Origin of the sequence: Hydrogenophaga aromaticivorans, from assembly GCF_013387465.1 — a bacterium.
Lineage (GTDB): Bacteria > Pseudomonadota > Gammaproteobacteria > Burkholderiales > Burkholderiaceae_C > Hydrogenophaga > Hydrogenophaga aromaticivorans.
Map to the genome: position 1 here is coordinate 1 of NZ_VYGV01000027.1, position 54,933 is coordinate 54,933.

General features: G+C 67.9%; 54 protein-coding genes and 4 riboswitches. Of the genes, 34 read left to right on the top strand and 20 right to left on the bottom strand.

Features of this window, described 5'->3' with window-relative positions; all coding sequences use genetic code 11:
- The 3 genes from F3K02_RS24520 to pcaC all read right to left on the bottom strand — a co-directional run.
- A partial coding sequence (locus F3K02_RS24520; RefSeq protein WP_177138989.1) for a G protein-coupled receptor family protein occupies positions 1-257 on the bottom strand: 257 nt, incomplete at its 3' end.
- Between the two features lie 14 nt (positions 258-271).
- Entirely contained in the window at positions 272-1,252 is a 981-nt protein-coding gene (locus tag F3K02_RS24525) for a Bug family tripartite tricarboxylate transporter substrate binding protein (protein WP_177138991.1), read from the bottom strand.
- Positions 1,253-1,299: 47 nt separating this feature from the next.
- Entirely contained in the window at positions 1,300-1,689 is a 390-nt protein-coding gene (gene pcaC, locus F3K02_RS24530) for a 4-carboxymuconolactone decarboxylase (protein ID WP_246309788.1), read from the bottom strand.
- Positions 1,690-1,757: 68 nt separating this feature from the next.
- Here pcaC and F3K02_RS24535 point away from each other — a divergent pair, with 68 nt between their 5' ends.
- Positions 1,758-2,348, top strand: a complete 591-nt coding sequence (locus F3K02_RS24535) for a peroxidase-related enzyme (protein ID WP_177138993.1) — start codon at positions 1,758-1,760, stop codon at positions 2,346-2,348.
- Between the two features lie 35 nt (positions 2,349-2,383).
- Here the strand turns inward: F3K02_RS24535 and F3K02_RS24540 are convergent, their stop codons facing one another.
- From F3K02_RS24540 to F3K02_RS24550, 3 genes are read right to left on the bottom strand one after another with little or no spacing between them, the layout of a single operon-like run.
- Positions 2,384-2,833 carry an acyl-CoA thioesterase gene (locus tag F3K02_RS24540; protein WP_177138995.1) on the bottom strand — a complete coding sequence of 150 codons (450 nt, stop codon included), beginning with the start codon at positions 2,831-2,833 and terminating at the stop codon, positions 2,384-2,386.
- Positions 2,830-3,786: a DMT family transporter gene (locus F3K02_RS24545; protein WP_246309790.1), complete on the bottom strand. Its 957-nt coding sequence runs from the start codon at positions 3,784-3,786 to the stop codon at positions 2,830-2,832. Before F3K02_RS24545 ends, F3K02_RS24540 begins: the two co-directional genes overlap by 4 nt.
- Positions 3,787-3,792: 6 nt before the next feature.
- Positions 3,793-4,575 (bottom strand): SDR family oxidoreductase, encoded by a 783-nt coding sequence (locus F3K02_RS24550; protein WP_177138997.1) that lies wholly within the window; start codon positions 4,573-4,575, stop codon positions 3,793-3,795.
- 168 nt (positions 4,576-4,743) lie between these two features.
- Between F3K02_RS24550 and F3K02_RS24555 the strand changes: the two genes are divergently transcribed.
- From F3K02_RS24555 to gcvP, 8 genes are all read left to right on the top strand, one after another.
- Positions 4,744-6,426 carry an electron transfer flavoprotein-ubiquinone oxidoreductase gene (locus tag F3K02_RS24555; protein ID WP_177138999.1) on the top strand — a complete coding sequence of 561 codons (1,683 nt, stop codon included), beginning with the start codon at positions 4,744-4,746 and terminating at the stop codon, positions 6,424-6,426.
- 147 nt (positions 6,427-6,573) lie between these two features.
- Positions 6,574-7,893, top strand: coding sequence for a TAXI family TRAP transporter solute-binding subunit (locus tag F3K02_RS24560; protein WP_177139000.1), 1,320 nt, complete (start codon positions 6,574-6,576; stop codon positions 7,891-7,893).
- Positions 7,890-9,203 (top strand): ABC transporter substrate-binding protein, encoded by a 1,314-nt coding sequence (locus F3K02_RS24565; protein ID WP_177139001.1) that lies wholly within the window; start codon positions 7,890-7,892, stop codon positions 9,201-9,203. Before F3K02_RS24560 ends, F3K02_RS24565 begins: the two co-directional genes overlap by 4 nt.
- Positions 9,204-9,213: 10 nt before the next feature.
- On the top strand, positions 9,214-9,864 hold the full coding sequence (locus F3K02_RS24570) for a nucleoside/nucleotide kinase family protein (protein WP_177139002.1): 651 nt from the start codon (positions 9,214-9,216) through the stop codon (positions 9,862-9,864).
- A 74-nt stretch (positions 9,865-9,938) separates the two neighbouring features.
- Complete coding sequence (locus tag F3K02_RS24575; protein WP_177139003.1) at positions 9,939-10,493, top strand: hypothetical protein; 555 nt, start codon at positions 9,939-9,941, stop codon at positions 10,491-10,493.
- 27 nt (positions 10,494-10,520) lie between these two features.
- Positions 10,521-10,622, top strand: a riboswitch (glycine riboswitch).
- Between the two features lie 12 nt (positions 10,623-10,634).
- Positions 10,635-10,738, top strand: a riboswitch (glycine riboswitch).
- Positions 10,739-10,815: 77 nt separating this feature from the next.
- Complete coding sequence (gene gcvT / locus F3K02_RS24580) at positions 10,816-11,943, top strand: glycine cleavage system aminomethyltransferase GcvT (RefSeq protein WP_343067155.1); 1,128 nt, start codon at positions 10,816-10,818, stop codon at positions 11,941-11,943.
- A 36-nt stretch (positions 11,944-11,979) separates the two neighbouring features.
- Complete coding sequence (gene gcvH / locus F3K02_RS24585) at positions 11,980-12,345, top strand: glycine cleavage system protein GcvH (protein WP_177139005.1); 366 nt, start codon at positions 11,980-11,982, stop codon at positions 12,343-12,345.
- Between the two features lie 174 nt (positions 12,346-12,519).
- Positions 12,520-15,453 (top strand): aminomethyl-transferring glycine dehydrogenase, encoded by a 2,934-nt coding sequence (gcvP, locus tag F3K02_RS24590; RefSeq protein ID WP_177139006.1) that lies wholly within the window; start codon positions 12,520-12,522, stop codon positions 15,451-15,453.
- Between the two features lie 44 nt (positions 15,454-15,497).
- Here gcvP and F3K02_RS24595 read toward each other — a convergent pair whose 3' ends face one another.
- On the bottom strand, positions 15,498-16,403 hold the full coding sequence (locus F3K02_RS24595) for a LysR family transcriptional regulator (protein WP_177139008.1): 906 nt from the start codon (positions 16,401-16,403) through the stop codon (positions 15,498-15,500).
- A 106-nt stretch (positions 16,404-16,509) separates the two neighbouring features.
- Here F3K02_RS24595 and F3K02_RS24600 point away from each other — a divergent pair, with 106 nt between their 5' ends.
- From F3K02_RS24600 to F3K02_RS24620, 5 genes are all read left to right on the top strand, one after another.
- A complete protein-coding gene (locus F3K02_RS24600; RefSeq protein WP_177139010.1) occupies positions 16,510-17,682 on the top strand; it encodes a M20 aminoacylase family protein in 1,173 nt (390 codons plus the stop codon).
- A gap of 23 nt (positions 17,683-17,705) precedes the next feature.
- A complete protein-coding gene (locus F3K02_RS24605) occupies positions 17,706-18,704 on the top strand; it encodes a Bug family tripartite tricarboxylate transporter substrate binding protein (protein WP_177139011.1) in 999 nt (332 codons plus the stop codon).
- An 8-nt stretch (positions 18,705-18,712) separates the two neighbouring features.
- A riboswitch (glycine riboswitch) is annotated at positions 18,713-18,809 on the top strand.
- 12 nt (positions 18,810-18,821) lie between these two features.
- Positions 18,822-18,927, top strand: a riboswitch (glycine riboswitch).
- Positions 18,928-18,986: 59 nt separating this feature from the next.
- Positions 18,987-20,243 carry a D-amino acid dehydrogenase gene (locus F3K02_RS24610; RefSeq protein ID WP_177139012.1) on the top strand — a complete coding sequence of 419 codons (1,257 nt, stop codon included), beginning with the start codon at positions 18,987-18,989 and terminating at the stop codon, positions 20,241-20,243.
- A 105-nt stretch (positions 20,244-20,348) separates the two neighbouring features.
- A complete protein-coding gene (locus F3K02_RS24615) occupies positions 20,349-22,262 on the top strand; it encodes a B12-binding domain-containing radical SAM protein (RefSeq protein ID WP_177139013.1) in 1,914 nt (637 codons plus the stop codon).
- A gap of 22 nt (positions 22,263-22,284) precedes the next feature.
- Positions 22,285-22,917, top strand: coding sequence for a glutathione S-transferase (locus tag F3K02_RS24620; protein WP_177139014.1), 633 nt, complete (start codon positions 22,285-22,287; stop codon positions 22,915-22,917).
- Positions 22,918-22,955: 38 nt separating this feature from the next.
- Here the strand turns inward: F3K02_RS24620 and copM are convergent, their stop codons facing one another.
- On the bottom strand, positions 22,956-23,318 hold the full coding sequence (gene copM, locus F3K02_RS24625; protein WP_177139015.1) for a CopM family metallochaperone: 363 nt from the start codon (positions 23,316-23,318) through the stop codon (positions 22,956-22,958).
- Between the two features lie 240 nt (positions 23,319-23,558).
- Between copM and F3K02_RS24630 the strand changes: the two genes are divergently transcribed.
- The 3 genes from F3K02_RS24630 (at position 23,559) to F3K02_RS24640 (ending at position 28,538) form a co-directional block, all read left to right on the top strand.
- Positions 23,559-25,223, top strand: a complete 1,665-nt coding sequence (locus F3K02_RS24630) for a ShlB/FhaC/HecB family hemolysin secretion/activation protein (protein ID WP_177139016.1) — start codon at positions 23,559-23,561, stop codon at positions 25,221-25,223.
- 63 nt (positions 25,224-25,286) lie between these two features.
- Positions 25,287-27,788 (top strand): two-partner secretion domain-containing protein, encoded by a 2,502-nt coding sequence (locus F3K02_RS24635; protein WP_177139017.1) that lies wholly within the window; start codon positions 25,287-25,289, stop codon positions 27,786-27,788.
- A gap of 66 nt (positions 27,789-27,854) precedes the next feature.
- Positions 27,855-28,538, top strand: a complete 684-nt coding sequence (locus F3K02_RS24640) for a hypothetical protein (RefSeq protein WP_218179576.1) — start codon at positions 27,855-27,857, stop codon at positions 28,536-28,538.
- Position 28,539: 1 nt separating this feature from the next.
- Here F3K02_RS24640 and F3K02_RS24645 read toward each other — a convergent pair whose 3' ends face one another.
- Positions 28,540-29,199: a DsbA family oxidoreductase gene (locus F3K02_RS24645; protein WP_177139018.1), complete on the bottom strand. Its 660-nt coding sequence runs from the start codon at positions 29,197-29,199 to the stop codon at positions 28,540-28,542.
- Positions 29,200-29,294: 95 nt separating this feature from the next.
- On the opposite strand from F3K02_RS24645, the gene aroE reads away from it, so the two are divergent.
- The 10 genes from aroE (at position 29,295) to F3K02_RS24695 (ending at position 38,980) form a co-directional block, all read left to right on the top strand.
- Complete coding sequence (gene aroE, locus F3K02_RS24650; RefSeq protein WP_177139020.1) at positions 29,295-30,116, top strand: shikimate dehydrogenase; 822 nt, start codon at positions 29,295-29,297, stop codon at positions 30,114-30,116.
- Positions 30,117-30,216: 100 nt separating this feature from the next.
- Complete coding sequence (locus F3K02_RS24655; RefSeq protein ID WP_177139022.1) at positions 30,217-31,107, top strand: EamA family transporter; 891 nt, start codon at positions 30,217-30,219, stop codon at positions 31,105-31,107.
- A gap of 71 nt (positions 31,108-31,178) precedes the next feature.
- The gene (locus tag F3K02_RS24660) at positions 31,179-31,919 is read left to right on the top strand and encodes a GntR family transcriptional regulator (RefSeq protein WP_177139024.1); all 741 of its coding nucleotides are present in this window, start codon (positions 31,179-31,181) and stop codon (positions 31,917-31,919) included.
- Positions 31,920-31,929: 10 nt separating this feature from the next.
- On the top strand, positions 31,930-32,934 hold the full coding sequence (locus F3K02_RS24665; protein WP_177139026.1) for a tripartite tricarboxylate transporter substrate binding protein: 1,005 nt from the start codon (positions 31,930-31,932) through the stop codon (positions 32,932-32,934).
- Positions 32,931-33,731 (top strand): amidohydrolase family protein, encoded by an 801-nt coding sequence (locus tag F3K02_RS24670; RefSeq protein WP_177139028.1) that lies wholly within the window; start codon positions 32,931-32,933, stop codon positions 33,729-33,731. The genes F3K02_RS24665 and F3K02_RS24670 overlap by 4 nt, the downstream gene beginning before the upstream one ends.
- A gap of 19 nt (positions 33,732-33,750) precedes the next feature.
- A complete protein-coding gene (locus F3K02_RS24675; protein WP_177139030.1) occupies positions 33,751-34,419 on the top strand; it encodes a response regulator in 669 nt (222 codons plus the stop codon).
- Positions 34,416-35,837 carry a sensor histidine kinase gene (locus tag F3K02_RS24680; protein ID WP_177139032.1) on the top strand — a complete coding sequence of 474 codons (1,422 nt, stop codon included), beginning with the start codon at positions 34,416-34,418 and terminating at the stop codon, positions 35,835-35,837. Before F3K02_RS24675 ends, F3K02_RS24680 begins: the two co-directional genes overlap by 4 nt.
- Positions 35,838-35,951: 114 nt before the next feature.
- A complete protein-coding gene (locus F3K02_RS24685) occupies positions 35,952-36,941 on the top strand; it encodes a Bug family tripartite tricarboxylate transporter substrate binding protein (RefSeq protein WP_177139034.1) in 990 nt (329 codons plus the stop codon).
- Positions 36,942-37,020: 79 nt separating this feature from the next.
- Positions 37,021-37,467 carry a tripartite tricarboxylate transporter TctB family protein gene (locus tag F3K02_RS24690; RefSeq protein WP_177139036.1) on the top strand — a complete coding sequence of 149 codons (447 nt, stop codon included), beginning with the start codon at positions 37,021-37,023 and terminating at the stop codon, positions 37,465-37,467.
- A 1-nt stretch (position 37,468) separates the two neighbouring features.
- Complete coding sequence (locus F3K02_RS24695; protein WP_177139038.1) at positions 37,469-38,980, top strand: tripartite tricarboxylate transporter permease; 1,512 nt, start codon at positions 37,469-37,471, stop codon at positions 38,978-38,980.
- Positions 38,981-39,014: 34 nt separating this feature from the next.
- On the opposite strand, the gene F3K02_RS24700 is transcribed toward F3K02_RS24695, so the two are convergent.
- Positions 39,015-39,860 (bottom strand): NYN domain-containing protein, encoded by an 846-nt coding sequence (locus F3K02_RS24700; protein WP_177139040.1) that lies wholly within the window; start codon positions 39,858-39,860, stop codon positions 39,015-39,017.
- 127 nt (positions 39,861-39,987) lie between these two features.
- Between F3K02_RS24700 and F3K02_RS24705 the strand changes: the two genes are divergently transcribed.
- On the top strand, positions 39,988-40,626 hold the full coding sequence (locus F3K02_RS24705) for an FMN-binding negative transcriptional regulator (protein ID WP_177139042.1): 639 nt from the start codon (positions 39,988-39,990) through the stop codon (positions 40,624-40,626).
- A 135-nt stretch (positions 40,627-40,761) separates the two neighbouring features.
- Here F3K02_RS24705 and F3K02_RS24710 read toward each other — a convergent pair whose 3' ends face one another.
- Entirely contained in the window at positions 40,762-41,634 is an 873-nt protein-coding gene (locus tag F3K02_RS24710; RefSeq protein ID WP_177139044.1) for a LysR family transcriptional regulator, read from the bottom strand.
- Between the two features lie 53 nt (positions 41,635-41,687).
- Here F3K02_RS24710 and F3K02_RS24715 point away from each other — a divergent pair, with 53 nt between their 5' ends.
- The 4 genes from F3K02_RS24715 to F3K02_RS24730 all read left to right on the top strand — a co-directional run bounded on the left by F3K02_RS24715 (position 41,688) and on the right by F3K02_RS24730 (position 43,608).
- The gene (locus F3K02_RS24715) at positions 41,688-42,404 is read left to right on the top strand and encodes a class I SAM-dependent methyltransferase (protein WP_246309792.1); all 717 of its coding nucleotides are present in this window, start codon (positions 41,688-41,690) and stop codon (positions 42,402-42,404) included.
- 100 nt (positions 42,405-42,504) lie between these two features.
- Positions 42,505-43,056 carry a hypothetical protein gene (locus F3K02_RS24720; RefSeq protein WP_177139046.1) on the top strand — a complete coding sequence of 184 codons (552 nt, stop codon included), beginning with the start codon at positions 42,505-42,507 and terminating at the stop codon, positions 43,054-43,056.
- Positions 43,057-43,082: 26 nt separating this feature from the next.
- Complete coding sequence (locus F3K02_RS24725) at positions 43,083-43,382, top strand: DUF2845 domain-containing protein (RefSeq protein WP_218179577.1); 300 nt, start codon at positions 43,083-43,085, stop codon at positions 43,380-43,382.
- 31 nt (positions 43,383-43,413) lie between these two features.
- Positions 43,414-43,608, top strand: a complete 195-nt coding sequence (locus F3K02_RS24730) for a hypothetical protein (RefSeq protein WP_177139049.1) — start codon at positions 43,414-43,416, stop codon at positions 43,606-43,608.
- Positions 43,609-43,864: 256 nt separating this feature from the next.
- Here F3K02_RS24730 and F3K02_RS24735 read toward each other — a convergent pair whose 3' ends face one another.
- The gene (locus tag F3K02_RS24735; protein WP_177139050.1) at positions 43,865-44,524 is read right to left on the bottom strand and encodes a glutathione S-transferase family protein; all 660 of its coding nucleotides are present in this window, start codon (positions 44,522-44,524) and stop codon (positions 43,865-43,867) included.
- Positions 44,525-44,631: 107 nt separating this feature from the next.
- Between F3K02_RS24735 and F3K02_RS24740 the strand changes: the two genes are divergently transcribed.
- On the top strand, positions 44,632-45,522 hold the full coding sequence (locus F3K02_RS24740) for an EamA family transporter (RefSeq protein WP_177139051.1): 891 nt from the start codon (positions 44,632-44,634) through the stop codon (positions 45,520-45,522).
- Positions 45,523-45,633: 111 nt separating this feature from the next.
- Here the strand turns inward: F3K02_RS24740 and F3K02_RS24745 are convergent, their stop codons facing one another.
- From F3K02_RS24745 to F3K02_RS24765, 5 genes are all read right to left on the bottom strand, one after another.
- Entirely contained in the window at positions 45,634-46,461 is an 828-nt protein-coding gene (locus tag F3K02_RS24745; RefSeq protein ID WP_177139052.1) for an SDR family NAD(P)-dependent oxidoreductase, read from the bottom strand.
- Positions 46,462-46,560: 99 nt separating this feature from the next.
- Complete coding sequence (locus tag F3K02_RS24750) at positions 46,561-47,373, bottom strand: SDR family NAD(P)-dependent oxidoreductase (protein ID WP_177139053.1); 813 nt, start codon at positions 47,371-47,373, stop codon at positions 46,561-46,563.
- Positions 47,370-47,717, bottom strand: coding sequence for an NIPSNAP family protein (locus tag F3K02_RS27720; RefSeq protein ID WP_343067162.1), 348 nt, complete (start codon positions 47,715-47,717; stop codon positions 47,370-47,372). Before F3K02_RS27720 ends, F3K02_RS24750 begins: the two co-directional genes overlap by 4 nt.
- A 95-nt stretch (positions 47,718-47,812) precedes the next feature.
- Complete coding sequence (locus F3K02_RS24760) at positions 47,813-49,501, bottom strand: FAD-dependent oxidoreductase (protein ID WP_177139056.1); 1,689 nt, start codon at positions 49,499-49,501, stop codon at positions 47,813-47,815.
- 10 nt (positions 49,502-49,511) lie between these two features.
- Positions 49,512-50,336 carry an SDR family NAD(P)-dependent oxidoreductase gene (locus tag F3K02_RS24765; protein WP_177139057.1) on the bottom strand — a complete coding sequence of 275 codons (825 nt, stop codon included), beginning with the start codon at positions 50,334-50,336 and terminating at the stop codon, positions 49,512-49,514.
- Positions 50,337-50,447: 111 nt separating this feature from the next.
- Between F3K02_RS24765 and F3K02_RS24770 the strand changes: the two genes are divergently transcribed.
- A complete protein-coding gene (locus F3K02_RS24770) occupies positions 50,448-51,365 on the top strand; it encodes a helix-turn-helix domain-containing protein (RefSeq protein ID WP_177139058.1) in 918 nt (305 codons plus the stop codon).
- 205 nt (positions 51,366-51,570) lie between these two features.
- On the opposite strand, the gene F3K02_RS24775 is transcribed toward F3K02_RS24770, so the two are convergent.
- The 3 genes from F3K02_RS24775 to F3K02_RS24785 form a co-directional block, all read right to left on the bottom strand.
- Positions 51,571-53,079 (bottom strand): tripartite tricarboxylate transporter permease, encoded by a 1,509-nt coding sequence (locus F3K02_RS24775; RefSeq protein WP_177139059.1) that lies wholly within the window; start codon positions 53,077-53,079, stop codon positions 51,571-51,573.
- A complete protein-coding gene (locus F3K02_RS24780; protein WP_177139060.1) occupies positions 53,076-53,585 on the bottom strand; it encodes a tripartite tricarboxylate transporter TctB family protein in 510 nt (169 codons plus the stop codon). Before F3K02_RS24780 ends, F3K02_RS24775 begins: the two co-directional genes overlap by 4 nt.
- A gap of 156 nt (positions 53,586-53,741) precedes the next feature.
- Positions 53,742-54,755, bottom strand: a complete 1,014-nt coding sequence (locus F3K02_RS24785) for a Bug family tripartite tricarboxylate transporter substrate binding protein (RefSeq protein WP_177139061.1) — start codon at positions 54,753-54,755, stop codon at positions 53,742-53,744.
- Positions 54,756-54,933: the final 178 nt, after the last annotated feature.

Here is a 54,933-nt window from a genome sequence, read left to right on the forward strand (position 1 = left end):
CCAACCCAGGCAATTGTCATGACCGCCAACGACGACCACGCGTAGGCAACAGCAAGTCCGAGGCAGAACTTGGGATCATTGACAACCTGAAAAAAGGGCTCGTTGACCAGCGCCGTCACCGCCGTAGCAGTGAACACCATCAGCGACATCAGCAGACCAACGCTGGATAACAACCAACAAACCACGGCGATTGCAACGCGCCGGCCGCTGACCGGTATCTGCGATGAGGCTTGTACGCCTTCAGTGTCTGCTGCCACGACGGCGCCTTGACTCACTGCGGCTGGTAGCCGCTTTCCTTGATGATCTTCGCCCAGACCTCGCGGTAGGCCACCTCGCGCTTGCCGAGTTCGGCGCCGCTCATGAAGCCCACGGTCAGGCCCATGGCGGTCAGCTTGTCCTTCACATCGGGCATGGCGATCACCTTCTGCAGGGCCGCACCGAGCTTGTCCAGCGCGGCTTTGGGTGTGCCAGCCGGCGCAAAGAGACCGTAGTACGGCACCTCTTCGAAGCCCTTGATGCCGAGCTCGGTGAAGGTCGGCACGTCGGGCAGCGCGGCCTGGCGTTGTGTGCCCATCACGGCGACCACGCGGAGCTTGCCGGCCTTGTGGTTCTCGATGAAGTCGGGCACCGAGCCCACGCCCGCGGGAATGATGTTGCCCAGCATGTCGCCCATCATGGGCGCGCTGCCGCGGTAGGGCGCGGCCACCAGGTCCAGGCCGAACTGCTTGCCGATCACCTGCACGGCGAACTGCGGCGTGGACGCGGGCGCGGGGATGCCCATGGTGGCCTTGCCGCCGCTGCCCTTGACGCTGTCGATCCAGGCTTTGAAGTCGCGCGCGGGCGTGCCGCCCGACAGCGCCACGGCGTTCACGAAGGTGGCAAACCCGGCCACGGGCACGAAGTCCTTGGCAGGGTCGAAGCCCGGGTTTTTCATGGTCAGCGGCAGGATGGACACGCTGTGGTCGTGACTCAGGAACACGGTGTGGCCATCGGCCGGCGCGACCTTGAGCGCATGCGCGGCGAGCTGGCCACCGGCACCGGGTTTGTTGTCCACCAGCACGTTGTCCCCGAGCTCGGCCTGCAGGCGCTCGGCGAGGATGCGCGCAACGGCATCGGAACCGCCACCGGCGGGGAAACCGACGAGGATTTTGGTGGGGGTCTGCGCCTGGGCCAGACCGAAGCCGGCCACGGCAGACAAGGCCAGCGCGAGGCGGCCGGCACGGGTGATGAAGGAACGGCGGGGCGATGTCATGGGTTCAACTCCTGAAGAAAAAAACGGTGGTGTTCGGGGTGGCGCAGTCAGGCCTTGGGCGGCTCCACCACCTCGGCCGCGGTGCGGAACGCTTCCACCGAGGTCGGGATGCCGCAGTAGATGGCCGCGTGCAGCAGCACCTCCTGGATCTCCTGCACGCTGGCGCCGTTGTTCAGCGCGCCGCGCACATGGCCTTTGAGTTCGTGTTGCTTGCCCAGTGCGGTCAGCATGGCCACGGTGACCAGGCTGCGTGTCTTGCGGTCCAGGCCGTCGCGTTGCCAGACGTCACCCCAGGCGGCGCGCGAGATGTGGTCCTGGATCGGCTGGGTGAACGGCGTGGTGCCGGCCAGGGCCCGATCCACAAACGCATCGCCCATGACCTCGCGGCGCGTGGCCAGGCCTTTGTCGTACTGCTCGTCCTGCATGCTGTGCTCCATGTGTCTGTTCAACGGTTTCCCCAAGGATAAACTTTCAGACCAAGCAAGAAACTGACCGGAGACAAACCATGAGCGATGCCCGCTACCCCCTGCCCGACCTCAACACCCTGCCTGAGGACCTCAAGGCCAAGATCCTGGAGGTGCAGGAGAAAGCCGGCTTCGTGCCCAACGTGTTCCTGGCACTGGCGCGCCGCCCGGCCGAGTGGCGTGCCTTCTTCGCTTACCACGATGCGTTGATGACGCCCGAAACCGCAGGTCGCGAAAGCGGCCTCACCAAGGGCGACCGCGAGATGATCGTCACGACCACCAGCGCCGCCAACCACTGTCTCTACTGCGTGGTGGCGCACGGCGCGATCCTGCGCATCTACGAGAAAAAGCCGCTGGTGGCCGACCAGGTGGCGGTGAACCACCGCAAGGCCGACATCACGCCGCGCCAGCGCGCCATGCTCGACTTCGCGATGAAGGTCTGCCTGGCCTCACACCAGATCGACGACGCCGATTTCGCCGCCCTGCATGCCCACGGTTTCAGCGACGAAGACGCCTGGGACATCGCCGCCATCACCGCGTTCTTCGGCCTGTCCAACCGCATGGCCAGCTTCAGTGGCATGACGCCCAACCCCGAGTTCTACCTGATGGGGCGGGTGCCCAAGGCGAAGTGAACGGCCAGCGGCTGTCGGCTGTCGGCTGTCGAGAATCAGCCCGGCAGCCGCGGCAGGCCACCCGCGGTTTCGATCAGCGCGCGGGCATGCGCCGACATCGGCACCGACTTCTGCTTCGGAAAATCGACCCAGACGATGGTCGCACCGCCGTTGGCGTAAACCGTGTCCGGCTCGTCGGTGCGCAGCATCTCGTGGTAGGTGTCGAACGAGGTCCGTCCCATGGCGCCCAGGTAGGTGCGCACCAGCACGTCGCCCGGAAACTCGAGCTGCCGGATGAAGTTGCAAAAAGCATTGACGATCACCGGCCCCTCGCCCTTCGGATCGGCCGGCAGACCCATGCCGAAGAACCAGTCCAGGCGTGCGATCTCCATGTAGCGGAAGTACAGCGTGTTGTTGACGTGGCCCATGGCGTCCATGTCGCCCCAGCGGATGGGGACGACCACGCTGTGCACCAGCTTCTTGTCTTCGGGAAGGTCGAGTTTCATCGGTGTGCCTTGATGGATGCGAGGATGCCCAGCACGAACAGCACGCAGGCCGCCCATTGCAGGGCGACCGGCCACTGCCCGCTCCAGGCGAAGGTGTAGACCAGTCCGAACACGGTTTCGCTCACGATGAGCTGGCCCGCGAGGCTCGGGCTCAGGCGCCGGCTGGCCATGTTCCACATCACCGCGGCCACCCATGCCGAACCGATGCCGGTGACCGCGCACACGGTCACAAAACCCCAGAAACCGGGGCGCGCCGTCATTTCGTCCCAGGGCGAACCCCACAGCGCCCAGAGCAGCAGCGCGCCCACACCGGCGGCCACGCCCAGCCAGTTGGCCCATTCGGTGGAATTCACTTCCGGGTGACGACCGAGCCAGGCGGCGTTGAGCAGGCCAAAGGCGGTCCAGCTCGCCATCGCCGCCACGGCGTAAAGGATGCCGCGCCACAGGTGCCCGCCGCCAGCCTCGCCCGCGGCCTCGCCGGAGGTCTGCATCATGAGCAGCATGCCCAGAACCGTGAGCAGCAGACCCGGCACCAGCGCGCCCCAGCGCATGGCCCGCGGTTTGCCCAGCACCATGACCCACAGGGGAATCGTGCCGATGATGAGCACCGGCAGAGCCGCGCCGGCGTCAGCGATGGCCAGCACGAGCAGCAGGTAATAGCCGGTGTAACCCAACACGCTCAAACCGAGCGCGGCACCAGCCTGTCGCAGCGTCGGCACGCGCGGCACCGGCCCGCCCGCTGCGCGGTGCGCGTGGCCCAGCAACAGCAGCAAGGCCGAGAACAGACCACAGGCCACGAACCGGCCCACGGTGTAGTCCACCGAGCTGAACCCCTCGACGATCAGGGGGGCGACAAAGGTCATGCCCCAGAAAGCCCCCGCGCCGAGCCCCGCCAGGATGCCCGTCACCATGCCGGGCGGCCAGGACAGCGGCCGTCCCGCTTCAACCGACATCAAGCGTCACACCCCGAAACCGTCGTCCGCAGCGATCACCGCGCCGTTGATGAAATGGCTCTCGTTGGCGCACAGCATCATCAGCACCGCGTCCAGATCGGCGGGCTGGCCCACGCGTTTGCGCGGCAGCATGTTGATGAGCTTCTGGCCCTGTTCGGTCTGCCAGTGGTGGTGGTTGATCTCGGTGTCGATGTAGCCCGGGCAGATCGCGTTGACGTTGATGCCGAAGCGCCCCCACTCCATCGCCATCGCCTTGGTCATCTGCACCACGGCGGCCTTGCTCATGCAGTACACGCCGATCTGCGGCAGCACCTTGAGCCCGGCCATCGAAGCGATGTTCACGATGCGTCCGCCCACATAGGTGCCCGGCGCCGCACCCTTGGCCCGCGCCAGCATGCGCTTGGCCACTTCCTGCGCCACGAAGAACGCGCCCTTGGTGTTGGTGTCGAAGACGAAGTCGTAATCCTCTTCGCTCACATCCTGCAGGCGCTGCGTGGTACTCACGCCCGAGTTGTTGATCAGGATGTCGATGGCGCCCACTTCGGTCTCAGCGTGCGCGATCGCGGCCTTGATCGACGCCAGGTCGGTCACATCGAGCGCGACCACATGGGCATCGCCGCCTTCGGCTTCGATATGGGCGCGCAGCGCCATCAGGCGGTCGGTGCGCCGGCTGGCCAGCACCACGGCGGCCCCGGCATTGGCCAGCGTCTTGGCGAACTGCTCACCCAGTCCGCCCGAAGCGCCGGTGATGAGAGCCACGCGGCCCGAAAGATCCAGGGTGTAAGCCATTTGGAGTTGCTCCTCGAAGAGACCATCGCGAACACACTCGCGCCGGCCGTGACACCGATTGTGGCGCATCGCCCACTAGAATCCGTCTCCATCACGACAATGACTGCCCCATGTTCCTGACGATGGGCTTGCGCTGTCAGACGAAACATCCACCAGAGACTGCACCCCATGAGCCCCCAAGAAATCCTCAGCACCTACGGCCCGCGCGAAGCGATGGAATACGACGTGGTGATCGTCGGCGGCGGCCCCGCCGGCCTGGCCACCGCCATCCGCCTGAAGCAGCTCGCCGCCGACAAAGGCAGCGAGATCAATGTCTGCGTGCTGGAGAAGGGCTCCGAGCCCGGCGCCCACATCCTCTCGGGTGCGGTCATGGACCCCAAGGCCATCACCGAACTCTTTCCCAACTGGAAAGAACTCGGCGCCCCGCTGAACCAGCCCGTGACCGGTGACGACCTGCTGGTGCTCAGCGAAACCGGTGCCCAGCGCACGCCCGACTGGTTGATGCCGCGCAACTTCGACAACCACGGCTGCTACGTCATCAGCCTGGGTGCCGTCACCAAATGGCTCGGTGAACAGGCCGAAGCCCTGGGCGTGGAAATCTTCCCCGGCTTCAGCGCTGCAGAGGTGCTCTACAACGACGACGGTTCTGTGAAGGGCGTTGCCACCGGCAACCAGGGCGTGGGCAAGGACGGCGAGCCGATGGAGAGCTTCCAGATCGGCATGGAGCTGCACGCCAAATACACCGTGTTCGCCGAAGGCGCCCGTGGCCACCTGGGCAAACAGCTGATCGCCAAGTTCAAGCTCGATGATGGCAAGGACGCGCAGACCTTCGCCATCGGCATCAAGGAACTGTGGGAAGTGCCGGCCGACAAGGCCAAGCCGGGCCTGGTGGTGCACACCGCCGGCTGGCCGCTGAACGACGATGCGTTTGGGGGTGGCTTCCTCTACCACCTCGAAGGCAACAAGGTCACGCTGGGTTATGTCATCGGGCTGGACTACCAGAACCCGTGGATGAGCCCGTTCGAGGAGATGCAGCGCTGGAAGACCCACCCCAGCATCAAGGCCCACATCGAAGGCGGCAAGCGCCTGGGCTACGGCGCCCGCGCGCTGAACAACGGCACGCCCCAGGCCCTGCCCAAGCTGGTGTTCCCGGGTGGCGCGATGGTCGGCTGCAACGCCGGTTTCCTGAACGCCGCGCGCATCAAGGGCAGCCATGCGGCGATCAAGAGCGGCATGTTGTGCGCCGAGGCCGCGTTCGAAGCCGTGGCCGCTGGCCGCAGCAGCGACGAGCTGACCGCGTTCGAGACCGGATTCAAGGCCAGCTGGCTGCACGAGGAACTCTGGACTTACCGCAACTTCAAGAACTGGTTCAAGAAGAGCCCGCTGCTGGGCAAGCTCATGACCGGGGTCGAACACTGGTTCCTGCCCAAGGTGGGCATCAGCAACCCGCCCTGGACGCTGCACAACACCACCAGGGACCACACCAAGCTCAAACCGGCCGCCGAGATGCCGCAGATCACCTACCCCAAGCCCGACGGCGTGATCACCTTCGACCGACTCTCCAGCGTGTTCGTCAGCAACACCAACCACGAAGAGCAGCAGCCGGCGCACCTGACCCTGAAGGACGCGAGCGTGCCGGTGAACATCAACCTGGCGAAGTACGCCGGGCCCGAGAGCCGCTACTGCCCGGCCGGGGTCTACGAGTTCGTCAACAAGGACGGAGCGGACCAGCTGGTGATCAACGCGCAGAACTGCGTGCACTGCAAGACCTGCGACATCAAGGACCCGACACAGAACATCGTCTGGGTCACACCCGAGGGGGGCGGTGGGCCGAACTACGCGGGCATGTGAAGCCGCTCAAACCCTGAAAAGGCCGCCCCGGAGCGGCCTTTTCCCTTTGCAGCAACGCCCGGGCCGGACGGTGCGGCCGATCGGCAGGTCAAATATTGCAAAAAGTATCAAGGCCGATATTCTGGCGACACCTCCCGACCCGCCGCCATGAACACCGCCGCCCTCTACAAGCACCGCTGGACACTCATCCGGATGCCACTGGCGCTGTTCGCGATCGCTCTGGCCAGCGCGGTCTGGTGGTGGTGGAATCCCATGCCGCCGACCCGGCTGACCATCAGCACCGGCCTGGCCGATGGCGCCTACCCGATCCACGCCTCGCGCTACGCCGAAGCCCTCGCCCGTCGGGGCATCCAGCTGGACGTCCAGCTGTCGGCCGGTTCTCCCCAGAATCTCGAACGCCTGCAGGCCCGCCCCGCAACGGCCGATCTGGCCCTGGTGCAAGGCGGCTTCGGCTGGTCTTCCGCCGTCGGCCCGGACGTTCCGAAGGCACCGGTGCAGACGCTCGCCAACGTGGACATCGAAGCCTTGTGGCTGTTCAGCCAGGGCGCCCCGCTGACCACACTGGACCAGCTCGGGGGCCTGCGTGTGGCCGCCGGGCCCGAAGGCAGCGGGCACCGCAACCTGCTGCGGCGCCTGCTGGCGCAGGACCGGGTCCCGCTCGAAGACATCCGCTGGTCGGAACTCAGTGGCCTGCCCGCCCGCGACGCCCTGCTGCGCCACGAAGTGGACGCGGTGTTCATGGTCGCCGCACCGCGCGCCCCCGGCGTGGAGGCCCTGCTGGCGGCACCCGGGGTGCACCTGGCGATACTGCAGGGCACCGGCGCGATTGCCGAACGCAACAAGTACCTCGAAAGCCGCCTGCTGCCCCAGGACGCCATGGGTGCCAACCTGCCCTCCGCGGACACATCCATGCTGACCACGCCAACCCATCTGCTGGCCCGCGAAGACCTGCATCCGGCGCTCAAGCGGGTGGTGACCGCCGTGGCCCTGGAGGTGCATGGCCAGAGTGGGCCCTTTCACCGGGCTGGCGAGTTCCCCTCCCTGCGCGCCAGCGACTTCCCCTCAGCGCCGGAATCCCGCAGGGTCATGCTGCGGGGCCTCAACCTGTTTGAAAGGCACCTGCCGTTCTGGTGGGCCCAGGTGGCCGAACGCCTGCTGCTGATCGGGCTGCCGGTGCTGTTGGTCACGGCCCTGCTGCTCCTGCTGGTGCCGGCCTGGCTGCGCTGGCGCCTCGAAGGGCACGTCATGCGCTGGTACGGTGAACTGCGCTTCATCGAGGACGATCTCTCCAGCCAGAATCTGGATGTCGGGGGCATGGAGCTGAGCCACATCCACAACCGCCTGCGCCGCATGGAAGCGGCCGTCGCGACCATGCAGCTGCCGGAGGAACTGGCACAGCACTGGTTCACCCTCCGGCAGCACATCGAGTTCGTGCGCTCGCGCATCCTGGAGTACCGCGGGCGATGAAACTCATGCTGCTCTACCGCCGCCGCTGGCTGCTGATCTACCTGCCCATCCTGCTGGCGCTGGCAGGCATGCTGGCCGTGGTCACCCGCCTCTGGCAACCGCTGCCGCCGCAGCGGCTGGTGATCGGAACCGGTCCGGCCCAGAGCAGCTACCTGCGGCTCGCCCAGCTCTACGCCAGCCGCCTGGAAAACCGGGGCATCGCCGTCGACCTCGTCCCCCACCCCCGACCGCAGGACGCGCTGCAGCACATGAAACCGGGCGACCGTGCGATCGACGTCACCTTTGCCCAGGGTCTGTACGCCCCCGCCCATGCAACGCCCACCCCGGGCGACGGCGTGCAGGCGCTGGCCGTGATCGGTCATGAAATCATCTGGGTCTTCGCCCGCGAAGACATTGCCGACATGGGCCAGTTGCGTGGCCGGCGCATCGCCACATCGGTGGCGGACTCGTCGAACCGGATCGCGGCCGATCTCCTGCTGGCCCACTTGCGCATCCGTCCCGACGAGGTCGAATTCGTGCCCGAGGTGGGTGACTCGGCGCTCGCTGCCCTGGCCGAGGGCCGAGTGGATGCCGTTGTTCATGTCGCCACCGGCGACTCCCAGACCGCCAACGCGCTCGCCCGGCTGAATGGGGTGCACATCCTGGGCATGGAGCGCGCCGGGGCCCTGGCGGCGCGCGAACGCCGACTGTGGCCCGTGGTCATGCCGCAAGGCTCCATCGAGCTGCGCAGCCAGCTGCCGGCCAGAGACCTGCCCACCATGGTCACCCTGACGCACCTCCTGGTCCGGCCCGGTCTGCACCCTGCCCTGCAGCGCGCGTTGCTCGATGTGGCCGGTGAACTGCACGTCATGAGCGGTTTTCTCGAGACCCCGGGTCGCTACCCCACCACCGTCGGCAGCGACTTCCCCGTCTCACCTGCGGCCCTGCAACACGCACGCGGCGAGCGTCCCTGGATGGAGACCCTGCTGCCCTTCGGCACCGCGCAAAGAGCCGAACTGTTCCTGTACGCGGTGCTGCCCCTGGGCCTGCTCGGCGTGGCCCTGCTGCTGCGCGCGCCGCGCTACATCGACTGGCGGGTCGACGCCGCCCTGCAGCACATCTACGGCGAAGTGCGCTTCATGGAGGAAGACCTCACCCGGCAGCCGGCCCACAAGCCGGTCTCGCTGCAGCCCCTGCTGGAACGGCTGGACACCCTCGAGCGGCAGGTGGCGCAAATGCAGTTGCCCAACCGCTACGCCGGTCGCGGCTACACCCTGCGCCAGCATCTCTACGAGACCCGCCAGCGACTGATCGCGATGTATGCGATCTGAGACCACGCCCATGCACCTCCATGCCAACCTGACACAGCGCCTTCAAGCCCTGGCCAGCGGCCCGCGCCGCCTGCTCGGCATCGTCGGCGCCCCCGGTTCGGGCAAGTCCACGCTCGCCCACCTGATCGCCCAACACCTGGGTGCACAGGCGCAGGCGGTTCCCATGGATGGCTTCCACCTCGCGCAGGCCGAACTGGAACGGCTGGGCCGGGCCCGGCGCAAAGGCGCGCCCGACACTTTCGACGCCGCAGGTTATGCCGCCCTGCTGCGCCGCCTGCGTGCGCAAAGCGGTGACGAGGTGGTCTACGCGCCCGACTTCCGGCGCGAGATCGAAGAGCCGGTGGCGGGCGCGCTGCCGGTGTTCGCCCGCACGCCCTTGATCGTCACCGAAGGCAACTACCTGCTGCTCGACGAAGGCGACTGGCAACCGGTGGCCGGTCTGCTCGACGAAGTCTGGTACCTGCACGTGGACGCCGCCCTGCGGCTGGAGCGCCTCACCGCGCGGCACCAGCAGTTCGGCCGCAGCCGCGAGCAGGCGCTGGCCTGGATCGCCAGCACCGACGAGCCGAACGCACGGCGGATCGAAGCCGCTGCACACCGCGCACAGCACCACATTGGCTGGGATCCGGCAGCCAACTGCTACACATTCCTGAGCATTTGACCCGGACTCGCAGCGGTTTTCACACCAATGACATGCGGAGCCGGCAGAGTGGCGCCAGTCGTTGGAGCAAAAAAATGTTGAGAAAGACAGAAAAGGGCCGGCTTGAGCTGCGTCCGGGCAACCGGACCCTGGGGCAGCGGGAGCGGGCCATTCTGCTGCTGGCCGATGGGCAGCACAACGAATCGCAGATGGCGGCCCTGTTCACCGGCGCTGGCCGGCCGCTGGTCGATCTGCTGCTGGCACAGGGCTATCTGGAGCGACGCGGCGCAGGACAGGCTGACAAGGGCACCACGATGGACGTGCGGTCGAAACCGACCCGTCCGCAGGAGCCGGACCAGGCCAGCCCCGCCAGCGCGCATGGTGATGCGTTCACGGGCGGCCGATCCCTGGCCACTGCGCGCATGTTCCTGTTCGACCTCAGCGAGCGCCTGTTTGCACCGCGCGACAAGGCCCTCGCGGCCCGATACCGGTCCGCGCTGCGCGAGGCGCGCGATGCCGTGGCCATGCTCGCGGTGGGCCGCGAGATGATCGTTGACGTGGAAGCGCTGGCGGGCAGTGCACGCGCCGACGGCATCAGTGAGCGGCTGGCGAAACTGCTGCCCCTGGAACTGCTGGAAACCATGGGCTGAGCCCGGTAGGGCCAGGTATCCGTTAAACTCGCCGGGTCAGGAGAGAGCTCCCCGAACCGGGAGCCGCCGAAGGCGCAGGCGACCGGAACACGGTCCTGAACGCTCAGGCAAAAGGACTGGCAAGCACCGGCTGCAAAGCGGGTGTACCCCCCTGGAGAGAGGCCGCCCGCGAGGCGGTCCACCGAAGGAGCAAGCGCGGCATCGCCCGCGTGAATCTCTCAGGTAAAGCGGACAGCGGGGCAGCGCACGGATGAACCGTGTCCACCCTCCCCTGGGAGGCCTGCCCCCTCAGCGAGCGCGTTTGCGCCGCAGAAAGCCCGCCGTGTCCGACCCCTCCGATCTGCTCAAGACCCCGCTGCATGCCCTGCACCTGGAACTCGGCGCCCGCATGGTGCCCTTCGCCGGCTACAGCATGCCGGTGCAGTACCCCGCCGGCCTGATGGCCGAACACCACCACACCCGCACCGCCGCCGGCCTGTTCGACGTCTCGCACATGGGCCAGCTGCGCCTGATCGGCCCCGATGCGGCCACCGCGTTCGAGGCGCTGATGCCGGTGGACGTGATCGACCTGGCCATCGGCAAGCAGCGCTACGGTCTGCTGCTCAACGATGCCGGCGGCATCATCGACGATCTGATGTTCGTCAACCGCGGCGACGACATCTTCGTGATCGTCAACGGCGCCTGCAAACACGGTGACCTCGCGCACATCGTCGAGCGCATCGGTGGCCGTTGCACCGTGGAGCCCCAGTTCGACCGCGCCCTGCTGGCCCTGCAAGGCCCGCAAGCCGTGACCGCGTTGCAGCGCCTGCTGCCCGGCGTCGAGAAGCTGGTGTTCATGACCGGCGCCGCGTTCACCTGGAACGGTGCCGACCTGTTCGTCACCCGCAGCGGCTATACCGGTGAAGACGGCTGCGAAATTTCCCTGCCCGCGGCGAGTGCTGAAGCGTTTGCCCGCGCCCTGCTGGCGCAGCCCGAAGTCAAACCCGTCGGCCTGGGCGCACGCAACTCGCTGCGCCTCGAAGCCGGCCTCTGCCTCTACGGCAACGACATCGACACCACCACCACCCCGGTGGAAGCCGCGCTGAACTGGGCGATGCAGAAGGTGCGCCGCACCGGTGGCGCGCGCGCCGGCGGTTTCCCGGGTGCGGCCCGCGTGCTCGGCCAGCTCGACGGCACCGAGCCCTTGACCCGCAAACGCGTGGGCCTGATCGCGCTGGAACGTGTGCCGGTGCGTGAGCACGTCGAACTGCAGAGCCTGGACGGCGTGAAGATCGGCGAAGTCACCAGCGGCCTGCTCGGCCCGACGGCCGACAAGCCGGTCGCCATCGGCTACGTCGCCCCCGGGTTCGCCGCCATCGGCACCCGCGTCAACGCCATCGTGCGCGGCAAGGCCGTGCCGATGGAGGTCGCCTCCATGCCCTTCGTTACCAATCGTTATTTCCGCGGCTGAGCCGACCCCTTTCAACTTTCTTCACCGGAGCCCACCATGACCACCAAGTACACCGAAGACCACGAATGGATCAGCGTTGACGGCGACATCGCCACCGTCGGCATCACCCACCACGCGCAGGACGCGCTGGGCGACGTGGTGTTCGTGGACCTGCCCGAAGTGGGCAAGAACCTGGCCCAGAAGGACGTCGCTGGCGTGGTCGAGTCCGTCAAGGCCGCGGCCGACGTGTACATGCCCGTCAGCGGCGAAGTCACCGAGGTGAACGAGGCCCTGCGCAACGACCCGTCGCTGGCCAACAGCGATCCGCTGGGCGCCGGCTGGTTCTTCAAGGTCAAGCTGTCGGACGCGTCGCAGCTCGACGCCCTGCTCGACGAGACCGCTTACGCCGCTTTCGCGGCTTGAATTTGGCCCACCCCCGCCGCGCTGCGCGCGACCCCCTCAAGGGGGCGGCGCTGGCGGCCCGGCGAAGCCGGTTCCGCGGCGCCCGCGGATGGGGTCACGCCCTTCGATGCGGCGGCCATTCGCCATGCTGAACCGCTGAACCCAGACTTTCCTCTATCGCAACAAGGTATTCCCATGCTGATGCCGTCCGTCAAACCCCTGGATGAACTCGAAAACGCCTCGGAGTTCATTGCCCGCCACATCGGCATCAGCGAAGCCGACGAAACGCTGATGCTCTCGGTCATCGGCGAGGCTTCGCGCCGTGCCCTGATCGACGGCATCGTGCCGCGCAGCATCGCGCGCAGCTCCGGCATGGACCTGCCGCCCGCCGTGACCGAAGCCGCCGCGCTGGCCGAGCTCAAGGCCATTGCAGCCAAGAACCAGGTGTTCAAGAGCTTCATCGGCCAGGGCTATTACGGCACGCACACGCCGGGCGTGATCCTGCGCAACGTGCTGGAAAACCCCGCCTGGTACACCGCCTACACGCCCTACCAGGCCGAGATTTCGCAGGGCCGCATGGAAGCGCTGGTCAACTTCCAGACCATGGTGACCGACCTGACCGGCATGGCCATCGCCAACGCATCCATGCTCGATGAAGCCACCGCCGCCGCCGAAGCCATGACCCTGGCCAAACGTTCGGTCAAGGCCAAGGGCACGGTGATCGTGGTGGCCGGCGACGCGCACCCGCAGACCATCGAAGTGGTGCAGACCCGCGCCGCGCCGCTGGGCCTGACGGTGAAGCTCGCGAACTCGGCGAAAGAATGGGCCGATGCGCTCGCGGGCGACGACTACTTCGCCGTGCTTGCCCAGTACCCGTCCACCAGCGGCCGCATCGACGACCTGCGCGCCGAGGTGCAGTCCGTGCACGCCAAGCAGGCAGCCTTCATCGTCGCGGCCGACCTGCTCGCGCTCACGCTGCTGGTGCCCCCGGGCGAATTCGACGCCGACATCGTGGTCGGCACCACGCAGCGCTTCGGCATGCCCATGGGCGCCGGTGGCCCGCACGCCGCCTACATGGCCTGCCGCGACGCGTTCAAGCGCTCCCTGCCCGGCCGCCTGGTCGGCGTGAGCGTGGACACCCACGGCAACCCGGCCTACCGCCTGGCGCTGCAGACGCGCGAGCAGCACATCCGCCGCGAGAAGGCCACCTCCAACATCTGCACCGCGCAGGTGCTGCCCGCCGTGGTGGCCAGCATGTACGCCGTCTACCACGGCCCGCAGGGTTTGAAGCGCATCGCGCAGCGCGTGGCCGCCTACACCGCTGTGCTGGCGCAAGGTCTCCGGCAACTGGGCCACACGCTGACCAGCGAATCGGCCTTCGACACGCTGACCGTGAAGGCCGCCGACGAAGCCCAAGCCAAAGCCGTCATGGCCAAGGCCGTGGCCCAAGGCGCCAACCTGAAGCTGTCGTGGGGCCAGTACGTGAGCCTGTCGCTGGACGAAACCACCACGCGCGACGACATCGCGCTGCTGTGGTCGGTGTTCACGAAAGACGGCCAGGCCCTGCCGACCTTCGACGCCTTCGAGAAAGGCATCGAGCCGCTCATCCCCACCGAGCTGCGCCGCACCAGCGCCTACCTCACCCACCCGGTGTTCAACAGCCACCACAGCGAGACCGGCATGCTGCGCTACATCCGTGCGCTGTCCGACAAGGACCTCGCGCTGGACCGCAGCATGATCCCGCTGGGCAGCTGCACCATGAAGCTCAACGCGACCAGCGAGATGATCCCCATCACCTGGCCCGAGTTCGCGGGCGTGCACCCCTTCGCCCCGGCCGACCAGCTGCAGGGCTACAAGGAACTCGACGAACAGCTGCGCGCCTGGCTCTGCCAGGCCACGGGTTACGCTGGCATCAGCCTGCAGCCCAACGCCGGTTCGCAGGGCGAATACGCCGGCCTGCTGGCCATCAAGGCCTTCCACGACTCGCGCGGTGAAGCGCACCGCAACATCTGCCTGATTCCTTCATCGGCCCACGGCACCAACCCCGCCAGCGCCCAGATGGCCGGCTTGCAGGTGGTGGTGACCAAGTGCGACGAGAGCGGCAACGTGGACATGGCCGACCTGCAGACGCAGTGCGAAAAACACAGCGCCAACCTGGCCTGCGTGATGATCACCTACCCCTCCACCCACGGCGTGTTCGAGACCACCGTGAAAGAGCTCTGTGCCCTGGTGCACAGCCACGGCGGCCGGGTCTATGTGGACGGCGCCAACATGAACGCGCTGGTGGGCGTGGCCGCGCCGGGCGAGTTCGGCGGCGACGTGAGCCACCTGAACCTGCACAAGACCTTCTGCATTCCCCACGGCGGTGGCGGCCCGGGCGTCGGCCCGGTCTGCGTGGTGGCGGATCTCGTGCCGTTCCTGCCGGGTCACCGCGCCGGCGCCGAGCCGGCCGGTGTGTGCGGCACGCCCGAGACGGAAGACAAATTCCGCGTCGGTGCCGTCAGCGCAGCCCCGCTGGGCAACGCCGCCGTGCTGCCGATCAGCTGGATGTACATCCGCATGATGGGTGCCGACGGCCTGAAACACGCCACCGAGGCCGCCATCCTGGCCGCGAACTACATCAGCAAGCGCCTGGCGCCGCACTACCCCACGCTCTACGCCTCGGCCAACGGCCACGTGGCGCACGAGTGCATCCTGGATCTGCGCGGCTTGAAGGAAACCAGCGGCGTGATGGCCGAGGACGTGGCCAAGCGCCTGATGGACTACGGCTTCCACGCGCCCACGCTGAGCTTCCCCGTGGCCAACACGCTGATGGTCGAGCCCACCGAGAGCGAGACACTGGAAGAACTGGACCGCTTCATCGACGCGATGATCGCCATCCGCGAGGAAGTCCGTCGCGTGGAAAAAGGCGAATGGCCACAGGACAACAACCCGCTGAAGAACGCGCCGCACACGGCCGAAAGCCTGATGAAGGCCGACTGGCCGCACCCCTACGCACGCGACGTGGGCGCTGCCAGTGCATCGACCCGCGCACACGCCAAGTACTGGCCACCCGTGGGCCGCATCGACAACGTGTACGGCGACCGCAACCTGTTCTGCAGCTGCGTGCCCATCAGCGAACTCGCCTGAACGGCCGGGCTGGAATTCACAAGGGCGCCGGTGGCGCCCTTTTTTCATGCCACGGTTGGCGTCCCGAAACCCGCCACCCACGTCGGCAACTGCTCGCGCAGGATGCGCAGGGCGGGCGCCTCCTCGCGCTGTGCCAGCGTGACCAGACCGAAGCGCGCCGTGGCGTCCAGCGGTGGCGTCATGTCCAGCCGCACCAGCCCTTGCGCCGCGACGTCCGCCGTGAGCACAATCGCGTGGCTGTGCCGCGCCACCTCGACGATGCTCAAGGTCTCGTCGCAGCGCAAGGTCACCATGTCGTCCGGGTTGGCCTGCGGGCCGTAGCGCCCGATCAGCAGCCGCGCCACTTCGTCGCTCAGCGGCGTGGATGCCACCGGGTAGGCCAGCACGTCGTCAAGGGTGGCCGCCCGACCCCGCTGGACCAGCGGGTGGTCGGGCCGCACCAGAAAACCCGCCCCCAGCTCAAAGGTCAGCGCGATCTGCAGGTCGGCCGACGGCCGCACCGAGCGCACGTCCACCACCACGGCGTCCAGCAGTTGTTCCCGCAGGGCGTCGATCAGCACACCCGTGTTGCCGCGCGAAATTTGCAGCTGCAGCTTGGGGTGGTGCTCGGCCATGTGCAGCATCAGCGGCGTCGACAACAAGGCGCCGGGCGCCGAGCTCAGGCCCACGCGCAGGGTGCCGATCAGGCCGGCGTGCAGGCCTTTGCCGGTCTGTTTGAGCGCTTCCGCATCGCTCACCAGCCGCCGGGCGCGTTGCAACACCTCGTGCCCGAACGGCGTGAGCGCGATGCGCCGCCCCAGGCGGTCGAACAGGCGCCCGCCCAGCTCGTCCTCCAGCCCCTGGATGCTGCGTGTGAGCGCGGGCTGTGTGAGGAACAGGGCCTTGGACGCCTGCACGAAGGCGCCTTGCTCGGCCAGCACCACAAAGTGCCTGAGTTGCACAAGGGTCATCCCGAACCTCCATTCAAAGTCATGGGTTGTTGCTCATCAATGCATTGGACTTTAATTCAGGCCCTTCCTAACATGCAACAAAGTTCATGTTTCAGGAGTGATTTGCATGGAACGACTCAGTGACGCCGCCATCCAGGCATTCACCCGCCTGCGCCGCGACATCCACCAGCACCCGGAGCTGGCCTTCAACGAACGCCGCACCGCCGCGCTGGTGGCGGCCCAGCTGGGCGCCTGGGGCTACTCGGTCACGACCGGCCTGGGCGGCACCGGCGTCGTGGGTCAACTGAAACGCGGTTCATCGGGCCGCAGCCTCGGCCTGCGCGCCGACATGGACGCGCTGCCCATCGCCGAGGCCACGGGCGCGGCATGGGCCAGCTGCACCCACGGTGTGATGCACGCCTGTGGTCACGACGGCCACACCGCGATGCTGCTGGCGGCGGCGCAGCACCTGGCCACACAAGGCGATTTCGACGGCACGCTGAACCTGATCTTCCAGCCGGCCGAAGAAGGCGGCGGCGGCGCGCTGAAGATGATGGAAGACGGCCTGTTTGAGCGCTTCCCCTGCGACGCGATCTTTGCCATGCACAACATGCCGGGCATGCCGCAGGGGCAGCTGGTGTTCCGCAGCGGGCCGACCATGGCCTCGTCCGATTACGCCACCGTCACGCTCCACGGTCACGGCGGCCACGGCGCCATGCCTCACAAGGCCACCGACGTGGTGGTCGCGGCGGCCTCGCTGATCATGGCGCTGCAGACCGTGGTCTCGCGCCATGTGGACCCGATGCAGCCGGCCGTGGTCACGGTCGGCGCGGTGCACGCGGGCGAGGCCAACAACGTGATCCCGGCGTCGGCGCGGCTGGAGATCAGCGTGCGCGCGCTGGACCCGCAGGTGCGGCACAGCATGGAGCAGCGCATCCGTGAGCTGGTGCAGTTCCAGGCGCAGAGCCACGGCGTGCGCGCCGAGATCGACTGGCGCCCGGGCTACGCCGTGCTGGTCAACGATGCGCAGCAGACCGCCCGCGCGCTGGCGGTGGCGCAACGGCATTTCCCGGCGCAGCAGATCAACCCGCAGGGACCCATGCTGACCGGCAGCGAAGACTTCGCCTTCATGCTCGAACGCGTGCCCGGCAGCTACCTGTTCATCGGCAACGGCGCCGACGGCGAGCCCGGCGCCTGCATGGTGCACAACCCGGCCTACGACTTCAACGACCTCAACATCGCCCCCGGCGCGACCTACTGGATCGCGCTGGTGCAGGACCTGCTTTCCCCCACCCCTTGAGAACCATCACAGGAGACAACACCATGAACGCACGCATCCGCATCCAGACGCTCATCGCCGGCGCCGCACTGGCCACCCTCGGACTGACCGGCACGGCCATCGCCCAGACCTTCCCCGCCAAACCGGTGACGCTGATGGTCCCCTACCCGGCCGGCGGCCTGTCGGACGTGATCGCGCGCTCGGTCAACATCACCCTGGGCAAGCAGCTCGGCCAGCCGGTGGTGATCGAAAACCTGGGCGGCGCCAGCGGCTCCATCGCAGCGCAGAAGGTGCTCAACGGTCCCTCGGACGGCTACACCATCTTCCAGGGTTCGCCCAATGAACTGATCCTGGCGCCGCTGGCGATTTCATCGATCAAGTTCAAGAGCGAAGACTTTCGCCTGGTGCAGATGATCGCCACCGCGCAGATCGCCTTCCTGGCCAAGAAAGACCTGCCGGTCAACTCCGTGGACGAATTCGTGGACTACGCGCGCAAGGCCGCCAAAGACGGCAAGGCGCTCACGTTCGCCAGCGTCGGCCCGGGTTCGTTCTACCACCTGCTGGGCGAGCACCTGTCCAAGGTCACCGGCATCCCGATGATCCACGTGCCCTACAAGGGCGCAGCCCCCGCCGAGCAGGACCTGATGGCCGGCCAGGTGGACTTCTTCCTCGCGCCCTATGGGAAGAAGTACGACGAGATGCAGAAGCAGGGCCGCGTCAAGGTGCTGGCCATGCTCAACAGCGAGCGGCTGGACAGCGTGAAGCAGTACCCCGCCGTCAGCGAAAGCAAACAGCTCAAGGACTTCACTTTCAAGATCTGGACCGGCTACTTCGTCAAGAAGGACACCCCGGAGCCCGTGGTCACCGCGCTGCACAAGGCCATCACCGGCACGCTGGGCGATCCGGCCGTGCACGCCGCGCTCGAAGCCAACAGCCAGCTGCTGCCCAAACCACAGACGCTCGCCGAAGCCGACAAGGCCTATACCGACGGCACCCAACAGTTCCGCGCCATCGTGAAGTCCATCGGGCTGCAGGCACAATAAGCACCTTCTTCCGTCGATCGGGAGAGACCGGCACCCTCAGGGAAGGCTGGCGCCGAAGGAGCAACCGCCCCGGAAACTCTCAGGCAAAAGGACCGATCGACGATCGCGCCCCTCCAGGCGCAACACTCTGAAGAGTGGCCGGGATTCGTCCCCCGGCCCACCGCAGGAGCAAGCCCGCCGCCACGGCGGGTGAATCTCTCAGGTCACAAACAGAGGGGGTCATGGCCCGCACACGGTGTGCGGGGCGTGCCCCTTTGTTTGACGGCCTTCAAAGAGATTCCCATGGCACAGCACCTCATCGTCATCGGCGGCGGCATCACCGGCGTCACCAGCGCCTACGCCCTGGCCCGTCAGGGTCACCAGGTCACCCTGATCGAAAAACACCGCTACGCGGGCATGGAAACCAGCCACGCCAACGGCGGCCAGCTCTCGGCCTCCAACGCCGAAACCTGGACCCACCCGTCCACGCTGCTCAAGGGCATCAAGTGGATGCTCAAGGCCGATGCGCCGCTGCTGGTCAACCCCAAGCCCAGCTGGCACAAGCTCAGCTGGTTCGCCGAGTTCGCAGCAAACATCCCCAAGTACCGCGACAACACCATCGCCACCGCGAAGCTGGCGATCGCCGCGCGTGAACACTTGTTTGGCTGGGCGCAGGCGGAAGGCATTGATTTCGACCTGAAGCAGCAAGGCATCCTGCACATCTACCGCGACAAGGCCGGCTTCGACCACGCAGGCGAGGTTTCCAAACTGCTGGCCGAAGGCGGCCTGCCACGCCGCGCCGTCACCCCCGACGAGATGCGCGCCATCGAACCCACGCTGGCCGGCGAGTACTACGGAGGCTACTTCACCGAGAGCGACAGCACCGGCGACATCCACAAGTTCACCCACGGCCTCTCCCTGGCCTGCGAGCGCCTGGGCGTGAAGCTGCTCACCGGCCAGGCGGTGGCGCGCGTGCAAAGCGATGGCGCGTGCGCACAGGTCACGCTGTCCAGCGGCGAGGTGGTCAGTGGCGACGCGGTGGTGGTCTGCGCCGGCGTGCACAGCCGCGCCCTCGGCGCGCAGCTGGGCGACCGCCTCAACGTCTACCCGGTCAAGGGCTATTCGATCACCGTGATGCTCAACGACGAAGCGAGCCAGGCCGCCGCGCCACAGGTCAGCCTGCTGGACGACGAGACCAAGCTGGTCACCAGCCGCCTGGGGGTTGACCGCTTCCGCGTCGCGGGCACGGCCGAGTTCAACGGCATGAACCTCGATATCCGCGCCGACCGCATCCGCCCGCTGGTCAACTGGGTCAACCAGTGTTTCCCGGGTGTGAGCACGCGCCGCGTCGAGCCCTGGGCCGGCCTGCGACCCATGATGCCGGACATGCTGCCCCGCGTCGGCCCCGGCCGCCGGCCCAACGTGTTCTACAACACCGGCCACGGCCACCTGGGCTGGACGCTCTCCGCCATCACCGCACACCAGCTCACCGGGCATGTGGCGCAGTGGCAGGCGCAACAGCGCCACACGCGCCAGGTGATGCCCGCCCCCGCGGTCTGACGCAGCACGCGCAACCAGCGGCGATCAGCGGGTATGGCGCCCACCGGCCCGCTGTTGCGGCGGGCTTGGGCTAAGCTCCCTGTGTTACTCCCAGCCGAGCCGCCCATGCCCACCGATTTCCGCGTGCTGAGCGTCATCCCCCCGATGACGCAGCTCAACACGCCCTACCCGTCCACCGCCTACCTCACCGGCTTCCTGCGTTCGCGCGGCATCGACGCGGTGCAGGAAGACCTGGCGCTGGCGCTCGTCCTGAAGCTGTTCACGCCCGCCGGGCTGGAAGCCGTGCGCGGCCGTGCGCTGGCCCAGCCCGAGGCGCAACGCTCGGGCAGCGTGCACGCCTTCCTCGACCAGTTCGACGCCTACCGCAGCACCATCGGCCCCGCCATCGCCTACCTGCAGGGTCGCGACTCGACGCTGGCCCACCGCATTGCCGCGCGCGGCCTGCTGCCTGAAGGCCCGCGCTTTGCTGCGCTCGACGCCTACGTGGACGACGGCAGCGGTGACCCGCTGGCCTGGGCCTTCGGCGCGCTCGGCGTGCAGGACAAGGCGCGTCACCTCTGCACGCTCTACCTCAACGACCTGGCCGACGTGCTGCGCGACGCGGTGGACGAACGTTTCGAGTTCGTGCGCTACGCCGAGTCGCTGGCCAGCAGCCAGCCGACCTTCGATCCGCTCGCGGCCGCACTGGCTGCGCCGCCCACGCTGGTGGACGACCTGCTGAGCGACCTGACACTGGCCGCCATCCACCGTCACAAGCCCGCGCTGGTGCTGCTCTCGGTGCCCTTTCCCGGCTCGGTCTATGCGGCCTTGCGCATCGCGCAGACCATCAAGGCGCACAACCCGCACATCCGCATTGCGCTGGGCGGCGGTTTTGTGAACACCGAACTGCGCGAACTGTCCGACCCGCGGGTCTTCGATTTCGTGGACTTCGTGACGCTGGATGCGGGCGAACGGCCGGTGCTCTCACTGATCGAGCACCTTCACGGGCAGCGCGGGCGCCAGCGGCTGCAGCGCACTTTTGTGCTGGAGAACGGCGAGGTCAGGTACATCAACTTCGCCGAGCCCGACATCCCCTTCGAAGACGTGGGCACGCCCACCTGGGATGGCCTGCCGCTGGACCGCTACCTGAGCCTGCTCGACATGCTCAACCCCATGCACCGCCTGTGGAGCGACGGCCGCTGGAACAAGCTCACCGTGGCGCACGGTTGCTACTGGAAGAAGTGCAGCTTCTGCGACGTGAGCCTCGACTACATCGGCCGCTACGAAACCGCCACAGCCGAAAAGCTGGCCGACCGCATCCAGCAGATCGTCGAAGAAACCGGCCAGACCGGGTTCCACTTCGTGGACGAGGCCGCGCCGCCCAAGGCGCTCAAGGCGCTGGCCGAAGAACTGATCCGGCGCCAGCTCAACATCTCGTGGTGGGGCAACATCCGCTTCGAAAAAACCTTCACGCCCGAACTCGCCGAGCTGCTCGCGCAGAGCGGCTGCATCGCCATGAGCGGCGGCCTCGAAGTGGCGAGCGACAGGCTGCTGAACCTGATGAAAAAAGGCGTGTCGGTCGAGCAGGTGGCGCGCGTCACCAAGGGCTTCAGCGACGCCGGCATCCTGGTGCACGCCTACCTGATGTACGGCTTTCCCACCCAGACGCTGCAGGACACGGTGGACGCTCTCGAATACGTGCGCCAGCTGTTCGAGGCCGGCTGCATCCAGAGCGGCTTCTTCCACCGCTTCAGCTGCACCGTGCACTCGCCCGTGGGCATGGACCCGGCGGCCTATGGCATTCAGCTGATCCCGCTGCCGCCGGTGAGCTTTGCCAAAAACGACATCGGCTTCATCGACCCCACCGGCACCGACCACGACGCGCTCGGCAGCGGCCTGCGCAAGGCGATCTACAACTACATGCACGGCCTGTGCGTGGAAGACGACGTGCGCCGCTGGTTCGAACACCTGCCGCAGCCCGTGCCGCGCGCCACCGTCAAGCGCGGGAAAATCGCCAAGGCACTCGCCGCCCACCACTGAACCCCTCACCGGAGGACCTCCCATGAAGCTCATCGGCATGCTCGACTCGCCCTATGTGCGCCGTGTCGCCATCTCGCTGCAACTGCTCGACCTCCCGTTCGAGCACCAGTCGCTCTCGGTGTTTCGCACCTTCGACGAATTCAGCCGCATCAACCCGGTGGTGAAGGCGCCCACGCTGGTGTGTGACGACGGCACGGTGCTGATGGACTCGACCTTGATCCTGCAGTACGCCGAAGCCCTGACCCACCCACGCAGCCTGATCCCCCGGGAACCCGCAGCACTCGCTCACACGCTGCGCACCGTGGGCCTCGCGCTGGCCGCCTGTGAAAAATCGGTGCAGATCGTCTACGAGCGCGGCCTGCGCCCGGCCGAGAAACAGCATCAACCCTGGGTGGCGCGCGTCACCGGCCAGTTGCTCGCCGCCTGTGACGGGCTGGAGGCGCAGCTCGCCAGCCACCCGCTGCTCCTCACCCGCACCGCGCTGGACCAGGCCGGCGTGAGCACCGCCGTGGCCTGGGCCTTCATTCAGAACATGCTGCCGGAGGTGGTGCCTGCCAGCCGCTACCCGAACCTCGTGGCTTTCTCGCAGGCCGCCGAAGCCCTGCCCGAGTTCCGCGCCGCGCCCCACGGCGACAGCACCTACCGGGCGGCCTGAACCGCCCGCGGATCAGACCGATCCGCTCAGGCTGACCTTCATCTGGGCTGCGCCAGCCACTCGCGCATCATCCCGATTTCTTTCTCCTGGGCCGCGATCACCTGCTCGGCGAGTTGACGCACCTTCGGGTCCTTGCCGTGCTTCAACACCACGCGGGCCATGTCGATGGCACCCTGGTGGTGCGGGATCATGCCGGCCAGGAAATCTCGGTCGGCGTCGCCCGTGAGCGGGATGGCCATGTCCTTGTGCATCTTCGCGTTCGCCGCCTCGTACTCGGCGTTGGACGGTGACACCTGGGCCGCAGCGGGCGCCGCAGCGTGGTGTCCCGCATGGGGGTCGGTGGCCTGAGCCCAGGCCAGGCCGGCCGTGGCCAGCCACAGCAGCGTCACTGTCTTTTTCATCGGGGTGTCCGGTGGGTTTGAAGGCATGCCTCACCTGTCGGAACGCATGGCGTTCCAAACTGTATCAGTCCACCCCGGCAGCGATCTGTCGCAAAGCCTGCACGGGGACGAAGGCGCCGCCCGCCCGCATGTCTCGGACCGGAGCCATCTGTTGGACAACGCACAGACCGCCAAGCCCGACGACGCCAAGATGGCGACCAATTGTTCTCAGTGGCAAAAAAAAGCAAAAGGGGTACCCATATGTTGATAAGACTTCCACTGTCCGTGGCGTTGTGCGCCACGTCGCTGGCCGCGCTGGCGCAGACGGTTCCAGGCGCGGGCCAGCAGCTGCAACAGCTGCCCGTGGTTCCGCCCCGCACGGTGCCAGCGCCACGGCTCGAGATTCAAAAAGAACCCGCGCCGGTTTCGGCGCCTGCGGACGCCAGCGCCATCGTGGTCCAGCGGCTCGCCGTGACCGGCGCCAGCGTCTATTCAGAGAGCGAACTGATGGCCATCGCCGGGTTTGTTCCCGGCCAGCGCCTGACGCTGGGCGACCTGAATGCGATGGCCGACCGGGTGACCAACCGGTATCGCCAGGACGGCTACCTGGTGGGACGCGCCTACCTGCCGGCGCAAGAGGTCAAGGACGGCGTCGTGACCATGGCGGTGCTGGAAGGCACCTATGGCAACGTGAAGCTGAACAACGCGAGCCGACTGAACGATGGGGTGGCCCACGGCATTCTGGGGGGTCTGAACAGCGGCGAAGTGATCGCCTCCGAACCGCTGGAATCCCGTTTGCTGCAGTTGTCCGATCTGCCCGGCGTCGAGGTCCGGTCCACCCTGGTGCCGGGTGCGTCGCTCGGTCAGTCCGACCTGATGGTGGACGTGATCGAGGGTCCGCGCATCAGCGGCAGTGTGGACGCCGACAACGCCGGCAACCGCTACACGGGGGAAGTCCGCGTGGGCGCCACCCTCAACATCAACAACCCCGCCGGCTGGGGCGACATGGTGACGCTGCGCGCCCTGACCTCGGGCCCCGGCCTGCGCTACGGGCGCGCGGCCTACCAGGTGCCCGTCGGCAGGGGACGGGTGGGCGTGGCTGTGAGCCAGCTGGACTATGAGCTGGGCAAGGAGTTCAAGCCGCTGGACGCCCACGGTCGGGCGCGCACCGCCAGCCTGTTCGGCAGTTACCCCTTGCTGCGCACCCGCAACAGCAACCACAGCGTGGGCCTGACCCTCGAGAACCGGCGGTTTGACGACCAGGTGGGCGCGTTCGATTTCGTGAGTGAAAAGCACGCGCAGGTGGCGGTGGCGTCGATCTATGGCGACCACAGCGACATGGTGGGCGGGGGCGGCTTCAACAGCTACCTGCTGTCCCTCACGGCCGGCGACCTGGACATCCGCACGCCGTCGGTGCGCGCCACCGACGCCACCACCGCGCGCACCCATGGCGGCTACGGCAAGCTGGGTTTCCAGCTGATGCGCGTGCAGCAGGTGACCGCGTCGACCTCCTTCATGGCTTCGGTCGCCGGGCAGGTGGCCTCCACCAATCTGGACTCGTCTGAGAAGATGCAGCTCGGCGGCATGTACGGCGTGCGCGCCTTTCCCGAGGGTGAGGCCTCGGCCGACCAGGGAGCGGTGCTGACACTGGAAGCCCGGCAACTGCTGCCTCTGTCGGAACGGGTTCCCGGCCAGGTCCAGCTGGTGGCCTTCGTGGATGCGGGTTCGGTCACCCTGAACAAGAACCCCTGGAGCGAAGGCGCCAACCACCGGCAGCTCAGCGGCGCCGGGGTGGGCGTCTACTGGGCCCGCGCCAACGATTTTTCCCTCAAGGCGTTCTATGCACGCCCACTCGGCGGTGACGAGGCCACGTCCGCGCCGCACAAATCCGGTCGTTTCTGGGTTCAGGCCGTCAAGTACTTCTGATTGCTCATCCAGCACCCATGCAGGCCCGCGCTTGACGGGCCGTTCGCTCACAGGAGGTACAACATGAACCACATCCATCGCTCCATCTGGAACCGTTCCACCGGCACCTTCGTGGCCGTTTCCGAGCACGCACGCAACTCGGGCAAGGCTGCTTCGGCAGGCAGCCCGGGGGGCGCCGCCTTTCGCATCAAGGCTGTGTCCTTGCTGGTCATGCTGGCCTGCGGGTCGGTGGCCATGGCACAGCCCACCGGGGGCGTGGTCACGTCCGGCAACGCCACCATCGCCGGGCCGTCGAACCAGTTGACGATCACGCAGACGACGCCCAACGCGGCCATCAACTGGCAGGGCTTTGGCATCGCGGCGGGTGAGTCGGTCCGGTTCGTGCAGCCCGACAGCCGCTCGATCGCGCTCAACCGCGTGGTGGGCAACGACCCTTCCGCCATCCACGGCAACCTGTCGGCCAACGGCACGGTGTTTCTCATCAACCCCCATGGCATCCTGTTCGGGCGCGGCTCGAACGTCAACGTGGGTGGCCTGGTGGCGTCCACGCTGAACCTGTCCGACGACGACTTCGAGGCGGGTCGCTACCGTTTTTCGGGTCGCGGCAACGGCACGGTGGTCAACCAGGGCGTCATCCGGGCCGCGGACGGTGGCTACGTGGCCCTGCTGGGCGCGGGCGTCACCAACCAGGGCGACGTTGTGGCCCAGAAGGGCACCGTGGCGCTGGCAGCGGGCCGCAGCCTGACGCTGGACATGGCGGGCGACCGGCTGCTCAGCGTCAGCGTGGACGAGGGCACGGTCAACGCGCTGGTGGAGAACGGCGGGCTGCTGCAGGCCGATGGGGGCCGGGTGATCATGACGACGCAAGCCGCGTCCAGCCTGATGTCCAACGCGGTCAACAACACCGGCGTGATCCAGGCCAGGACACTGGAAAACCGCAACGGCACGATCCTGCTGCTGGGCGGCATGCAGACCGGCACCATGCAGGTCGGCGGCACGCTGGACGCCAGTGCGCCGAAGGGCGGCGATGGCGGTTTCATCGAGACCTCGGCGGCGTCCGTCAAGATCGCCAGCAATGTGAACGTCACCACCGCAGCGGCCCGGGGCAAGACCGGCACCTGGCTGATCGACCCGCTGGATTTCATCATCGGCAGCGACCCCGGTGACAACATATCGGGCAGCGCTCTTTCACTTGCGCTGGGCGACAACGACGTGATCATCACCAACGCGCCGGGGGTTGGCAATGGCGATATCTTTGTCGAGGATGCCGTCACATGGGGCAGCGCGACCACACTGTCCCTGCGCGCCTCGCGTAATGTGAACATCAACGCAGCCATCACGACCACCGATGGCAGCCTGCAGGTTTCCGCAGGGAACGATGTCGCCGTGAATAGGGACATATCAACCACCGGTGGCAACGTGGAGATTTCCGCCGTGCGCGATGTCGCCGTGAATGCGCCCATCTCGGCCACCAATGGCAACGTGGAGGTTTGCTGCGGGCGGGACATCACGGTGGCCACGACGGGGGCCATCACCACCGTCAACGGCAGCATTCTGCTGGCGGCGGGACGGGATGCGACCGTCAACGGCGCCCTGTCCGCGACCGACGGAAACATCATGGTCTGCGCCCCCGGGGACCTGACCATCGGCGGCGCGATCACGGTGACCGACGGCAGCACCATCCCGGCGCAAAGCCTGGATCTGCCCGAAGGCCTGGTGCTGAGCGCCGGTTATGGCGCCACCAGCCCGGGCGAAGGCGGCACGCTCACCTTCGAGCCAACGGCGCCGACCACCGCCGTCACCAACGCGCCGGCGGCGATCTACTTCAACCCGGTGTCGTACGTCCCACCGTTCGACTACGAGCCCCAGTTTTCCCTGACCGAAGGTGCCGTCCTCACCCAGTACATGCTGGTGTTCCCGGAGGTCGCCAGCAAAACTTTCGACGGCACGACCACCGCCACGCTGACCGGCCTGAAAGGCCTGCCACCCGGCGTGACACTGGTCGCCGGCTCCGGAGCCAACGCCCAGTTTTCCAGCGCCACCCCCGGTGTCGACAAGACAGTGATCTTCAGCGGCTACACGCTGGACGTCGCCGACCCCAACACGGCCAACTACGCGTTTGCGGTTCCCAATTGCTGTGGACCTGTCGAGCTAAGAACGTCCGGCGACATCACCGCCGTTGATGCGCCTCCACCTCCCCCTCGGCCAAGGCCACCAGCGCCGGCTCCCGTTGCAGGGCCCCTGCCCGCGCCCGCGCCTTCCCCTCTGCCAGCGGTCATACAGCCGGGGGTTCTGGTGTCCGAGGGCACGACCGTGGTGGTGGGCAACTGGAACCTCCCCGTCATTCCCGTGGCACAGGAAACACCTTATCGCTTGACGGTTGCGCCTCTGGCGCCCATCGGACCGGTCCTGCTCGCCCTGGAGTCCCCTGCCCCGGTGCCTCAGGTGCCCGTGGCGCCAGCGCCGATCGTGGTCCCTGTCGAGGTGGCGCCTCCGGTGCTCGTCGCGCCGCCAGCACCCCGCAGGGTGGTGCCGGTTCGACCACCGAAACAAGACCGCAACTGAGGCCGGCGTGTGGGCCTGTCCGCTCTCTGCAACCGGCCTGCGCATCCGCTTTGCCCGTCCGACAAGATGAGGACGGCGGTAGCGGGCGCCAGGATCGCGGTGCTGGCTTCGCTCGTGTGGGCGTGGGGCGCGGCGGCGCAGCCGCTGGTGGTCGGAAAACCCGACCATCCCACGGGGGACGCCGATCACGCCTGGACCCAGGCCTCGACCGACAGTCGCCAGGTGGCCGCCTGGGTCATGCGTTCGGGGGACAACAGCGGTCTGCCGTTTGTGTTGATCGACAAGCGCCAGGCACAGGTGTTCGTCTTCAGCGCCGAGGCCCGCCTGCTCGGTGCCACACCCGCGTTGCTGGGTCTGGCGAAAGGTGACGACGCTTCTCCAGGCATCGGGCAGAAGCCCCTGTCCCGCATCCAACCCCATGAGCGCACCACGCCCGCGGGGCGTTTCGTGGCGGCCCTGGCCAAAAATCTGTCCGGTGATCCGATTCTGTGGGTCGACTACGAAACGTCCATCTCCCTGCACTCCCTGCGCGGCAACAACCCCCGGGAACAACGCGCAATACGCCTGACATCCCCCAGCGCCCATGACAACCGCATCTCCTTCGGCTGCATCAACGTTGCGCTGACGTTCTTCGACGACGTGGTGATGAAGGCGTTTCAGGGCACCGAAGGCGTGGTCTACGTGCTGCCCGACACGCGTTCACTGGCGTCGGTTTTTGCGCCGCACGGCTTCGCACCGACGCCGGACTGAATCAGTCCGGGGATGCTGCGATCTGACGCAGGGCCTGCTCGAACACCGCGGCGGGTTGCCCGCCGGAGATCAGGTGGCGGTCGTTGATGATCACGGCCGGCACCGAGTGGATGCCGTGGCTGTTGTAGAACTGTTCGCGCTCGCGCACGTCCTGCGCAAACGCGTCGCTCGCCAGCACTTCGCGGGCGCGGCCTTCGTCCAGACCGGCCTCGACCACCGCCGCCAGCAACACCGCGTGATCGGCCGGGCTTTCTGCGCGGCCGTGGTACGCGGTCAGCAGCGCCTTCTTCAGCGCGTGCTGCTGGCCCGGGGCGCCCTCTTCATCGGCCCAAAGCAGCAGGCGGTGGGCGTCGAAGGTGTTCCAGATGCGGCCGCGGCCTTCGGGCTTGAAGGCAAATCCGGCCTCGGCGCCGCGCTGGCGGATGGTGGCGCGGATCTGCTCCTGCTGCTCGGCCGTGCTGCCGTATTTCTGGGTCAGGTGCTCGGTGACGTCCTGGCCCTCGGGACCCATCTGCGGGTTCAGCTCGAAGGGCTGGAAATGCATCTCGGCGCTGATGTCGCCCCGCACCGCGGCCAGGGCCTGTTCCAGTGCGGAGAGACCGATCGCGCACCAGGGGCAGGACACGTCGGACACGAAATCGATTTTCAGGGTGGTGCTCATGGAGCGGCATGTTACGGCCGGTGCAAGCCCCGTGCCCGCGCATGGGCTTGCGCGACAATCGACGCTTCGCCTTTCCTTCGCTCACCCCACGCACCATGACCGACCGCTACGCCGTCATCGGCAACCCCATTGGCCACAGCAAATCGCCGTTGATCCACGCCGCCTTCGCGTTGGCCACCGGTCAGGACATCGAATACACCGCCATCGAAGGCCCGCTGGACGGCTTCAAGGCCACGGTCGAAGCCTTCATCGCCGCCGGTGGCCGTGGCATGAACGTGACGATTCCGTTCAAGCTGCAGGCCTTCGAAATCGCCACCGACCCGATGGAGTCCGCCCGCCTGGCCGGCGCGGTGAACGCGCTCAAGTTCGAAGGTGGCCGCATCTTCGCGCAGAACTTCGACGGACTGGGCCTGGTGAACGACATCCAGCGCAACCTGGGCGTGTCGCTGGCGGGCAAACGCGTGCTGATCTGCGGCGCGGGCGGAGCCACGCGCGGCGCCATCCTGCCGATCGCGGCACAGAAGCCGGCCCTGATCGCCATCGCCAACCGCAGCGCCGACAAGGCGCACGGCCTGAAGCGCGACTTCGCGGCCCACGCCACGCTGCAGACCGGGGGCTACGAAGAACTGGCAGGCGAGCGTTTTGACGTGGTGCTCAACGCCACCTCCACCGGCCTCACGCAGGCCGATCTGCCGCTGGCAGCCAGCGCCTTCGCACCCGGCGCGCTGGCCTATGAGCTGGTCTACGGCAAGGGCCTCACCCCCTTCCTGAAGCAGGCTCAGGCCGCGGGCGTGCAGCACATCGCCGATGGCGTGGGCATGCTGGTCGAGCAGGCGGCCGAGGCCTTCGAGTGGTGGCGCGGCGTGCGCCCGGACACCCAGCCGGTGATCGCACGCTTCACGGTACCTCTGGTCTGACACATGAGTCCCCCACGCTCCGCCGCTGCGCGGGTCGCTGCCCCCCGAGGGGGCTGACCCGCCTTGGGGCGGCCCGGCGCCGGGTCGTTTTGGGTTGCACATGACATCTTCTTCTCGCTGGGCACAGGCCGTTCCCCTGCTGGCCGTGTTCGGCTCGGTGGTGGCGCTGGGCATCGGCACCTCGTTCGCCAAACAGCTGTTTCCACAGGTCGGCTCGCTCGGCACCACGGCCTTGCGGGTGGGCTTTTCGGCGTTGCTCCTGCTGCTGATCTGGCGCCCCTGGCGCTGGCCGCTCTCGCGCGCCGATGCCAGGAGCCTGGTGCGCTACGGCGTGGCATTGGGCTGCATGAACCTGATGTTCTACCAGTCGCTGCGCACCATCCCCTTCGGCGTCGCGGTGGCCATCGAGTTCAGCGGACCGCTCGCGGTGGCCTTCTTTTCGTCGCGCCGGGCCATCGACTATGTGTGGATCGCGCTGGCCATCGTCGGCCTCGGCCTCCTGCTGCCGCTGGGACACGACGTGGCCAGCCTCGATCCCGAAGGCGTGGCGTTCGCACTCGGCGCTGCGGTGTGCTGGGCGTCGTACATCGTGTTCGGAAAACGCGTGGGGCATCTGCACGCGGGCCACTCCGTCGCTCTGGGCCTGACCATGGCGGCGATCACCGTTGTGCCCTTCGGCATCTGGCACGCGGGCAGCGCCCTGCTGGAACCGGGCATCCTGCTGTTCGGGCTGGGTGTGGCCGCGGTGTCCAGCGCCATCCCGATCTCGCTGGAAATGGTGGCGCTCAAACGCCTGTCGCACAGCGCGTTCGGCGTCATGGCCAGCATGGAGCCGGCCGTGGCCGCGCTGCTCGGCCTGCTGGTGCTGGGCGAGCAGCTGAGCGGCCTGCAGTGGCTGGCCATCGGCTTCATCATGGCCGCCGCTGCGGGCAGCTCGGTGACGGCGCAGCCCGACACCCACCACGGTCCCGCCGACGAAATCGTGCAGTGATCGCTTCGCGGTGACGCGATCAGGGTTTTCACTGATGAACTCTAGTCCTATAGAGGACTAGAGTTCATCACATGAACAAAGCCCTGCACCTCGTCCCGCCCGCCGAACCCGGTCTGAGCCGCTACGCCTCGCTGGCGCAGGCGCTGCGTGCGCGTGTGATCGCGGGTGAGTGGTCGCCCGGCTCTGCGCTGCCCGCCGAGAGCCAGCTCGCCACCGAACACAGCGTGGCCCTGGGCACCATGCGGCGGGCACTGGAGCTGCTGGCCGAACAGGGTTTCATCGAGCGCATCCACGGCAAAGGGACCTTTGTGCGCCAGGGGCTCTCGGGCGCGACCATGCTGCGCTTCTTCCGTTTCGACAGCGGCACCGGCGAGGTGCCGGTTTCGCGCATCCTGCAGCGCAGTCGTGTGAACGCGCCGGCCGCGGTGTCGCGGGTGCTGGGCATCGGCACCGGGGAACCGGTCTTGCGCCTGCACCGCCTGCGCCTCATGGGCGGCCAGCCCCGCCTGTTCGAAGAACTCTGGCTCCCGCTTGACCTGTTTGAGCCGCTGGCCGAGGACGACCTCAGCACCTGGGACGACCTGCTCTACCCCATGTTCGCGCGCCGCGTGCAGGTCCACGTGCACCGCGCACTGGACGACATCGGCTTTGCCCAGCTCAGCGCCTCACAGGCCCGCCACCTGGGCCTGCCCGCCGGCCACCCCTGCGCGCAGGTGCAGCGCTCGGCCTACGACCTCACCGGGCGCTGTGTCGAACTGCGCATCACGCGCGGTGACGCGCACGCGTTTCACTACACCGTCAACATCACCTGAAGGAGACACCATGACCAAGATCTGCATTCCCATCGACGTCCGGCTCTCGCGCCGCACTCTCATCACGGCGGCGGGCGCGACTCTGGCAGCCCCCTGGATCGGCGCGCACGCGCAAGGCAAGATCGCTGGCGGCAAGCCGATCACGCTGATCGTGTCGTATCCTCCCGGTGGTGGTGCCGACCTCATGGCCCGCACCATCGCGCCCCGGCTGGAGGCCGCGCTCGGCCAGACCGTGGTGGTGGAAAACAAGGCCGGTGCCAGCGGGCAGCTGGCGGCCGGGCATGTGGCGCGCGCGGCCGCCGACGGCAGCGTGCTGCTGCTCGACGCCTCGTCGTTTGCCGTCACACCATCGCTCTTTCCCAAGCTGCCGTACAACGCCGCCACCGCCTTCACCCCGCTGGCGGTGCTGGCCACTTTCCCCAACGTGCTGGTGTGCACGCCGAGCTTCGAAGCAAAGAGCGTGAAAGACGTGATCCGCCTGGCCAAGGCCGGTCCGCTGAACTACGCCTCGTCGGGCAACGGCTCGGCCCAGCACCTGGCCGGCGCCCTGTTCGAGCAGCGCGCCGGTGTGACCCTGACCCACGTGGCCTACCGCGGCGGCGGTCCGGCCATGAACGATGTGATGGGCGGACAGGTGCCGCTGTTCTTTGCCAACGTGGCTTCGTCGCTGGGCCACATCAAGGCGGGCAAGCTGCGCCCGCTCGCCGTCACCAGCACGCTGCGCGCACGCTCCCTGCCCGACGTGCCGACCATGGCCGAGGCCGGCGTCAGCGGCTACGAGGTGCTGGAGTGGAACCCCATCCTCGGGCCGGCCGGCATGGCCGCCGATGTGAAGGCCACGCTGGTCGCGGCCATCCGCAAGGCGCTGGAAGACGCCGAGGTGCTCGGCCGCATCCGCCAGCTCGGTGGCGACGTGTTTGCCGACGCCAGCCAGCAGAGCGCGGGCAAGTTCATCGCTGCGCAGCAGGCGCTGTGGGCCAAGGTGATCAAGGAACGGAACATCACCACCGGATGAACACGCACCACACCCCTGCGGATGGCTGGGACTGCCATGTGCATGTGTTCGACCCCACGCACCCGGCACAGGCCGGCCACTACCAGCCGGTGCTGCGCGACCTGCCCGAGATCGAGCACACCGCCACGGCACTGGGCATGGGCCATCTCGTGCTGGTGCAACCCAGCGTCTATGGCACCGACAACGGCCTGATCCTGCGGGCGCTGGCCCGCGAGCCGGGCCGTCACCGGGGTGTCGCGGTGGTGGACACCGCCGTCACCGACGCCGAACTCGACACCATGCACCGGCTCGGCGTGCGCGGCGTGCGCTTCAACCTGGTATCACCGGTGGGCAACGGCCCCGAGGCTTTTCGCGCCCTCGCTCCCCGGCTGAAGGCACGTGGCTGGCATGTGCAGTGGTACGCCCGGGCCGACCAGTTGGCCGCCATCGCGGACCTGCACGAAGGCAGTGGCCTGACCGCCGTGATCGACCACCTGGCCGGCCTGCACGCGGGCATCAGCGCCGCCGATCCCGCCTGGGCCTTTCTGGAACGCCTGGCTGCACAGGGCGCGTGGGTCAAGCTCTCGGGCTGGTACCGGCTGCAGGCCAGCACGCCCTACGAGGTCTTGCATGGCCACATCGGTCGCGTGGCCACACTCATGGGCGAACATCTCGTCTGGGGATCCGACTGGCCGCACACCGCCTTCGAGCACGACGCCCTGCCGCCCTACGACAGCCTCTGGCAGCCGGTGGTGCAGGCCCTGGGCGAGGCCCGCGCCGCCACCGTGCGCGCGGCCGGCGCCTTGCTCTACGCCTGAACACCGGGGACACTGGGGCATGCGCATCCTGCTCGCCGAAGACGAAACCGAACTGGGCACCTGGCTGGTCAAGGCGCTTGCGCAGAACGACTTCCAGGTCGACTGGGTGAACGACGGCCGCCTGGTGCGGCGTTGCCTCAAGACCACCAGATACGACGCGTTGATCCTCGACCTGGGTCTGCCTGGCCTGGGCGGGCACGATGTGCTGGCCGACCTGCGCGAGGCCGACGAACGCCTGCCCGTGCTGATCCTCACCGCGCGCGACTCGCTCATGGAGCGCGTGACCTGCCTGCACGGCGGGGCCGACGACTTCCTCGCCAAACCCTTCGAGCTGAGCGAACTCGAAGCGCGCCTGATCGCGTTGATCCGCCGCTCGCGGGGCAGTGAACACCCGCGTTTTGCCTGCGGCCCGCTCGGCTACGACAGCGCCACCAAACAGTTCCGCCTGCAACACGAACCGCTGACGCTCACGCCGCGCGAACACGCGGTGTTGCGCGCGCTGATCCAGCACAGTGGCGAAGCGCTGTCCAAGCGCGAACTGGTGGAGCGCGTGTTTTCCGACGAGCAGGACGTGAACCCCGAAGCCATCGAGGTGCTGGTCCACCGCCTGCGCAAGCGGCTGGAAGCCTCGCCGGTGCGCATCACCACCTTGCGCGGCATGGGCTACCTGCTGGAATGCCCGCCATGAAAATGCCGCGCTGGCTCGCCGGCAGCATCCGCCGCATGTTGCTCGTGGTGCTGGTGCCGGGCCTGCTGCTGGTGTTTTCGGCCGAACTCTGGCTCGCCTGGCGCACCGCCAGCGAAGCGGCCGACGCCGCCTACGACCGCTCCCTGCTCGGCGCAGTGAAGTCCATCGACTCCAGCATTTCCACCGCCAGCGGCGGCCTCAGTGTCGAGCTGCCTTACCGCATGCTGGAGTTCTTCGAGCTCACCGCCAATGGGCAGGTGTATTACCGCGTGGCCACCGAAGACGGGCTGGTCGAGATCGGCAGCTCCGACCTGCCGCCACCGCCAAAGCCCCTGCTTTCGAGCAAGCCGCAGTTCCACGAGGGCGTGTACTTTGGCGAGCCGGTGCGCGTGGGCAGCTACGCGCGCGAGCTGGCCACGCCGCTGGCCGGGCAGGCGGGGCCGCAGCGTGTGGTGATCCAGGTGGCCGAAACACTGGAAGCCCGCACCGGTTTCCAGCGCAGCCTGGTGCTGCAGTCGGTGGCGCGCGATTTCCTGCTGGTGGTCGTGGCCAGCACCCTGTTTGGTCTGGCCATCGCCTGGGCCATGCGCCCGCTGGCCCGCCTGCGCCAGGACGTCGAAGCCCGCGCCCCGCAAGACCTCACCCCGATGGACAGCGACGGCGTGCCCGCCGAGCTGCTGCCGCTGGTGGGCGCCCTCAACCACCACATCGAACGCAACCGCGAACAGACCGAAGCGCGCCGCCAGTTCGTGGACGACGCCTCGCACCAGCTGCGCACGCCGCTGACCACACTGGCCACGCAGGTGGCCTATGCCCAGCGCGAGGCCGACCCCGCCGCGCTGCGCGAGGTGATGGACAACATCCGCCAGCAGCTCGACGAAACCATCCGCCAGACCAACCAGATGCTCTCGCTGGCCAAGGCCGACAGTGCCGCGCCCGAACCCGAAGCGCTGGACGCCGTGGTGCTGGCCGAAGACCTGGTGCGCCGCTGGTGGCCGCTGGCACGCGAGCAGGGGGTGGACCTGGGCCTGGCCGCGCCCATGGCCACGCTGCCCTTTCGCGGCGAGCCCGGCCTGCTGAAGGAAGCCCTGTCCAACCTGCTGCACAACGCCATCCGCCACGGCGGCGCAGGTTGCCACGTGACGCTGGCCGTGGCCGCCGATGGGCGCCATGTGCGCTTCAGCGTGGTCGACGACGGCCCGGGCCTGCCGCCCGAGGAATTGGCGCGCGCTGGCGAGCGCTTCTTCCGTGGCCGCCACGGCCAGTTGCCCGGCTCCGGCCTGGGGCTGGCGATTGCGCGCACCGTGGCCCAGCGCCACGGCGGCGGGATGCGTGTGAGCGCCGGGCCCGAGGGGCGCGGGCTGGCCGTCACGATGGAACTGGCCGGCACCGGCGCCCCCGCCACCTCATGCGGGTAAACCCTGAAAAATTCGCCTCTGGCCTGAAAGCGGTCTGAAAGTGCGCTTTTTCTACAGTGCCCTCATCGCAACAGATCCGTTGCGAGCGTTCCACCCCTTCGAGGAGACATTTTCATGAGCATCACGTCCAAGTTCATCGCCGCCGCCGTCTCGGCCAGCGCCCTCAGCGCATTCGCCGCTGGCGCCCTGGAGAAAACCGAATGCATCGCCCCCGCCAAGCCGGGCGGCGGTTTTGACCTGACCTGCAAGCTGGTGCAGAGTGCGCTGCAGGAGGGCAAGTTCATCGCCGACCCGATGCGCGTGACCTACATGCCCGGCGGCATCGGCGCCGTGGCCTACAACACCGTGATCGCGCAGAAGCCCGACGCGGCCAACGCCATCGTCGCCTTCTCGGGCGGCTCGCTGCTGAACCTGGCCCAGGGCAAGTTCGGCCGCTACACCGAGAACGACGTGCGCTGGCTCGCCGCCATCGGCACCGACTACGGCGCCGTGGTCGTGGCCGAGAACTCGCCCTTCAAATCGCTCAAGGACGTGATGGCGGCCATGAAGGCCGACCCGACCAAGGTGGTGCTGGGTGCCGGCGGTACCGTGGGCAGCCAGGACTGGATGAAGGCCGCGCTGACCGCGCGCGCCGGTGGCGTGAACCCCAAGACCATGCGCTACGTGGCCTTTGAAGGCGGTGGCGAGGCGCTGACCGCGCTGCAGGGCGGCCACATCCACGTGTTCACCGGCGACGCGGCCGAGGCCGGGCAGCAGATCAAGGCCGGCGCCAAGGTCCGCATCCTGGCGGTGATGAACGACAAGCGCCTCACGGGCGACATGGCCAACATCCCCACCGCCGCCGAACAGGGCTACGACGTGGACTGGCCCATCGTGCGCGGCTTCTACGTCGGCCCCAAGGTCAGCGACGCCGACTACAAGGTCTGGGCCGACACCTTTGCCAAGCTGATGGCCACGCCCGCCTACGACAAGCTGCGCAACGAGCGCGGTCTGTTCCCCATGGCCATGACCGGCGCGCCGCTGGACGCCTATGTCAAGAAACAGGTGGCCGGCTACCGCAAGCTGGCCGAAGAGTTCGGCCTGAACGTCGTCGCCGCCAAGTGATCCCCGCGGGGCTTCGGCCCCGCATCGCGGCGCCACCCACTGCGGTCGCTCGCATCCTTTTCCCCACCGGAGTCTCCCCATGAGTGACCGCCTGCTCGGCGCGGTGTGTGTTGTCGCGTCCGCCGCCATGGCCTGGGCCGCGCAAGACTACGCCGCCGCCATCTCCTACGAACCCGTCGGCCCGCGCGCGTTTCCGCTGCTGCTGGCCGTCGGCCTGGGCCTGTCTGGCCTGTGGCTGGTGCTGCGCCCAACGGCGGGGGCCGAGTCCTTTCGCGGCGTGCCCTGGAAGGCCACCGCACTGTGCGCGGGTGCCGTGCTGGTTTACGCGCTGTTGTTCCAGTGGCTGGGCTTTGCGCTGGCCACGGCGCTGATGGCGCTGCCGGTGGGCATGGCGTTCGGTGGCAGCTGGAAACAGTCGCTGGCTGGTGGCGCCGCGCTGGGCCTGGTGCTGTTCCTGCTGTTCGACAAGGTGCTGGACGTGGTGTTGCCCACCGGCCCGCTGTCTGCCGTTCTCGGAGGGAGCTGACATGGATACCTTGCAACACCTGATCCTGGGCTTTGGCGTCGCGCTGAGCCCGACCAACCTGCTGATTGCCGCGATGGGCTGCTTCATCGGCACCATCGTCGGCCTGCTGCCCGGTCTTGGCCCGATCAACGGCGTGGCCATCCTGATGCCGCTCGCCTTTGCCATGAAACTGCCGCCCGAGGCCTCGCTGATCCTGCTGGCCGCGGTCTACATCGGCTGCGAATACGGGGGGCGCATCTCGTCCATCCTGCTCAACGTGCCGGGCGACGCCGGCGCCATCATGACTGCGCTCGACGGCTACCCCATGGCGCGCAAAGGCCTGGGTGGCGTCGCGCTGTCGATCTCGGCCTGGAGCTCGTTCGTGGGCTCGCTGGTCGCCACCATCGGCATCGTGCTGATGGCGCCGCTGCTGGCGAGCTGGGCGCTCTCGTTCGGGCCGGCCGAGTACTTCGCTCTCATGTGCTTCGCCTTCGCCTGCATCGCCGGCCTGATGGGCGACGCGCCGGTCAAGGCCGGTCTGGCCGCCATCATCGGCCTGTCCATGTCCTGTGTGGGGCTGGATTCGAACTCGGGCGTCTACCGTTTCACCGGCGGCGACATCCACCTGTCCGACGGCATCCAGTTCGTGGTGGTCGTCATCGGCGTGTTCTCCATCAGCGAACTGCTGCTGATGCTGCAGCAACACCACAGCAACGCCGGCATGGTGACGCAGACCGGCCGCATGTTGTTCAACTGGCTGGAACTCAAGGCCACCTGGTGGGGCACGCTGCGCTCCAGCGTGGTGGGCTTTGCGGTGGGCGTGCTGCCCGGCGCCGGCGCCACCATCGCCAGCGCCATGACCTACTCCATGGAAAAGAGTCTGACCGACACCGAAGGCACCTTCGGCAAGGGCGACATCCGCGGCGTCGCCGCGCCCGAAGCGGCCAACAACTCGGCCGCCACCGGCTCCTTCGTGCCCATGCTCACGCTGGGCGTGCCCGGCTCGGGCACCACGGCGGTGATGGTGGGCGCGCTCTCGCTCTACAACATCACGCCCGGCCCGGCGCTGTTCACCCAGCAGCCCGATCTGGTGTGGGGCCTGATCGCCTCGCTGTTCGTGGCCAACGTGATCCTGCTGGTGCTCAACATCCCGCTGGTGGGCGTGTTCACCAAGGTCCTGAGCGTGCCCAACTGGCTACTGGTGCCCGGCATCGTGGCCGTCAGCAGCGTGGGCGTGTACGCGGTGCACGCCACCACGTTTGACCTCGTGCTCATGACCGGGCTGGGCTTTGCCGCCTACCTGCTGCGCAAGCAGGGCGTGCCGATGGCGCCGCTGATCCTGGGCTTTGTGCTCGGCGACATGATGGAACAGAACCTGCGCCGTGCGCTGTCCATCAGCAACGGCGACGCCAGCATCCTCGTGGGCAGCCCCATCACCATCGGCCTGTGGGTGGCAGCCGCGCTGATGCTGGTGGTGCCGATCGGGATGCGCCTGCTGGCGCACAGACAGCAGCCGGTGGCGGTCCGCGGTTGAGGAAGCGCGCCCCACCGGGTGCAGGCGCCCGCCTTCAGGCAGACGCCGGAGACGACACCAGGCGAACCTCGTTGGGCTGCCGGCCGGGCCGGAGCTCGAAGTGCGCTGGAAACTTCTTGAACAGCTTGGTCGACAGTGCGCTCTTGCCCAGCAAGCCACCATCACGCAGGGCCTTGGCCACATCGCCCAGCGGCTGCCAGGCACCGGCTTCGAGGGCCGGCACCGCGGCCAGGATGCGCGGCACCGTGAGGGCGTCGGCGGGCGCGGCCGGCTTCGCGGCCGTCTTGCGTGCGGACTCCTTCGGAGCGGGTGGGGCCGCGGGCACTTCCTTGCGGGCGACCGCCTTTTTGGCCGGCACTTTTTTCGCAGCGGCCTTGGCGGCCGGCGCAGCAGCGGGCGCCGAGCGGCGGGCCTTGGTGGGCGCGGCTGCCGGTGCGGGCGACGGTGTTGGACGTCGGGCCGACGCGGCATGGCCCACGTACAGCACGCGGTCGTAGGCCGGCACCGCCTCCGGCGCCATCTTGCTCGCCTCGGAGACGCAGACCACCTGGATGCCCCGCTCCCGCAGCCGCACCACCAGCGGCACAAAGTCCGCATCGCCCGAGCCGATGACGATCATGGCCGGCGCCGGCTGCTGGCAGGCGAACGCCATGGCATCGGCGGCGAGCGCGATGTCGGTCGTGTTCTTGCTCAGCGACAGGTTCACGAACGGCCGGATCGCCCAGGTGCGCAGCGTCTCGGCCAGGCCTTTGAGGTTTTCGGCGCTGCCGTAGGCCCGCCGTACCGCGAGGCTGCCCTCGGCGGTTTCGAGGGCCTTGAAGGCTTCGTCCACCCAGCCGGGTGAAGACAGGTTGTCGGCATCGATCAGAAAAACCCGCATGTGCTGCTACCTCCTTGTGGAACCTGCAATGTACACAGCCGCGCCCACATGTCCAGACGAACGCACACGGCCGCAAAGGGCCGAAAATGCCGGGGTGCTGTTTGAGCACTGTTCCCAGAGGCCCTCCATGTACATCCCCGCCCCGTTCGAAGAAAGCCGCCCCGGTGAACTGCAACGCGTGCTGCGCGAACACCCGCTGGGCGCGCTCATCACGCACGGTCCGAACGGGCTGGACGCCAACCACATTCCGTTCGAGCTGGATGCAGCCACCGGCCCGCACGGCACGCTGCGCGCCCACGTGGCGCGCGCCAACCCGGTGTGGCGCGAGGTCCCGGCGGACGGCGCCGACGTGCTGGTGATCTTCCAGGCCAGCGAGGCCTACATCTCGCCCAACTGGTACCCCAGCAAGCCCGAACACCACCGCCACGTGCCGACCTGGAACTACCAGGTGGTGCACGCCCACGGCCGCCTGCGCGTGGTGGACGACGAACGCTTCGTGCGCGGCCTGGTGGCGCGCCTCACGCGCGAACACGAGCAGCGCTCACAGCAAGCCCAGCCCTGGAAGATGGGCGACTCGGCGCCGGATTTCATCAACGGCCTGCTGCAGGCCATCGTCGGCATCGAGATCGAAGTCACCCGCCTGGTGGGCAAATCCAAGCTCGGCCAGAACCGCGAAGAGCGCGACCGGCTGGGCGCAGCGGCGGGGGTGGCGGGGTTGGGGAATCTGGAAGCGGCGGAGGCGATGCGTGGGGCCGGCGGGGCCTGAGGTGTGCAGCAGGCGTGGGCCAGCTGCGGCCGTGGCAAGTCGCGAGTGGCGCCTTCGGACGGGAAGCCCCTGTTTGATGTCGGGGCCGGAAACGCGGGTTGCGGTCGTTGAGAGTTCCGTCTGATCTCAGTGGCCTCAAGCCAGTCCTTGTGCCAACGCCTCGAACACCACCCGAATCCGCCGCGAAGTGCGCAGTTCGCGGTGGGAGACCAGCCAGATCGGAAAGCGCACCGGTGGCAGGTCATCGAGCACGCGCACCATGCCCGGGGTGTCGCGGGCGATCTCGTCCATCATGGCGCCGATGCCCATGCCCTGGCGCACCAGCGCCCAGTGCGCCACCGAGTGGTCGGAATAGCTGCTGAAGTTGGCTTCGCTCAGGGGCAGGCCGTGCATGCGCAGGTAGGCCAGGAACTGGCCGGAGCGGTCGGAGCCGACGAAGGGCAGGTGGACCGCGTCTTCGGCGGTACGCGGGTGGCCGTGGATCTTCACCCAGTCTTCGGACGCGTAGAAGCTGGCCGTCGCCTCGCGGATCAGCCGGGCGATCAAGTCCGGCTGATCGGGCTTGACGTGGCGGATCGCAATGTCCGCCTCGCGCCGCAGCAGGTCGCTCAGCGCATTCGACGAAATCACCTCGATGGCGATGCCCGGTTCCTGCTCGCGCAGTTGCCGCACCAGCGGGGGCAGCAGTTGGGCCGCCACCATGTCGGTGGCCGAGACCGAGACCACGCCGCCCACCGCCTGCGAGCGACCGGTCGCGGCCAGGCTCAGGGCCTGCGCGGCCGCGCCCATGGCTCGCGCGTGTTCCAGCAGGTCCAGCCCGGTGGGGGTGAGCGCCATCGCCTTGCCCACGCGTTCGAACAGGGTCACGCCCATGCGCTGTTCAATCGCGGCCACCTGGCGGCTCAGGGTGGGCTGGGTCAGGCCCAGCTTGCGCGCGGCGGCCGAGAGCGAGCCGGTTTCGGCGGTTTCCAGAAAGGCCCTGAGCTGGTTCCAGTCGATTTTGTCCATGCGTGAATGTATATCTCCACTGCAAATTTCCGCGATTCCCTGCGGTGCCATGCATGGATAGCATCCATCCCATGCCGTTTTCCACCGCCACCCCGACCACCGACACCACCCGCCTGCCGCAGGCCGGCGATCCAGCCGCCCGCAAGGCCCGCTTCTGGGACCGCGTCGCCCGCAAGTACGCGGCCGACCCGATTGCCGACATGCCGGGTTACGAGGCCACGCTGCGGCGTGTGCAGGGCCTGCTGACCCTGGAGCAGGCGGTGCTGGAGATCGGTTGCGGCACCGGCAGCACCGCGCTGCGCCTGGCGCCGTTCACCGGGCGGCTGCTGGCCACGGACGTCTCGTCACACATGATTGCCATCGCCCGCGAGAAGCTGGCGGCGCAGCCGGTGCCGCAGCTGAGCTTTGCGGTGGCCGACGCCGACGCGCCGATGGCCCGTCCCGGCGAGTACGACTCGGTGCTGGCCTTCAACCTGCTGCATCTGGTGAGCGACCTGGACGGCGCACTGGGCGCGGTGGTGCAGGCCTTGCGGCCGGGCGGCCGGCTGATCTCCAAGACCGCCTGCATCGCCGAGATGAATCCGCTGATTCCCTGGCTGGCGATTCCCCTGATGCGCGCCATCGGCAAGGCGCCCGACGTGCTGTGCTTCGACGCCGAAGCGCTTCAGGCCGCCATGGTCCGCCAGGGCCTGGTGATCGAGGCGGTCGAGCGCCACGGCACCAAGGGCAAGGACATCCGCGTCTTCATCGTGGCCCGCAAGCCGGGCTGAGTTTCCCCACCCCGCACACCGACCCAGGCGAGGCTTCCTTCGCCCTGCCGGCGTGCGTTCGTCCGCGTTTTTTCACACCGACCGACACAGGAGTTTTTTCATGCCACGCATTCACCCGCTGCACGGCTTTGCCCGCCGCCCCGTCACCTGGCTGATGGTGCTCACCGCCCTGGCCCTGGGTGCCTGCGGCGGGGGCGGTGACGACGCGCCCGACGGCGGCTCCGGCGGCACCGCGCCTTCGGCGTCCATCGAGGCGCTCGAAGGTGACTGGGTGCAGAAGGGCTGCGTGAAGACCGGCGGTCAGTCGTTCAAGAAGATGCTGCGCGCCCGCGTCACCGGCGCGAACACGCTCGACTACCACGAAGGGGTGCTGACCTTCGGCGGCAACGAATGCGCCGGGGGCTCGCGCCTGGCCGGCCCCTCAAAGCTGGGGGCTGTGAGCTTCGACCGGTCCGAGTCGGGCGCGGGCCTGGCCGCGCACTGGGGCGTGTTCCGCACCGTCACCGGCACCCGCTTCGGCGCCATCTGGACGCTGCGCTCGCCGGCCCTGCTGTGCCTGCTGGGCGACGACATCCCGACCAGCCAGCCCTCCCTGCGGGCGGTGTCGGCGAGCCTGGCCACAGTGCCCGCCGACAACTGCTTCGTCCGATGACCCCCACGAACCCCATGGAGCCGTTCATGCACCGTGTGACCCACCCAACCCTCGCGCCGCTCGCTGCGGCCCTGCTGCTGGCCAGCGCGTCCACCCTGGCCGCAGACGCCGGGGAGCGCAAGTTCATCCGCAAGGGCATGGGCGAAGGGGAGGTGGTGCTGAAGATCGGTCAGCCCGACCACGAAGCCTTGCTCCGCGCCGTCAGGGGTCAACCCGAAGAAAAGACCTGGACCTACTTCCCCAACGCCCGGGACCCTCAGACGCTGACCATCGTCCGTTTCCACGCGGGCCGGGTCGCGGAGGTCGAACGCAAGATCGCCCGCTGATGCCGGGCGCGTGCAACTTGAAAGGACGCTCATGAAAGCAGCCCTCGCCTTCGCCGTGCTGGCGACGCCGATGCTGGTGAACGCGGCCGCCCTGCGCGTGACGGTGACGCACGGCCCGTCCGGTCCGGCCACGCTCTGCCTGGCCGTTTTCGACAGCGCCGACGCCTTCGCAAACCACCGGGCCGTGTGGTCGCAGAAGGTCGAGATGGACGGGGGCACCGCATGAAACGCCGTGAGCTGTTGACCCGGTCACGGCTCATCGGGGCCGCTCCCTCGCTGGCGCCAATGGCGGCGCACGCTGCGGCGCCGGAGAACCGGCAGGCGCAGTTCGCCGCATCGCGCGAACCCTGGACGCCGGCCTTCACCACGCTGGCGGGCGACTTCCCGCTGACCCAAGCCAGGGTGCGCGGGCGCTGGGCGGCATGGTGTGTGTGGTGGCTTCGTTGGGGTTTGCAGAGATCGACTTGGAGCGCCGCGGCGCCTCAGTCCCGGTCCGGCGCGCCGAGTGGGAAGAACGAACGATACGGCCGAGCCTCTTCCACCGCCCGGGCGAACGACGGGCGGGCCAGCAAGCGCGCGCGGTAGGCGCGCAGCGCGGGGTAGGTCTCGGGAATCCGGTGCACCCAGTCCGCATAGAACAGCGACGGTGCTGCGGCGCAGTCGGCCAGCGTGAAGTGTTCGCCAGTGGCCCATGTCTTGCCGGCCAGGTGTCCTTCAAGCCAGACGTAGGCGCGCTCCAGCCGCTCGCTGGCGATGGCCCGCCCTTTTTCGACCGTCATCGGATAGCGCTGGAGCGCGGTGTCCACCGCCAGCTGCATCGCGCTCATCACGTACAGATCGAAGTAGCGGTCGAGGAAGCGCACGTCCAGCGCGGCCATCGGGTCGGCGGGCAGCAGGCGCACGGGGCCGGGGTGCGCGAGTTGCAGGTATTCGATGATGAGGCTGGTCTCGACGATCTGGCGTTCGCCGTCCAGCAGCATCGGGAACCGGGCGATGGGCCAACGCCGCAGCCACTCCGCTGCGTGCTCCGGCGTGTCCGGCCCGATACAGCGGAATTCGAACGGGGTGTCGTTCTCGTAGAGCGCGATGAGCGCTTTCTGCGTGTACGAGGAAAAGGGGTGACCGTAAAGCACGAGCGACATGGTGGAACCTCTGGATTCAAACCGCTGGCAGCAGGCAGGCGATGAACTCTACAGGACCTGTCAGCCGTCGGACAGCGCCCCCGCCGGTTCACCCCGACAATGGCCCGGTGAAAGCCCACCACTTCGCCCAGCTCGTCGGCCTCTCCGCGCTCTGGGGCGCCTCCTTTCTTTTCCTACGCATCGCCAGCCCCCTGCTCGGACCGCTGGTGCTGGCGGGCGGGCGCGTGGGGCTCGCGGCGCTGACGCTCTCGGTGATCATGCGCGTGCTCAACCACCGCTGGCCCTGGCAACACTGGCGCGAGTTGCTGGTGCTCGGCTTGCTCTCGGTGGTGGTGCCGTTCCTGCTCTACGCCTGGGCCGCGCTGCGCCTGCCCGCGGGCTACAGCGCGTTGCTCAACACCACCGCGGTGCTGTTCGGCACGCTGTCATCGGCCTGGTTCAAGGAAGACACCCTGACCGGGCGCAAGCTGCTGGGTTGCCTGTGCGGCTTCGTGGGTGTGGGCCTGATCGTACGGCTCGGGCCCGTGCAGCCCGACGCCCCCACCCTGCTGGCCGCGCTGGCCTGCATCGGGGCCGCCGCCTGCTACGGCCTGTCGACCCCGCTCATGAAACGCGCCACGGCGCACATGCAGCCGCTGGCCATCGCGGCCGGCATCCATGTGATCTCGCTGGTGCTCGTGCTGCCGGGTGCCGCGCTGGCCTGGTCACAGGCCCGGTTCACGCCCGTCGCACTGGGCGTGTTGCTGGTGCTGGGTGTGATCACCTCGGGCCTGGCCTACTGGGCGCACCTGCGCATCATTCGCCACGTGTCGCCGGTGGCGGCGATGAGCCCGGTGTTCCTGATCCCGGTGTTTGGCGTCACCTGGGGCCACCTGGTGCTGGGCGAAGTGGTGTCTTCCGGCATCTTCGCGGGCGGTGCGCTGGTGTTGCTGGCGACCGCGCTGGTGACGGGTTTCAACCCGTTGCGCCGCAGCGGCGTGGAAGACCCGATTCCTTGAAAAACCGCATACGGTTTTGCGTTCAAGCGCAGAACAAGGCGGGAGCCGCAGACAGTGCTGTAGCACGGCCAGGCGAACCAACGCAGTCATGCGTTTGAAGGCGAAACCGTTTCAGTCGTCCACGGGCGCGCGGCCCGGCCGGCCCGGCAGCATGCTCAGCATGTGGTCGGCCACACCGCCGTCCACCACCAGGTTCTGCCCGGTCACGTAGGCCGCGCCCGCGCTGCTGAGCCAGGCCACGGCGGCGCCCACGTCGTCGGGCTGGCCGATGCGGCCCAGCGGCACCAGGGCGACGCGGCGGGCGTGGATGTCGGCGTCCTGGTACATGGCTTCGGTGAGCGGTGTGCGGACCATGCCGGGGCACACCGTGTTGACGCGGATGCCCTCGCCGGCCCATTCCTGCGCCAGCTGGCGGCACAGCATGATGAGCGCGGCCTTGGCGGCCGAATAGGCGCCGTTGCCGGGGTGCGGGTGCAGGCCCGACATGGACGCGATGGCGGTGACGCTGCCGCGCGTGCGCGCCAGCTGCTCGCGGGCGGCGCGCGCCAGCAGCCAGGCCGAACGCGCGTTGAGGTTGAAGGTCAGGTCCCACTGCGCGATCGACAGCTCGGCCAGCTTGCCGGGACCCGACGCACCGGCGTTGCAGATCAGCGCGGTCAGGTCGCCGCCGCTGGCCTGGGCCTTGGCCACCAGCGCGGCGCATTGTGTGGGGTCGGTGATGTCGCCGGCCACGCCGGAAGCGCCCACACCTTTCGCGCGCAATTCGTGCACCAGGGCTTCGAGCTTGTCGCCGTGCTGCGAGGCGGCGGCGCTGATGTGCAGGCGCACGCCGTCCTTTCGCGCCTGTTCGATGAGCGCGAAACAGATGCCGCGGCCAATGCCGCCGGTGGCGCCGGTGACGAGCGCGTGCTGGGTGGGGGTCGATGGGGTGTCGGGCATGTTCGGACTCCGTGGTGGTCAAACTCTAGGGGGCCGCCGCGCGCTTGTCGATGCGGGGTGAACCCGCCCCCCGCCCCCGCCGCATGCGGACCGGCCGTGTCAGCCGAGCGACGCCTCGGGCGCGCCGAGCGCGGACCAGCCACCGTCCACCGGCAGCACTGAGCCGGTGATGTAGCTCGCCGCGGGCGAGAGCAGGAAAACGATGGCCTGTGCGATCTCGGCTGGCTCCGCCATGCGCCCCAGCGGCGTGCGGCGCGCAATGGCGGCACCGTCGATCGCGCCTTTGCCGGCGAGTTCGGCCACCAGTGCGGTGGCCACATAGCCCGGCGCCACCGCGTTCACGCGCAGACCCTGGCGCGCCCATTCCATGGCCATGGCGCGCGTCATGCCCACCACGCCGGCCTTGGCCGCGCTGTAGGCGTTGCGCGCGGGGATGCCGCCGAGCGCCGCGATGGACGCGATGTTGACGATGGCCCCGCGCTGCCCGCGTGCATCGGCCGCTTGCGCCAGCAGCACGCCGGCCACCGCCTGGCTCATGAGGAACTGGCCGCGCAGGTGCACCGCGAGCACGCGGTCGAAGCCGTCCACCGTCTGCTGCAGTGTGGGCACGGACTGGTCGCCGATGCCGGCGTTGTTGACCAGGCCGTCGATGCGACCCCACTGCGCCAACACGGCGGACACCGCGGCGTGCACCGCGTTCGAGTCGGTCACGTCGCAGCCCAGGCCCAGGTGGCCGGGGCCGAGTTCTGCGGCGCGCGCCAACGCGGCTTCGGCCCGCAGATCGAGCAGCGCCACGCGCCAGTCCTGCTGCGCCAGGCATTGTGCGGTGGCCCAGCCGATGCCATCGGCCGCACCGGTGACGATGGCCACGGGAGCGTTGGCAGACATGCCTTCGTCCTGCGCCGCGCTCATGCCGGCCTCCAGCCCGGCATCTGCACCGCGCGGATCAGGCGCGTTTCCTGCGCGGTGATCAGGTGGGCCGAGGCTTGCAGGTAGGCCGGGAAATCCGGGTGGGTGTCGCGCGCCTGGCAGCGGCGCTCGTAGTCGGCCAGGCCCTCATAAGCCCAGAGGTGAACGAACTGGTTTTGTGGCCCCACTAGGCTGGTGTAGAAGCCCACCGGGTGGCCCAGCGTCTGCATCAGGATGGGCATGGCCAGGCGGTTGAACACGTCCAGAAACTCCGGCATCTTGCGCAGGGTGATGGTGTAGATGCGGTGGTCCACGAGCGGCTTGCTGAGCGACGAAGCGCTGCTCACCGGCCAGGGCAGTGGTGTGATGGCGGTGCTCACTGGGGTACCTTCGCCCTGCGGGCTGCGGTGCGAGCTGGCTTGGGAACGGCCCGGCGCGGCGCTCATGCGGCTGCTCCCGCGCGGTCGGCGATGTGGTTGCCGGTGACGTAGCCAAAGGTCATGTTCGGACCGTGCGTGATGCCGGCGCCGGGGTAGTTGCCGCCCATGATGCTAGCGCGGTCGTTGCCCACGGCGTAGAGGCTGGCGATGGCCGAGCCGTCGCGCCGGAGCACTTCGCCAACCACGCTGGTCTGGATGCCGTCGAAGGTGCCGAGGTCGCCCATGATGAGCTTGACCGCGAAGAACGGCCCGGCCTGCACCGGCGCCACGCAGGGGTTGGGCTGGTTGGCTGGATCGGCCAGGTAGCGGTTGAAGCTGGTGCGACCGCGACCGAAAGCCGGGTCTTCTCCTTTCACGGCGCCGACGTTGTACTCGCGCACGGTCTGCTCCAGGCCGACCGGGTCGATGCCGGCGTTCTTCGCGAGTTCAGCGAGCGTGTTGCCCTTGATCAGGTAACCGTTGCGCAGGAACTTGCCGATGGGCATGGGCGCGGGCTTCACGAAACCGATGCCGTACCTGGCCAGCGTGGCCTTGTCACAGACCAGCCACATGGCGGTCTCTTTCTGGCCTTCGCAGGCGCGCACCATGGCCGCACCGACGTCGTGGTACGAGTTCGATTCGTTGGTGAACCGTTTCCCGTTGGCCAGCACGCCGATGATGCCGGGCTTGTAACGGTCCAGCAGGTGCGGGAACACACCGATCTCGCCCTTGCCGTAGTCCACGCGTGAGACCGGCATCCACGCCGCCGCGTCCTTGAAGCGGATGTCCACCACAGCGCCGAGCTGCTCGGCCATGTTCACGCCGTCGCCGGTGTTGCTGACCGGTGTGGGCGAGAGGTGCTGGTGGCCGCGCTTCACGTGCGGGTAGGCCTGGGCCAGGCGCTTCACGTCGTGCGGGAAGCCGCCACAGGCCAGCACCACGCCGTGGCGCGCGCGCAGCGTGCCCTGCCCGGTGCGCACGCCCACGGCGCGTTCCCCGTCCATCTGAATGCCTTGCGCCGGCGTGCTGGTGAGGATGGGGATGCCCAGGTCCAGCGCCGACTTGGCCAGGCGCGCCGCCAGCGCGTTGCCGCTGGTGACCGCGATGCCGCGGCGGTAGAGCGCGAGCTCCTTGAGGTGCGTGGCCAGTCGCTTGGCCACGTAGAGGAAAGACGTGAGCGACTTCGTGACCTGGAAGAAATGTTTGAGGTCGGCGTTCGACGAGTTGAACATCATGCCGATGAAGGTGATGGTCTTCAGCGGCGGTTTCAGGCGCGCCATGTCGGTGCCGAGCTCGCGGATGTCGAACGGTTTGGCGAGTATGGAGCGGCCGATGTCCACACCACCCGCCACGTCAGGGTGGTAGTCCGGGTAGAGCGTGGGCACGAACTGCATCGCCGTCTCTCGTTCGAAGAACTGCACCATCTTCGGGCCGTTGTCGATGAAGGCTTCGACCGCGGCTTCGTCGTAGAAGGCGCCGGTCTCCTCCATCATGTAGCGGCGCACAGCCTCGCGCGTGTCGGCGGGGTTCTGCTGCCGGCCGTGCGGCCCCAGCGGGATCCAGAGCACGCCGCCCGAGAGCGCGGTGGTGCCGCCGAACACGGGTTCTTTCTCCAGCACCACGACGTCCAGCCCGCGCTTTTTCGCGGTGATGGCGGTGGCCAGGCCGGCAGCGCCGGAGCCGATGACGATCAGGTCGTATTCGTTTTTCATGGGTGTCTCCTTATGCGGTCTTGTTGTATCCAGGGCGCGGCACCATATCCATCAGCATCGACGACATACCGCCATCGACAGCGAGTTCGGCGCCGTTCATGTAACCCGCACGCGGGCTGGCCAGGAACAGGGCCACGTCGGCGATGTCCTGCGGCTCGCCGATGCGGCGGCTGGCCGTGACCAACGCACGCCTGGCTTCAAAGCCCGGCTCTTCGTAGAACTTCGCCGACAAGGCGGTGCGGATCATCCCGGGACAGATGGCGTTGCTGCGGATGCCCAGCGGGCCCCACTCGGCCGCCATCTGGCGCGACATCAGCAGCACGCCGGCCTTGCCCGCGCTGTAGGCGCCGCTGTGGCTCTGCGGGAAGTTGGCCGAGATGGAGGCCACGTGCACCAGCGCGCCGCGCGTGCGCGCCAGTTGCGGCTTGAAGGCGCGCGAGCACAGCAGGTAGCCGGTGAGGTTGACGCTGAGCACAGCGTTCCAGTCGTCGAGGCTGACACTGTCCAGGCTGCCCGGGCGCAGCAGGCCGGCGTTGTTGATCAGCGCGGCGCAGTCGCCCAGTTCGGCCTGCACTTTCGCGGACGCGGCCAGGGTCTGCGCTTCGCTGGCGATGTCGCAGCCCACGGCCAGGGTGCGCGCGCCTTGGGCTGCGAGTTCGGCCGCCAGGGTCTCGCAACCGGCGAGGTCGCGGTCGAGCAAGGCCACGTGCGCACCGGCCGCGGCGAGCTGGCGCGCCACCGAGGCGCCGATGCCGCTGGCCGCGCCGGTGACGGCGCAAACCCGGCCTTCGAGCCCCAGCCAGTGGCCCGCAGCGGGGAGGGAGGATGCCGACATGTTTGTCTCCTTGTTCTGAGGAGGTTCATTGTTCCCGCGCAGGGTGGCAGCGGGTTTGACGATTCCAGCCAGCAACAGGACAATTCGTGCACAACACGGGAGACACGGCCCATGGCCAAAACGATACCGAACTACGACCTGTATGGCGACCAGGCTTCGCCCGCCTGGTCGAATTCGTTCAGCTTTGAATGGATACCCCAGCGCTCGAAGCCCTACCAGTGGGAGATCCAGGTGCACCGGCACGACGCCTTCGTGCAACTGCTCTACCTGAGCGCGGGGTTTGCCGAGGTCACGGTCAACAACGCCCGCATCCGCGCCGATGCGCCCTGCTTCATCGTGATCCCCGCTGGCGCGGCGCACGGCTTCAGCTTCTCGCCGCAGGTGGACGGACCGGTGATCACCGCCACGCAGAAGGTGCTGGAGTCGATGGCCACGCTGTTGATGCCGGAGCTGCTGGCGGTGATCCGCACGCCGCGCGTGATTCCGCTGCCGGGCGACAACCGCCACGTGGATTCGCTGATGCCGCTGTTCCTGGCGCTGGAGCGCGAGTCGCGCATCCACGCCAGCGGGCAGACAGCCGCCGGCATGTCGCTGCTGACCGCGCTGCTGGTGCAGGTGGCGCGCATCGCCGGCGCGCCCGACGCGGGCACACGCGCCGAGCCGGCGGCGGGCTCGCGCAAGAACCGGCAGATCGAGCAGTTCAAGACCCTGCTCGACCAGCATTTCTGCGCGCACTGGCCGGTGCAGAACTACGCCGAGGCCTTGGGCCTCACGGCCGGCCAGCTCTCGCGCATCTGCCGCGAGGTGCTGGGCATGTCGAGCCTGGACGTGATCAACGCGCGCCTGCTGCACGAAGCGCAGCGCGATCTGGTCTACACCAGCAGCAGCATCAAGCAGCTGGCGGGCGAACTCGGCTTTGAAGACGACGCCTACTTCAGCCGCTTTTTCAAACGCCACACCGGTTTGAGCCCGCGCGAGTTCCGGGCGCAGGCGTTGGCGCAGTTGGCTGGGGCGCCAGCGCCGGAATGAACACAGACCTGGGTGGACGCGCAGAGGCGGTGCGCCCTGCGCCGCTCATGTCCCCCGACGCCGGCCTGCAGCCGACGTCTCCTCCTTTACTTCGCTTTGCAGGGCGCACCGCCTCTCCGCGTCTGGCAGGAGGGTTTCTCACCATCGAATGAAAAAACCCCCGGGGCCTGGCGGCACCGGGGTTTCGTGGGGAGAGGCTCCTTGGTCAGGCCGCCTTGAGGGCGCCCTTGTTTCTCCAGCGCTGGTAAGGACCGGTCTGGCTGATGATGGTGAAGGCCAGCGCGGCGAGGATGATGGCCGAGAGCGGCGTGGTGAAGAACTCGGTGAAGAACAGGCCCACGTCTTCGCCAGTCGACAACATCGCCTGGCGGTAGCTGCGGTCCATCAGCGGGCCGAGGATCATGCCCAGGATCACCGGCCCAACCTGGAAGCCGTACATCTTCAGGAAGTAGCCGAAGAGGCCAAAGCCCAGCATCCAGTAAACGTCCACCGGGTTGTTGTTGATCGAATACGCGCCCACCGCGGAGAGCACCAGGATCAGCGGCAGCAGCACCGGCTTGGGCGTCTCGACGATCTTGGCAAAGATCTTGATGCCGGTCAGGCCGAACACCAGCAGGAAGCAGTTGGCCAGCGTGAGCGATCCGACGATGAACCAGAACAGGTCGGGCGTTTCGGTCATCAGCAGCGGGCCGGGTTTGAGGCCGTGGATGTAGAGCGCACCGATGATCACGGCGGTGACCGCGTCACCCGGAATGCCGAGCGTGAGCATGGGCACGTAGGCACCACCCACCGACGCGTTGTTGGCCGACTCGGGCGCCACCAGACCTTCGTAGGCCCCCGTGCCGAACGGGCGCGAGGGGTTCTTCACCGTGCGCTTGGCGTGGTCGTAGGCCATGAGCGCGGCGATGTCACCACCGGCGCCGGGCAGCGCGCCCACCACCACGCCGATGGCGGAGGTGCGGGTGGCCAGCGGCAGGTGTTTGCGCACCAGCGCCCACGACGGGATGATCTTGCTCACGTTCTGCTTGATCGCCTTGATATTGAGTTCGTGCAACTGCGCGATCACCTCGGCCACGCCGAAGAAACCGATCATGGCGGCAATGTAGGAGATGCCGGCCGACATCTGCAGGCTGCCGAAGGTGAGGCGCTGTTCACCCGTCATCGGGTCAAGGCCCACGCACGAAATCAGCGCGCCCAGGGCACCGGCAAAGATGCCCTTGGAGAGCGATTCGCCCGAGAGGCTGCCAACCAGCAGGATGCCCCAGATCGCCAGCAACAGGTACTCGCGTGGTCCGAACTTCAGCGCCAGGCTGGACACCGCCGGCGCCGCCAGGGCCAGCGCCAGGATGCCGATGAAACCGCCATACACCGAGACCACGGTGGTGAGACCAATGGCCTGGCCGGCTTCACCGAGCTTCGCCAGCGGGTAGCCGTCCATGCCGGTGGCAATGGCCGAGGGCGCGCCCGGGATGTTGAGCAGGATGGCGCTGCGCGAGCCGCCGTACACACCGCCGAGGTAGATGCCGGAGATCAGGGCCAGCGCGTGGTGCACGTCCCACTTGAAGGTGAACGAGATCAGGATGGACACCGCCATCGTCACCGACAGGCCGGGGATGGCGCCGATGTAGATGCCGGCGAAGGTGCCCGCCGCGGTCAGCAACAGCATCTGCCAGTCCAGCCAGGACGACAGGAAATAGCCCAGTGCTTCAGTCATTTCAGGAACTCCGGCAGGAAGGGGCCGACGAGCGAACCGGCCGGCAGCACCACCGAGAAGGCGGTGCGGAAGACGATGAAGATGGCCACCAGCACCGCTGCGCTGATGAACAGGTTGAGCACCACGCGGCGGCTGCCCAGCAGGTACATGGACGCGGCCAGGAAGATGTACGAGGCGATCAGGAAGCCGATGTATTCCATGCCCAGCATGTACAGGAAGATCAGCACGGCGAAGGCGATCAGTTGCACCGGCGTGACCTTGCGGCCGAACTGCTGCAGCCAGGTTTCACCGTTCTCCAGGTTGAGCTTGGCGCGTGCGGTCTTCACGGCGTTGATCAGGCCGGTGACCAGCATGGCGAAGGCACAGACCATGGGGAAGCTGCCCGGCGCGGCCAGCGAGTCGAAACTGGAAATCTCGTAAGACGTCCACAGCAGGAAAACACTGACCAGAACGAGCAGCGCCATGAAGGTCAGCTCGCCGGCCAGCCGCGGATGGCTGGAGTGCATGGAGGGTCTCCTAAAGTTGGAAAAAGCAGAGGCCCCCTTCCCGGAGGAGGGGGAGCTTCTCTCACCCCCAGGGCACCGCCGGGCCGGCTTTGCCGGACGGCCAGTGCCGCCCCCTTGAGGGGGTCGCGCGCAGCGCGGCGGGGGTGTTCAACAAGCTCAGGGTTTCGCGATACCCAGCGTGGCCGGGTCCACCTTGGCGGTGCCCGCGTTCTGGTACAGCCAGGCGGTGGTGGACTGCCATTTCTTGATGAACTTCTCGGCTTCGGCACCGCCGATGTTCAGCATGGTCGTGCCACGGCCTTCCATCATCTTGCGGTACTGCGGGTTGTCGCCGGCCTTCTTGAACGCGGCCACCAGCTTGGCCTTGACGGGCTCCGGGGTGTCCTTCTTCACGAAGACGCCGTACCACGAGCCCCAGGGCAGGTACTTCGGCAGGCCTTTGAGCGACGGTGCATCGGTCATGGGTGCAATGCCCTGGAAGGGCTTGTTGTCCAGCACGCCCAGGGCCTTGAGGCGACCGGCCTTGATGTGCTCGATGGCGGCGCCCGAAGCGATGAAACCGATATCCAGGTGGCCGCCCTGCAGAGCGGCAATGGCCGGGCCGTCGCCGTCGAACGGCACCAGGATGGTTTCAAACTTGGTCAGGCTGCCGATCATGGTGTTGACCGTGTAAGGCACGGTGCCCTGACCTGCGATGTACTGCTTGACCTTCTTGGGGTTGGCCTGCACATGGCTCAACAGGTCCTGCATGGTGTTCCAGGGGGCATCGGGCTTGGCCACGAGCAGGATGGTGTTGGCGATGGCGGCGATGTTGACGGGGTAGAACTGGTCGTAGTCGAACTCGGCCATCTTCATCACGCGAAACAGGGCCTGCGGCTCGGCGCCCATCAGGATGGTGTAGCCATCGGACGGCTGCTGCAGCACGAAGTTGGCGCCGATGGCACCGGACGCACCGGGCTTGTTCTGCAGGATGATTTTCTTGCCCAGCGCTTCTTCAGCATACGGGGCATAGCCACGCATCGCCACGTCGGTGCCGCCACCAGCGCCCCACTGGATCACGGCGGTGACGTCGCGCTCGGGGTAGTTCTGCGCCTGTGCCAGGCCCGTGAAGCCCACGGTGGCCAGGGCTGCCACGGCAGCGCCGAGGAAGTGGCGTTTGGTTTGGTTCATCTGAATGTCTCCTGCTGTTGGTAAAAAAATCAAGCCCTCGGACCCGGACTCATGGGTTACACACAAGCTGTCTGAATAACCCCCAACGGTGTCCGCAGAGCGTTGCGGCCGGTTCATCGAAGGTCTTCAATGTAGGATCGGCTGGTTCGCTGGTCCATGAATTTGCACGGCTATCTGT

Bases quoted from the DNA above. Each gene is read 5' to 3' on its own strand.
- F3K02_RS24525 (WP_177138991.1), bottom strand. From the start codon at position 1,252: ATGACATCGCCCCGCCGTTCCTTCATCACCCGTGCCGGCCGCCTCGCG.
- pcaC (WP_246309788.1), bottom strand. From the start codon at position 1,689: ATGGAGCACAGCATGCAGGACGAGCAGTACGACAAAGGCCTGGCCACG.
- F3K02_RS24535 (WP_177138993.1), top strand. From the start codon at position 1,758: ATGAGCGATGCCCGCTACCCCCTGCCCGACCTCAACACCCTGCCTGAG.
- F3K02_RS24540 (WP_177138995.1), bottom strand. From the start codon at position 2,833: ATGAAACTCGACCTTCCCGAAGACAAGAAGCTGGTGCACAGCGTGGTC.
- F3K02_RS24545 (WP_246309790.1), bottom strand. From the start codon at position 3,786: ATGTCGGTTGAAGCGGGACGGCCGCTGTCCTGGCCGCCCGGCATGGTG.
- F3K02_RS24550 (WP_177138997.1), bottom strand. From the start codon at position 4,575: ATGGCTTACACCCTGGATCTTTCGGGCCGCGTGGCTCTCATCACCGGC.
- F3K02_RS24555 (WP_177138999.1), top strand. From the start codon at position 4,744: ATGAGCCCCCAAGAAATCCTCAGCACCTACGGCCCGCGCGAAGCGATG.
- F3K02_RS24560 (WP_177139000.1), top strand. From the start codon at position 6,574: ATGAACACCGCCGCCCTCTACAAGCACCGCTGGACACTCATCCGGATG.
- F3K02_RS24565 (WP_177139001.1), top strand. From the start codon at position 7,890: ATGAAACTCATGCTGCTCTACCGCCGCCGCTGGCTGCTGATCTACCTG.
- F3K02_RS24570 (WP_177139002.1), top strand. From the start codon at position 9,214: ATGCACCTCCATGCCAACCTGACACAGCGCCTTCAAGCCCTGGCCAGC.
- F3K02_RS24575 (WP_177139003.1), top strand. From the start codon at position 9,939: ATGTTGAGAAAGACAGAAAAGGGCCGGCTTGAGCTGCGTCCGGGCAAC.
- gcvH (WP_177139005.1), top strand. From the start codon at position 11,980: ATGACCACCAAGTACACCGAAGACCACGAATGGATCAGCGTTGACGGC.
- gcvP (WP_177139006.1), top strand. From the start codon at position 12,520: ATGCTGATGCCGTCCGTCAAACCCCTGGATGAACTCGAAAACGCCTCG.
- F3K02_RS24595 (WP_177139008.1), bottom strand. From the start codon at position 16,403: ATGACCCTTGTGCAACTCAGGCACTTTGTGGTGCTGGCCGAGCAAGGC.
- F3K02_RS24600 (WP_177139010.1), top strand. From the start codon at position 16,510: ATGGAACGACTCAGTGACGCCGCCATCCAGGCATTCACCCGCCTGCGC.
- F3K02_RS24605 (WP_177139011.1), top strand. From the start codon at position 17,706: ATGAACGCACGCATCCGCATCCAGACGCTCATCGCCGGCGCCGCACTG.
- F3K02_RS24610 (WP_177139012.1), top strand. From the start codon at position 18,987: ATGGCACAGCACCTCATCGTCATCGGCGGCGGCATCACCGGCGTCACC.
- F3K02_RS24615 (WP_177139013.1), top strand. From the start codon at position 20,349: ATGCCCACCGATTTCCGCGTGCTGAGCGTCATCCCCCCGATGACGCAG.
- F3K02_RS24620 (WP_177139014.1), top strand. From the start codon at position 22,285: ATGAAGCTCATCGGCATGCTCGACTCGCCCTATGTGCGCCGTGTCGCC.
- copM (WP_177139015.1), bottom strand. From the start codon at position 23,318: ATGAAAAAGACAGTGACGCTGCTGTGGCTGGCCACGGCCGGCCTGGCC.
- F3K02_RS24630 (WP_177139016.1), top strand. From the start codon at position 23,559: ATGTTGATAAGACTTCCACTGTCCGTGGCGTTGTGCGCCACGTCGCTG.
- F3K02_RS24635 (WP_177139017.1), top strand. From the start codon at position 25,287: ATGAACCACATCCATCGCTCCATCTGGAACCGTTCCACCGGCACCTTC.
- F3K02_RS24640 (WP_218179576.1), top strand. From the start codon at position 27,855: ATGAGGACGGCGGTAGCGGGCGCCAGGATCGCGGTGCTGGCTTCGCTC.
- F3K02_RS24645 (WP_177139018.1), bottom strand. From the start codon at position 29,199: ATGAGCACCACCCTGAAAATCGATTTCGTGTCCGACGTGTCCTGCCCC.
- aroE (WP_177139020.1), top strand. From the start codon at position 29,295: ATGACCGACCGCTACGCCGTCATCGGCAACCCCATTGGCCACAGCAAA.
- F3K02_RS24655 (WP_177139022.1), top strand. From the start codon at position 30,217: ATGACATCTTCTTCTCGCTGGGCACAGGCCGTTCCCCTGCTGGCCGTG.
- F3K02_RS24660 (WP_177139024.1), top strand. From the start codon at position 31,179: ATGAACAAAGCCCTGCACCTCGTCCCGCCCGCCGAACCCGGTCTGAGC.
- F3K02_RS24665 (WP_177139026.1), top strand. From the start codon at position 31,930: ATGACCAAGATCTGCATTCCCATCGACGTCCGGCTCTCGCGCCGCACT.
- F3K02_RS24670 (WP_177139028.1), top strand. From the start codon at position 32,931: ATGAACACGCACCACACCCCTGCGGATGGCTGGGACTGCCATGTGCAT.
- F3K02_RS24675 (WP_177139030.1), top strand. From the start codon at position 33,751: ATGCGCATCCTGCTCGCCGAAGACGAAACCGAACTGGGCACCTGGCTG.
- F3K02_RS24680 (WP_177139032.1), top strand. From the start codon at position 34,416: ATGAAAATGCCGCGCTGGCTCGCCGGCAGCATCCGCCGCATGTTGCTC.
- F3K02_RS24685 (WP_177139034.1), top strand. From the start codon at position 35,952: ATGAGCATCACGTCCAAGTTCATCGCCGCCGCCGTCTCGGCCAGCGCC.
- F3K02_RS24690 (WP_177139036.1), top strand. From the start codon at position 37,021: ATGAGTGACCGCCTGCTCGGCGCGGTGTGTGTTGTCGCGTCCGCCGCC.
- F3K02_RS24695 (WP_177139038.1), top strand. From the start codon at position 37,469: ATGGATACCTTGCAACACCTGATCCTGGGCTTTGGCGTCGCGCTGAGC.
- F3K02_RS24700 (WP_177139040.1), bottom strand. From the start codon at position 39,860: ATGCGGGTTTTTCTGATCGATGCCGACAACCTGTCTTCACCCGGCTGG.
- F3K02_RS24705 (WP_177139042.1), top strand. From the start codon at position 39,988: ATGTACATCCCCGCCCCGTTCGAAGAAAGCCGCCCCGGTGAACTGCAA.
- F3K02_RS24710 (WP_177139044.1), bottom strand. From the start codon at position 41,634: ATGGACAAAATCGACTGGAACCAGCTCAGGGCCTTTCTGGAAACCGCC.
- F3K02_RS24715 (WP_246309792.1), top strand. From the start codon at position 41,688: ATGGATAGCATCCATCCCATGCCGTTTTCCACCGCCACCCCGACCACC.
- F3K02_RS24720 (WP_177139046.1), top strand. From the start codon at position 42,505: ATGCCACGCATTCACCCGCTGCACGGCTTTGCCCGCCGCCCCGTCACC.
- F3K02_RS24725 (WP_218179577.1), top strand. From the start codon at position 43,083: ATGCACCGTGTGACCCACCCAACCCTCGCGCCGCTCGCTGCGGCCCTG.
- F3K02_RS24730 (WP_177139049.1), top strand. From the start codon at position 43,414: ATGAAAGCAGCCCTCGCCTTCGCCGTGCTGGCGACGCCGATGCTGGTG.
- F3K02_RS24735 (WP_177139050.1), bottom strand. From the start codon at position 44,524: ATGTCGCTCGTGCTTTACGGTCACCCCTTTTCCTCGTACACGCAGAAA.
- F3K02_RS24745 (WP_177139052.1), bottom strand. From the start codon at position 46,461: ATGCCCGACACCCCATCGACCCCCACCCAGCACGCGCTCGTCACCGGC.
- F3K02_RS24750 (WP_177139053.1), bottom strand. From the start codon at position 47,373: ATGAGCGCGGCGCAGGACGAAGGCATGTCTGCCAACGCTCCCGTGGCC.
- F3K02_RS24760 (WP_177139056.1), bottom strand. From the start codon at position 49,501: ATGAAAAACGAATACGACCTGATCGTCATCGGCTCCGGCGCTGCCGGC.
- F3K02_RS24765 (WP_177139057.1), bottom strand. From the start codon at position 50,336: ATGTCGGCATCCTCCCTCCCCGCTGCGGGCCACTGGCTGGGGCTCGAA.
- F3K02_RS24770 (WP_177139058.1), top strand. From the start codon at position 50,448: ATGGCCAAAACGATACCGAACTACGACCTGTATGGCGACCAGGCTTCG.
- F3K02_RS24775 (WP_177139059.1), bottom strand. From the start codon at position 53,079: ATGACTGAAGCACTGGGCTATTTCCTGTCGTCCTGGCTGGACTGGCAG.
- F3K02_RS24780 (WP_177139060.1), bottom strand. From the start codon at position 53,585: ATGCACTCCAGCCATCCGCGGCTGGCCGGCGAGCTGACCTTCATGGCG.
- F3K02_RS24785 (WP_177139061.1), bottom strand. From the start codon at position 54,755: ATGAACCAAACCAAACGCCACTTCCTCGGCGCTGCCGTGGCAGCCCTG.